Below are 57,348 nucleotides of genomic sequence, written 5' to 3' on the forward strand. Positions count from 1 at the left end.
ACAAAAAATTGGCATCGATTATCTGACACGCTGTTGAGTTCTCAAAAATCGGACATACACCTCGGCGCCACCGATCCTGTCGGCATCCGCTCCCGGGGCAACCCTTCAAACTTACCCGGCCAGTCTGCGGCGGTCAAACCGTCGCCCGGTCGCTGTGCGATCCGTGCTCCTGTTGCCCACCGGCTGCCCGGTCCCGAGCGCTCCCCACGACGAGTCATGGTCGAAGCTGCATCGAGAGTCAGACCCCGGGACCGGCCTACTTCGCTCAGCGTTCTCACGCTGTGGCGGTGGCGTCCGTTCCTCCCTGTCGGGCTGACGAAGAGAACAGTAACCCGACCTTCGCGGCAAACACAAATCCGTGACGGCAGCCGGCCCGTTATGGGTGAATCCGCCTGCAGCACAAGGGGCTTGGCCTCCGCACAGTGGCCTGAGGCAGCCATCAGAGGCTTGGTCTGTGGTCAGGCCCGGCGGGCGGCGGCAAGGTTGCGACGTCCGCGCTTGAGCACGGCCACGGCGCCCCCGAGGAAGTCAGCCTCCGCCAGCACCTGGTCGGGGCCCACCACCCGCACGTTGTTGACCGACGCCCCGCCCTCGGCGATGGCACGTCGCGCGGCGTTGCGGGAGTCGACGAGACCGACCTCGACCAGAGCGTCGACCACCGAGGTCCCCACGGCAACCGGAGCCCCCGGCAGCTCGGCGGTGGCATCGGTGAGCGTGGCTGCGTCGAGCGTGGCCAGGTCGCCCTTGCCGAAGAGCGCCTCTGAGGCGGCCTGTACGGCGGCCGTGGCCAGGGGGCCGTGAACCAGGGTCGTCACGTCGGCCGCCAGGGCGCGTTGGGCGGTTCGGCGGAACGGCTCCTCCGCGACCTGGCGCTCGAGCACGTCGATCTCCTCCCTGGACCGGTCGGTGAACACCTTGAGCAACGTGACCACCGACGCGTCCTCGACCCCGACCCAGTACTGGAAGAAGGCGTACGGGCTGGTCATCTCCGGGCTCAACCAGACGGCGTTCCCCTCCGACTTGCCGAACTTGCGGCCGGCGGCGTCGGTCAGCAGCGGCGTCGTGAAGCAGTGCACCGTCGCCCCGTCGGCCCGGTGCACCAGGTCGACGCCGGCGGTGAGGTTGCCCCACTGGTCGGCACCCCCCGTCTGGAGCGTGCAGCCGTGCTCCCGGTAGAGCTGGAGGAAGTCGAGCGCCTGCAGGATCTGGTAGCTGAACTCGGTGTAGGAGATCCCCTCCTGACTCTCGAGCCGAGCCGCCACGGCATCCTTGCGCACCATCTGGTTCACCCTGAAGTGCTTGCCGATGTCGCGCAGGAAGTCGAGGGCCGAGATCGGCGCGGTCCAGTCGAGGTTGTTGACCAGCACGGCCGCGTTCTCACCCTCGAAGTCGAGGAAGGGCTGCACCTGGTGCTGGATGCGAGCGACCCAGTCGGCGGTGGTCTCCTTGGTCTTCAGCACCCGCTCCGCCGTCGGTCGCGGGTCTCCGATGAGACCGGTCGAGCCGCCGACGAGGCAGATCACCCGGTGACCGGCCCGCTGGAAGAGGCGTAGCACGACGAGCTGAACGAGGTTTCCGAAGTGCAGCGACGGCGCCGTCGGGTCGAAGCCGCAGTAGAGGGTGACCGGTCCGTCCGCGAGGGTCTGACGCAACGCCGCCTCGTCGGTGGACTGCGCCACCAGGCCGCGCCACTGCAGCTCGTCGAAGATGTCGGTCACGGGTATCGGTGTCCTCTACTCGGGGGTCTGGGTCTGGGGCTGGGCCTGCACGCAACGTGCCTGCCACAGATTGCCCTACCGGCAGGCTCGCTGACGAATGACTTCAGGCCGGTCCCGGATGCCGGGCGCTCCCGGTCTCGGTGGGTCGCGGCCGCACGCGTGGCCGCCTACCGCCCGGTGCGCGGGGCCGCCGCGCGGTAGGCAGACACGCTCGGCTCGTCGGCCAACCAGAACCGCCACGGGTAGTCGGTGCCGTCACCGCCGGGTCCCCGCACCCCCACCCGGGGCCCGGTGCGCACCGCAGCCGCCTCTACCGGATGCCACGGGGCGGTGACCACGGGGCCGGTCGGGTGCCTGACCTCAGTTCGGCAGACGTCGAGGCCCGAGTGCGACCCGGTCAGCGCCAAGGCCTGCGCGAGACGGCCCGGGCCTCGGCACCAGTCCCGTTCGCGAACGGGGCCCCGGCGCAGCTGCACGTCTGCCTGGCCGGCGAGCACCTCTCCGGCTCGCAGGAGCACCACGTCTGGCTCCCCCACCTGACCGCTGACGATGCACGCCATCCAGTGGTGTCCGTAGGTGAAGTAGACGAACAGGTGGCCTGCGGCCCCGAACACCGGCGCGTTGTGCCGGGTCTGGCGGCTCAGCACCCGTGCAGCGGGGTCACGCCCGCCGGCGTAGGCCTCGGTCTCGGTGATCCGCAACGTCACCCCAGCGTGCGCGAGCTCACAGCCGAGCAGCTCACGGGCCACGTCGAGCACCGGGCGGGCGAAGAACTCACGGCCCAGCCGGACCGGCTCGGCCTCCTCGGTCACGGGCGCCGCTCGCGGACGGCCCCGGGGCGGTAGACCGACACGCTGGGCTCGCCGTCGAGCCAGAACCGCCACGGGTAGGTGACGCCGTCACCTCCCGGGCCGCTCACCCCGACCCGTGGGCCGGTGCGCACGCGCTGCGGGTCGACCGGATGCCGTGGGGCCGTCACGGTGAGGTCGATCGGTTCCCCGACCGCGGGCCGGCAGAAGTCGCGACCGGTGTGCTCACGCCCGAGCGCGAGCGCCTGAGCCAGCCGGCCGGGCCCGCGGCCCCAGTCCCGTTCACGGTCCGTGCCTCTGCGCACGCGCGCGAGGTCGTGGCCGACGACCACTTCCGCGCCTCGCACGAGCACCGACTCGGCGATGCCGTCGTCTCCTGCCACGAGGCAGAGCATCCAGTGGTTGCCGTAGGTGAAGTAGCAGTAGGTGAAGCCCGCCGGGCCGAACATGGGTCGGGTTCGCGGCGTGATGCCGCGGTAGGCGTGCGACCCCGGGTCTCGAGCACCGGCGTACGCCTCGGTCTCGGTGATGCGCACGGTGACGCCGGCGTGGGTGAGCTCACACCCGAGCAGCGCGGGCGCCACGGCGAGCACCGGCCGAGAGAAGAACTCACGGGGCAGCCGGTCGGCGCACGGTGCGGGGGTCACTGCTCAGACGGTAGCCGCAGTCCAGTCACGAGCCTGCGCCAGTCGTGCCCGCGCCGCGCCGAGCTGCTCGGCGACGCGGACGGGGGCCGTTCCGCCGACGGCATCACGCGAGGCGAGCGAACCCTCGACGCTGAGCACCGAGCGCACCGCGGGCGTCAGGTGCTCGCTGAGCCGGCTGAAGTCGTCGTCGGTGAGGTCCCACAGCTCGATGCCGCGCTGCTCGCAGTCGCGAACGCAGGCGCCCGCCACCTCGTGCGCCACCCGGAAGGCCACGCCTTGGCGCACCAGCCACTCGGCGATGTCGGTGGCCAGCGCGAACCCTTGCGGGGCCAGCGACTCGAGACGCTCGGTGTGGAACGTCAGCGTCGCCACCATGCCCGAGAACGCCGGAAGCAGCACCTCGAGAGTGTCGACGGCATCGAACACCGGCTCCTTGTCCTCCTGCAGGTCGCGGTTGTACGCCAGCGGCAGCGCCTTCAGCGTCGTGAGCAGGCCGGCCAGGTCGCCGACGAGGCGCCCGGCCTTGCCCCGAGCCAGCTCGGCCACGTCGGGGTTCTTCTTCTGCGGCATGATGCTCGACCCGGTGGAGTAGGAGTCGTGCAGGCTGACGAACGAGAACTCCTTCGTCGCCCAGATCACGACCTCCTCCGCGAGCCGCGAGATGTCGACGGCGGTCATCGCGCAGACGAACGAGAACTCCGCCACGAAGTCTCGCGACGCCGTGCCGTCGATGGAGTTCTCGACCGGGTACGAGAACCCGAGATCCCGCGCGATCGCCGACGGGTCGAGACCCAGTGACGACCCGGCCAGGGCACCGGACCCGTACGGCGAGAAGTCGGTGCGAACGTCCCAGTCGCGCAGCCGGTCGACGTCGCGCAACAGGGCCCACGCGTGGGCGAGCAGATGGTGCGAGAGCAGCACCGGCTGGGCGTGCTGCAGGTGGGTGCGGCCGGGCATGGCGACCCCGAGGTGTCGGTCTGCCTGCCCTACCAACGAATCCACAACATCCAGCACCAATCCACCTACCAGGCGGGCGTGCTCGCGCAGGTACATCCGAAACAGGGTGGCCACCTGGTCGTTACGGGACCGGCCGGCGCGAAGTCGCCCACCCAGGTCGGGGCCGACCCGCTCGATCAACCCTCGCTCGAGCGCTGTGTGCACGTCTTCGTCGCCCTCATCCGGTAGGAAGGCCCCCGAGAGGACGTCGTCGTGGAGTCGGTCGAGGCCCGCGAGCATGCCCGACAGGTGCTCGTCGGAGAGCAGGCCCGCCGCGTGCAGCACTCGGACGTGGGCGCGCGAACCGGCAATGTCGTGTGGCGCCAGCCGCCAGTCGAAGTGCGTGCTCTTCGACAGGGCCGCGAGGGCCTGGTCCGGCCCGCCGGCGAACCGTCCGCCCCACAGGCTCATCCGGTCGCCCGACGGCTGCGAGGTCGACGGCTGCGAGGTCGAAGGCTGCGCGGTCTCGGGTGGCGGCGTGGTGTCGGGGCTCATGGCGTCCATCTCCTGGTGCGGTAACGGTGGGCGGGCAGCGATCGACCGGCCGGGCCGGTCAGTCGCCCGAGCCCGCGAGGTCGAGCAGGCGCACGGCGATCGCGTGCGCCTGGTCTGCTGACGGGGCGACGAGCAGGATCGTGTCGTCTCCGGCGATCGTGCCCATGATGTCGGGGTCACGAGTCTGGTCGATGGCCGAGGCGAGGTAGTTGGCGGCCCCCGGTGGTGTGCGCAGCACCACGAGGTTGAGCGCCACCGCCGCAGACACGAGCAGCTCTTCGCAGGTGCGCCTCAGTCGGTCGCTCGCCGCGTCGGCGATGGACCCGGTCGACGCCACACCTCCCGGCGCAGGGCCCTCGGCCGGCACGGCGTACGCCAGGGCGCGGCCGCGGCGCACCTTGACCGCCCCGACCTCGACGAGGTCTCGGGAGAGGGTGGCCTGGGTGACGTCGGTGCCCTCCGCGACGAGCAGGTCGGCCAGCTCCCCCTGGCTGTGCACCACGTTCTCGCCGAGCAGCTCGATGATGCGTCGCTGCCGCTGCGTGCGGCTCATCAGCGACCCGCCCCCTTAGCCGCCTCGAGGATGGTCGGTAGCGCCGCGAGGAACGACTGTAGCTCGTCGGCCGTGATCACGAGGGGAGGCGTGAGCCGCAGCGCCGTCGGAGTCACGGCGTTGACGATGAAGCCGGCGTTCCTGGCGGCCTCCATCGCAGCCGGCGCGGGGATGCCGTCGAGCTCGATGGCGCGCATCAGGCCTCGTCCGCGGGTGGCCGCCACGCCCTCGACGTCGAGGTCGTCGAGCAGCGCGCCGACCGTCACCACGTGCTCGAGCAGGTCGTCTCTCTCGATGGTGTCGAGCACGGCCAGCCCGGCCGCACAGGCGAGCGGGTTGCCCCCGAAGGTGGTGCCGTGCTGGCCGGCCTCGAGCAGGCCGGTGACGCGGTCACCGAAGGTGACGAGAGCACCGATCGGCACTCCGCCGCCCAGCCCCTTGGCGAGCGTCATGGCGTCGGGCACCACGCCGGACCGTTGGTGGGCGAACCAGTCACCGGTCCGGCCGATGCCACACTGGATCTCGTCGACGACGAGTAGTGCGCCCGTGCTGGTGGTCAGCTCACGCGCGAGCCGCAGGTAGTCGTCGGCGAGCTCGCGCACACCCGCCTCGCCCTGGATCGGCTCGAGGATGACGGCGGCGGTAGTCGTGTCGACGGCGTCGCGCAGCGCCTGCTCGTCTCCGGCCGGCACGAACACCACGCCCGGCAGCAGCGGTTCGAAGGGCTCGCGGTAGGCCGCCTTGTGGGTCAGCGCCAGCGCACCGGTCGACCGTCCGTGGAAGGAGCCCTCGAGCGCGACGATCTTCGAGCGGCCGGTGCGTCGCGACAGCTTGAGGGCGGCTTCGATCGCCTCGGTGCCGCTGTTGGTGAAGAACACCCCGGACCCGGCCGGGGCCGCCGCGATCTGCAGGATCCGCTCCGCGAGCGCGATCGCCGGCTCCGAGGTGAAGAAGTTCGAGAGGTGGATGGCCGCTTCGGCCTGCTTCGCCACCGCCTGCACGAGCGCCGGGTGGGCGTGGCCGAGGGCGTTCACGGCGATGCCCGAGAGCAGGTCGAGGTAGCGCCGGCCGTCGACGTCGGTGACCCAGCAGCCGTCACCCGAGGCCAGCACCAGCTGCGGGGTGCCGAACACCGGCACCATCGACCTCGCGTAGCGACCCAGCAGCTCGCTCCCGGCGGTCATGACGCCTCCTCTGTGGTCGAATCGGTGGTCGAGTCGGTGTCGGGCAGCACCATCGTGCCGATGCCTTCGTCGGTGAAGATCTCGAGCAGGATCGAGTGCGGCTTGCGTCCGTCGACCACGTGAGCCTGGGGCACGCCACCCTCGACGGCCCGGATGCACGCCTCGAGCTTGGGCACCATGCCGTCGTCGACCTGACCCAGCAGCACCTTCGCCGAGGTCACGTTGATCTCGGACAGCAGCGAGCCTCGGTCGGGCCAGCTCGCGTAGATGCCCTCGACGTCGGTGAGCACCACCAGCTTCTCGGCTCCCAGGGCCACCGCCAAGGCCCCGGCGGCAGTGTCGGCGTTGACGTTGAGCACCTGCCCGGGTGCGTCGAGGTCGGGTGCGATGGTCGAGACGACCGGCACCCGGCCCGCCGCGAGGATGTCGAGCACGGCCGACGGGTTGACGCTCTCGACGTCGCCCACGAGGCCGATGTCGACGGTCTCGCCGTCGACGACGGCGCCCCGGCGGCGGGCCCCGAGCAGACCGGCATCCTCGCCCGACAGCCCGACCGCGATGGGGCCGTGCTGGTTCAGCAGCCCGACGAGCTCACGCCCGACCTGACCGGACAGCACCATGCGCACCACCTCCATCACCTCGGGGGTCGTGACGCGCAGGCCGCCCTTGAACTCGCTCACCAGGCCGAGGCGGGTGAGCATCGCCCCGATCTGCGGGCCGCCGCCGTGCACGACGACCGGGCGCAACCCGGCGAACCGCATGAAGGCGATGTCCTGCGCGAGCGCCTTCTTGAGGGTGTCGTCGACCATGGCGTTGCCGCCGTACTTGACCACCACCAGGGCACCGCGGAAACGCTCCAGCCACGGCAGGGCCTCGACCAGGGTCGCCGCCTTGCCCGCCGCGACCCGGATCGCGGCGGCGTCGATGAGGCCGCGCAGGTGCAAAGAATCCTGTGGGGTCATGTCGAGTAGGCCGAGTTCTCGTGGACGTACTCGTGGGTCAGGTCGTTGGTGAGGATCGTCGCGGTCGCTTCGCCGGCGTGCAGGTCGATGGCGACGTGCACCTCCCGCGGGGTGAGGTCGACGAGCGACCGGTCGTCACCGACTCCTCCCGAACGACACACCTGGATGCCGTTCATCGCGACGTCGAGCGTGGCCGGCTCGAAGGCCGCGCGGGTCGTGCCCACGGCGGCGAGCACCCGGCCCCAGTTGGGGTCGTTGCCGAAGACGGCGCACTTGAAGAGGCTGTTGCGCGCCACCGCCCGAGCCACCTCCAGGGCGTCCTCGACGGTGGCGGCACCTCGCACCTCGATGGCGATGTCGTGCGAGGCGCCTTCGGCGTCGGCGATCAGCTGGCGGGCCAGGTCGGTGCAGACCCCGGTGAGAGCAGTGGTGAGCTCGCCGAGAGCCACGCCCACGCCGGAGGCCCCGGAGGCCAGCACCGTCACGGTGTCGTTGGTCGACTGGCAGGCGTCGGAGTCGATGCGGTCGAACGACACCGCCGTCGCGGCCCGCAGGGCCGCGTCGAGGTCGGCGGCCGCCACCACGGCGTCGGTGGTGATGACGACGAGCATCGTCGCGAGCGCCGGCGCGAGCATGCCGGCGCCCTTGGCCATACCGGCGATCGACCATCCGGCGCCGTGATGGCCTGCCACTTTCGGCACGGTGTCGGTGGTCATGATGGCCCTGGCGGCAGCGAGATGGCCGTCGGCGGCGAGGGCTGCGTGGGCGGCGTCGACTCCCGCGAGCAGCGTGTCCATCGGCAGCAGCTCGCCGATCAGGCCGGTCGAACAGACCATGACGTCGCCGGCCGACACCCCCAGCGCAGCAGCGGTGTGCTCGGCGGTGCGGTGGGTGTCGAGAAAGCCCTGCGTGCCCGTGCAGGCGTTGGCGCCACCCGAGTTCAGCACGACGGCGTCGATGCGCCCGTCGCTGACCGCCTGCCGCGACCACGTGACCGGCGCGGCCTCGACGCGGTTCGAGGTGAACACGGCGGCGGCGTGGTGGTCGGGACCGTCGTTGACGACGAGGGCGAGGTCGCTACGGCCGCTCGCCTTGAGCCCGGCTGTCACTCCCGCGGCCCGAAACCCCTTGGGCAGCTTGACGTTCGCGTTCATGGCGCCACTCCGTTCATCGGCAGCCCGAGCGTCTCGTCGAGACCGAGGGCGAGGTTCGTGCACTGCACGGCGGCACCCGCAGTGCCCTTGGTCAGGTTGTCGATGGCCGAGACGACCACCACGCGGCCGGCGTGCTCGTCGACGGCAACCTGCACCTGCACCATGTTGCTGCCCACGACGTTCGCGGTGGCCGGCCACTGTCCCTGCGGCAACAGCTGCACGAAGGGCTCGTCGGCGTAGGCCGCCTCGAACACGGCCCGCACCTGCTCGACCGCACCGGTCGGCGACACGGCATCCGTCAGCCTGGCGGTGCAGGTGGCGAGGATGCCGCGGGCCATGGGCGCGAGCGTGGGGGTGAACGAGACGGTGACCGGGGCTCCGGCGGCGAGCGAGAGGTTCTGCTCGATCTCCGGCGTGTGCCGGTGGCCGCCACCGACCCCGTAGGGAGACATCGAACCGACCACCTCGCTCGCCAGCAGGTGCGGTTTGAGGGAGCGGCCTGCTCCCGACGTGCCGGAGGCGGCTACGACGACCACGTCGTCGGGGTGGGCGACGCCGGCCGCGAGCGCGGGAGCGAGAGCCAGCGATACCGCCGTCGGGTAGCAGCCGGGGACGGCGATGCGCGTGGCGCCGACGAGGGCGTGACGTTGCTTCTGCGCGCCCACGACGAGCTCGGGCATCCCGTAGGGCCACGAACCCGCGTAGGGCGTGTCGTAGAACCGTTCCCACTCGTGGGCAGACTGCAACCGGAAGTCGGCGCCGCAGTCGATGACGACGACCTCCGGTGGCAGCTGGGCAGCCAGAGCCGCCGAGTGACCGTGGGGCAGGGCCAGGAAGACGACGTCATGGGTGGCCAGCACCGCTGCCGTCGTCGCCTCGAAGGCCCGGTCGGCCAGCGGCATCAGGTGAGGGTGGACTCCCCCGAGCCGAACACCTACCCGACTGCCGGCTGTCATGGCGCCGACCTCGAGCTGCGGGTGGGCGAGCAGCAGCCGGAGGATCTCGCCCCCGGCGTAGCCGCTCGCGCCCGCCACTGCTGCCTTGATCACAATGCATGACTATACACAGCCATGCATATTCCTGCATTTCTTGCCCTCTCGACGACGTTCTTACCGTCGACGAGGGGTTCTCAGCGTTGGACGGCGCCGGTCGCCTCGGCTGCCGCGGCGACAGCAGCGTCACGGAAGCCGTTGACCTCCTCGGTCGTGAGGGTGCGGTCGGGCGCCCGGAACGTGAGCCGGTAGGCCAACGAGCGATGGTCAGGCTCGATGCGCTCGCCCTCGTACACGTCGAAGAGCACGATGCGCTCGAGGGCCTCCCCTGCCCCGGCCCGCAACGCCGCCTCGACGTCGGCCGCCGCCACCGCCCCGGCCACGAGCAGAGCGACGTCGGTCAGCGCCGGCGGGTAGGTCGAGAACGGCCTCACCTGAACCGGGGCCTCACTCGCGGCCGTGAGCACGTCGAGGTCGAACTCCGCCGCGACGGTGCGCGCCGGCAGCTCGAGGGCCGCGAGCGCCTTGGGGTGCAGCTCGCCCGCGTGACCGACCAGCGTGCCGTCGGTCAGGGTGATCCGGGCGCAGCGCCCGGGGTGCCAGGGGGCGTGATCGGCGTCGCTCTCGACGAGCACCGGCACCGCCAGCGCAGCGGCCACCGTCTGCACGGCCGCGACCATGTCGCTCCAGTCGGCCGTGCGGCCCGGCCCCCACCACCCCGCCTGCTCGATCTGACCCGACGCGACGACCGCCGCCCGACGGGGCTGGTCGGGCACGGCGGCGTAGAGCTGCTCGAGGCTGGCGCGGTCCGGTCGCGACGCGACGCCCGGGATCGGCGCTCGCTCGAGCGGCCCGCCCGGTCGGAAGACGAGGCCCACCTCGTAGAGGGCGACGTCCTTGTGCCCGCGCGCGAGGTTGCGCCGCAGCACGTCGACGAGGCTGCTGAGCACCGTGGTGCGCAGCAGTGGCCGCTCCTCCGACAGCGGGTTCGCGACCCGCACGGCCAGTCGGCGCTCGTCGTCGGCCGGCAGGCCGAAGTGGTCAGCGATCTCGGCGGCGACGAAGGGGTAGCTGAGCACCTCCGTGTAGCCGGCCGCCGCCAGGCTGTCGGCGACCAGCCGTCGCGCCTTCTGCCCGTGGGTCAGGCCCCGCCCCTCCGACGGGGTAGGGGTAACCGAGGGGATGCGGTGGTAGCCGTCGATCCGGGCGACCTCCTCGGCGTAGTCGGGCGCCGGGGAGTCGTTGTCGAGGTCGGGTCGCCAGGACGGCGGAGTGACGAGCACGTGGCGGTCGTCGCTGCCCTCGCCCGACTCCTCGACGACGCAGCCGAGGTCACGTAGGATGCCGACCACCCGGTCGCGCGGGTAGTCGACCCCGACGATTCGGCTCGGCTCGGTCACGTCGAGCCGGTAGGCCGAACGCGTCGTGGTGTGGTCGATGTCGGTGACGCCCGGGTCGGGGGTGCCGCCTCCGTGCTCGACGAGCAGGTCGACGGCCAGCTGGGCGGCAGCCGCGGTGACGCCCGGGTCGACTCCGCGCTCGAAGCGCTTGGACGCCTCCGTCACCAGCCGGTGGCGCCGCGAGCTGCGGGCGACGGTGGTCGGGTCGAAGTGCGCTGCCTCCACGAGCACGTCGCTCGTCGCCGGGCCGACCTCGGACGAGGCACCGCCCATGACACCGGCGATCGCCAGCGGGCGCTCACCGGAGTCGGTGATGAGCAGGTCGTCGGGGCGCAGCTTCCGGGCGACGTCGTCGAGCGTCGTCAGCGTCTCCCCGGGCCGGGCGCGGCGCACGACGATCGGCCCGTCGAGCGTGGCCAGGTCGTAGGCGTGGAGCGGCTGGCCGACGGCGAGCATGACGTAGTTCGTCACGTCGACCGCGAGCGAGATGGGGCGCATCCCCATCTGGGTCAGGCGCTTCTGCATCCAGGCGGGCGTGGGGCGCCCTGGGTCGATGCCGCGCACGACTCGGGCCACGAAGCGGTCGCAGCCGGCGTTGCCGGCGATCGGCGCCTCGTCCTCGAGGCGCACCGGGTGACCGCCGCCGTTGCCCGCAGGAACCTCGACCACGGCCGGGTCGCGGTAACCGCCGGCCGGGCTGCCCTGGGAGTGCCAGTACTCGCGGGCGAGACCGCGCACCGACAGGCAGTAGCCGCGGTCGGGCGTCACGTTCGTCTCGAGGGTCTCGTCGGCCAGGCCCAGCAGGGCGATCGCGTCGTCGCCCGGCTGCAGGTCGGCCGCCGCCTTGTCGCCGAGCAGCCGCTCGAGCACGATGATGCCGTCGTGGTCGTGACCGAGGCCGATCTCGTCTTCGGCGCAGATCATCCCGTTCGACATGCGGCCGTAGGTCTTGCGCGCCGAGATCGCGAAGCCACCGGGCAGCACGGCGCCGGGCAGCACGACGACGACAAGGTCGCCGACCGCGAAGTTCGTTGCGCCGCAGACGATCTCCTGGTGCTTACCCTCGGTGACCTGCTGGCCGTGGTGCCCCACGTCGACGACGCAGTAGCGAATCGGCTTGCCGTTCTTCTGCACCGTCTCCTCGACCTCGAGCACCCGGCCCACGACGAGCGGGCCGGTCAGGTCACCGCCGTGCAGGTCCTCCTCCTCGAGCCCCACGGAGACGAGGCTCGCGGCCACATCGGCGCCGCTCGCCCCTTGGGGCAGGTCGGTGATCTCGGCGAGCCAGCTCAGCGGCATCCGCACGTCAGGCTCCCATTCCGAACTGCTGCGAGAAGCGGATGTCGCCCTCGACCATCTCGTGCATGCCCTGCACACCGTGACGCAACATGAGGGCCCGCTCGATGCCGAGCCCGAACGCGAACCCGGAGTAGACGTCGGGGTCGATCCCGCACGTGCGCAGCACCTTGCGGTTGACCATGCCCGAGCCGCCCAGCTCGATCCACCCGGAGCCACCGCACGTGCGGCACTGCTCGGCGGTGCCCCACGTCTCGGCTCCGTGGCAGACGAAGCAGAGGAAGTCGGTCTCCATGCTCGGCTCGGTGAACGGGAAGTAGTTGGCCCGCACGCGGGTGCGGGTGTCGGGGCCGAACATGATGCGCACGAACGCATCGAGGGCCCCGCGCAGGTGGGCCATCGTGAGGCCCTTGTCGATCGCGAGGCACTCGATCTGGTGGAAGACCGGAGTGTGGGTCGCGTCAAGGTCGTCGGTGCGGTACACCTTGCCCGGCGCCACGATGTAGATCGGCGGCTCCTGCTCGAGCATGGTGCGGATCTGTACCGGCGAGGTCTGCGTGCGCAGCACGAGACCCGAGTCGACCGGGTCGAGGAAGAAGGTGTCCTGCATCTGGCGGGCCGGGTGGTCGGGGCCGAGGTTGAGGGCGTCGAAGTTGAGCCACTCGCTCTCGAGCTCAGGGCCCTCGGCGACCTCCCAGCCCATCCCGACGAAGGCGTCGACGAGCCGCTGGGCGGTCAGCTCGATCGGATGCCGGGCACCGGGGCGCCGACGCAGGGCCGGCACCGAGACGTCGACCCGCTCGTCGACGAGGATGCGCTCGTCGCGTTCGGCCTCGAGCACGCTCTGGCGGGCGGCGAAGGCCTGACCGAGCTTTCCCCGAGCCTGTCCGACACGCTTGCCGGCCTCCGCCTTGGCGGTCGGGGGCAGAGCGCCGATCTCGCGGTTGGCCAGGGCCAGCGGGCTCTTGTCGCCCTGGTGGGCGATGCGCACGGTCTTGAGGTCGTCGAGGTCAGTGGCCCCCGCGACGGCCGCGAGAGCGTCAGCGAGCGCGGCGTCGACATTGGCCGGGTCGAGGGCCGACACCTCGACCGGGTCGTAGTTGCTGTTGGGTGCAGACATCGGGGTGCTGTCGCTGCTCTCGTTGCTCGAGGGGAGGTCTCGTGGAACGCCCGCCCCGGTGGACGGGACGGGCAGCGCCAAGTCTAAGGGCGAGGGACGAGCGGGTTCGGCCCCGTGCTGGAGGATGGCCGTCACCACAGCAGCCCGTCACCACAGCAGCCCGGCAGCCGGCTCAGGGGTCGAGCACGTCGGGCAGGCCCGACGGCAGTCGCACGACGAAGCGGGCTCCCCCGGCCTCGTTCGACAGGGCCACCACCGTGCCCCGGTGGGCCTCGACCAACCCGCGCACGACGTAGAGCCCCAAGCCCGTGCTGGCACTGGACGGGCCGTGCCAGAACCGGCCGAAGACCTTGTCGCGGTCTTCGGCGGGGATGCCGTCGCCCTCGTCTTCGACGGTCACGACGATGGCGTCGTCGTCGTGACTGGCGCGCCCGCTCGCCTGCCCATCGGTGGGTTCGTGGCCCGCCCGGTCGATGGTGACGGTGACGACTCCGTCACCGTGGAGCAGTCCGTTGTCGATGAGGTTGAAGAACACCTGCTCGAGCCGGTCGGAGTCGGCCCACAGCTCGGGCAGCCCCTCGGCCTCGGCGCGGACGCCGAGGCGCAGGCGCACCGCGCCCGGGGTGCGCCCCAGCTCGTGGCGCACCGCGTGACGGGTGAGCAGCCCGTGCAGGTCGACCGGGCCGAGACGCAGGTTGAGACTATGCGAGTCGAGGCGCGAGATGTCGAGCAGCTCGGTGATCAGGCGGGTCAGCCGGGTGGCGTCGGCCTCGATCGTCTCGATCATCAGCCGCTTCTGCTCGTCGGTGAAACGGTCCCACCGCCGCAGCAGGCTGCTGGTGAAGCCCGTGACGGAGGTGAGCGGGGCACGCAGCTCGTGGGCCACCGTCGAGAGCACAGTGGCCTGGTCGCGCTCGGCCCGCTGACGCGCCTCGGCGTCACGTAGACCGAGCAGGATGCGCTTGACGGGGCCACCTCGTTCACCGCGCACGTACCGGGCCGTCACCAGCACGTCCTGCCCGGCGGGCCCGACCAGCAGCTTCTCGCGGTGGCCGGTACGCGTGCCGAGACCGTCCCACGGGTCGGTGTGCGCCCACCAGTCGCGCCCGTACTTGTCGGTCAGCGGCAGGCCTTCAGCGAGGGGTCGACCGACGAGGTCGCCCATCTCGCAGTCGAGGATGCGCACTGCCTCCTGGTTGGCGAAGCGCACCACCCGGTCGGAGCCGATGACGATGAGCCCGTCGGGCAGGAGGTCACCCATGGTGGACACGAAGGCGAGCGCCTCGCCCGAGTCGGGCAGCACGCTCGCCTCGCCGTTGGCCATGCGACAGACCCTAGCCGCGTCGGGCCATGTCGCGACGAACGGGCGCGTCGTCAGTGTGCCGCGTGGAGGGCCTGGGCCGAGGCGTAGAGACAGACCGTGGCTGCCATAGCGAGGTTGAGGGACTCGGCGCGACCGTAGATCGGCACCTGCACCACCTCGTCGCAGGCCTCTCGCAGGTCGGCGGGCAGCCCCCATGCCTCGTTGCCCATCACCCACGCGTGGGACGAGGTGAGGTCGACGTCGGGCAGCAGGCTCGCTCCGGAGCCGTCGGCCGCCAGAAGCCGGACACCCGCTGAGCGAAGGGCGGCCAGGATCGCCGGCACCGGTTCACCGACACAGATCGGCAGGTGCCAGAGAGAGCCGGCGGTCGAGCGAACGACCTTCGGGTTGTAGACATCGACGCTCGAGTCGCTGACGATGACGAGATCGGCGCCGGCGGCATCCGCTCCCCGGATGACGGTGCCGGCGTTGCCCGGGTCACGCACGTTGGTCAGCACGCACACGAGGGCTGCGGGGCGCAGGTCAGTCGGACCCACCAAGGCCGCCATCGCCGCCTCGAGGGTGACGTCGAGGGTGCTGCACACCGCGGCGATCCCTTGCGGCGCCTGCGAGTCGACCATCGCGGCGAGCACCTCAGGGCTCACCTCGTGCACCCACAGGTCACGATCAAGAGCGTTCTGCACGATGGCCGGATGCCGCGCCGCCGCCTCAGCAGTGACGTACACGTCACGTACGAGGTCGGGCCGGTGGTTCACCGCCTCACGAACCGCCTGAGGCCCCTCGGCGAGAAACTCACCGGCGCGCGAACGCACCGAGCGCCGAGACAGTGACCGTACCGCCTTCACCCGGTCTGACCGAGGGTTCGTCAGAGCCTTCTGATGCTCTGAAGGTCCGGCTGGGCGATGGTTCGGCACGGGAGTCCCGGCGCTCGTTCTGCGAGGGTGAACTGGCTAGACGAAACCGATCAGGCCGCGTCACCGGCAGCAGCGCCACCGGTGTTGGTGGCGGGCACGTGGGCCCGCGAGAGCTCGACGAGGGCAGCGAAGGCCGGCGCGTCGTTGACGGCGAGATCGGCGAGGATCTTGCGGTCGACCTCGATCTCGGCCAGCTTCAGGCCCTGCATGAACCGGTTGTAGGTCATGCCGTTCGCGCGAGCGGCGGCGTTGATGCGCTGGATCCAGAGACGACGGAAGTCTCCCTTGCGCGCTCGTCGGTCTCGGTAGGCGTAACCCAGTGAGTGGGTGACCTGCTCCTTGGCCTTGCGGTAGAGGCGCGAGCGCTGCCCGCGGTAACCGCTGGCGCGTTCGAGAACGACTCGACGTTTCTTGTGGGCGTTGACCGCCCGCTTCACGCGTGCCACGTGAATACTCCTTCTCTGCTTGATGCAGTGCTGGTACTAACGGCTGGTCCTGACGCTGCTGCCGGAGAGACCGGCGTGACCGAGGTGTCCCGGCTGCTCAGCGAGATGCTGGGTAGGGACTCGGACTACTTGCCGAGGAGCTTCTTGGCCTTCTTCGCGTCGGGCTTGGACAGCTCGACGTCGTTGGCGAGGGAACGCATCTTCTTGCTCGACTTGTGCTCGAGCAGGTGGCGACCGCCGGCCTGCTCACGCATCACCTTGCCGGTTCCCGTGAGGCGAAAGCGCTTCTTCGCACCGCTGTGCGTCTTCATCTTCGGCATGAGCCGGTCTCCTTCTGTGGTGATACGAGCTCTGAGGTGGTGCTCGTTCTGTGCTGCTACGAGGTCGTGCTGGGCTGAGCGAGGCGCACGCAGGCGCCCGACTCTGACGGGCGCTCTGGCGAGCAGACTCGCCGTTCGATCGGGGTGAGGCGTCACTCGGCTGCTGCGGTCGCCTCCGTCTGGGCGGCGGTGGTCTCGCTAGCCTCGGTGGCCTCGGTGGCGGCAGCCGCCTCCGGGTCAGGCGTTCCGGCCGCCCCGTCGGACAGCTCGGCGCGATGCTCGCGGGAGCGGCGCGCTTCGGCCTTGGCCTCGGCCTTCTTCTTCGTGGGGCCGATCACCATGATCATGTTGCGGCCGTCCTGCTTGGGCGCCGACTCGACGAAGCCGAGCTCGCCGATGTCATCGGCCAGTCGCTCGAGCAGGCGTCGACCCAGCTCGGGCCGGCTCTGCTCGCGGCCACGGAACATGATCGTCACCTTGACCTTGTCGCCCGCCTTGAGGAACCGCTCGACGTGGCCACGCTTCGTGCCGTAGTCGTGCGGGTCGATCTTCGGCCGGAGCTTGATCTCCTTGATGACCGTGTTGACCTGGTTCTTGCGTGCTTCTCGTGCCTTCAGGGCGGCTTCGTACTTGAACTTGCCGAAGTCCATGAGCTTGGCGACCGGCGGCTTGGCCATGGGGGCCACCTCGACGAGGTCGAGGTTCGCCTCCTCGGCCAGACGCAGCGCGTCTTCGACGCGCACGATGCCGACCTGCTCACCATTGGGTCCAACCAAACGCACTTCCGGAACCCGGATGCGCTCGTTGATGCGAGGCTCGCTGATGTGGTGCTCCTTAGTTTCAGGTGACGGGCTGTCGTGGCCAACAACGAGAAAGGCTCCTCGCGTGTGCACGAGGAGCCCTAGGTGTGGCGCACAACCCACGGTTTCCCGAACGTCGCACGGTTCGACAGGTCACCACCAGGGCGAGCGCCGAACAGACCTGGAACCCGGCGACACTGGTGCCGACGCGGGTGGAAGCGAGCTTCTCTTTGCACGTTGCTGCTGCTCTTGCGAACGACAACAACTGGTCAGTGCTCGAGAATAGCAGCCGGGACGGCGGAGCCCGAATCGGGCGCGGTCGATGTCTCCTCCCGGGTCTCCTCCCGGCGCCCTCGCCGGGTCACCAGCACCCCGAGCACTGCGACCGCCAGGCCGGCCGCCGACACGACGACGAAACCCCACTGCCAGCCCGCATGGTCGATGGCGAAGCCTGCCACCGGTGCTCCCACCGCCGACCCACCCGTCATGGCCGAGCCGTGCCATCCCATCATCTCGCCCCGGAACCGCTCTGGAACCACCCGGCTCAGGTGCTCGACCGTGGCCGTGATCGTCGGGGCGCAGAAGGGCCCGGAGAGCACGAGCAGCACGGCGAAGCTCGGCACCCCGACGGCGAAGGCCACCGGGACGGTGGTCAGTGAGAGGCCGCCTAGCAGCCAGAAGACCGGGAACGACCGGTGCCAGGCGCCGTAGATGAGGCCACCGATGAGCGACCCACCGCCCCAGAGTGCGAGGATCCAGCCGATCGAGCCGGTCGCATCGAAGCTGCGCAGGGCAGCAACGATCGCGACGTCGCTGCCGCTGAGCACCAGCGTGGTGCAGAGCGCGGCGAGGTAGACGGCTGCAACGGGGGCCGTGATGAACCCACGCCAGGCCCGCCGGGGCACCGGCTCCTCGACCGTCAGCGTCTCGTCAGCCGTCCCGTCGATCACGGCCTGGGCCGCACCGTCGCCCACGGACCTGACCACTGAACCTGCTGGGCCGGCATCCGCGGCGGCCTGGGGGGCGGTGTGCGCGGCACTCTTGATGGCAGGATTTGCCACCCACAGCACGCACCCGGCCGCGACGGCGGCCATCTCGCAGGCGAACAGGGCCCAGCCGGTGTTCCACGTCGTGGCCAGCCACACGCCGAGCGCCGGACCGGCCATGAAGGCGACCTCGGTCGCTGCCGAGTCGAGCGAGAGGGCACTGCGCCGATGGTGCTCGGGCACGGACCGGATGATGACCTGGCGCAGGATCGAGAACGTCGGCACGACGAAGAGACCGGCCAGGGCGGCCAGGGCCATGAGGGGCAGGTAGTCGACGAACGGGGCGATCGACCAACAGACGGCCTGGATGACGAGCGACGGGGCGACGGTGCGGCGCAACCCCAAGCGGTCGAGCAGACGCCCTCGCCACGGGCCCGAGATGGCGATCGCGACCGTGGCGGCGGCGGCCACCAGCCCCGCCTGGCCGTAGCTGCGCCCGAGGGCGATGACCACGTGCAGGGTGAGCAGCACCGTGCCGGCGAACATGGGCACCCGGATCAGCAGACCGAGCACCAGAGCGTTTCGGGTGTCGCGGATCGCCAGCGCGTATCGATACTGCCGGACATCCATCCCTAGAGCGTGCCACCTCCGACCGACATCACGCACCTCACTCGGCGTTGGGGGATGGCGGTGACAGGGAGGGCAGCTGCGACGGCCGGGCTGGCGACGAGAGCCCGCCCACCCTTGTCTCGCGTGGGCGGAAGCGGAAGGGTGGGGCAATGGCCAAGACGCCCGGCAGATCAGAGCCTCCTGCGGCCCCCAACCCCGCATCGCCGCGGGACATCCGCAACGTCGTGCTCGTCGGCCCGGGCGGAGGGGGCAAGAGTGCCCTCTTCGAGTCGCTGGTGGCCGCCCGGGTGCCCGGTCAGCGCCCCTCGGCCGTCGAGCACGTGCGCACCACGGGCCTTCGCGTCGCGTCGTTCGACACCGGGAAGGTCACGCTCAACCTCATCGACACCCCCGGCTACCCCGACTTCGTCGGCGACCTGCGCGCCGGGCTGCGGGCCGCCGACGCAGCGGTCTTCGTCGTATCGGGAGCCGACGACATCGACCGGCCCGTGTCGTTGCTCTGGCGCGAGTGCGCCGCCGTCGGTATGCCCCGTGCCATCGTGGTCACCCACCTCGACCAGCCGCGGGCCGAGTTCGCCCAGACGGTCGAGACCTGTCGACGCACCTTCGGCGACGCACGCGCCACTCACTGGCCGGTGATCGAGGGCACCACGGTGGCCGGAGTGGTCGGGTTGCTCACCGGCGACCCCGAGCCGGTCGGTGAGTCGATGCTCGAAGAGGCCCGCAGCGCGCTCATCGAGTCGATCATCGAGCAGTCGGAGGATGCCGGGCTGCTCGACCGCTACCTCGAGGGCGAGCCGCTCGACACGGAGGCACTGCTCGGCGACCTGCGCACAGCGATCGCCCAGGGCACCTTCTTCCCGATCGTGCCCGTGTCGCCGCCGAGCGGGGCGGGCATCGAAGAGCTGCTCGGCATGGTCGAGCGAGCCTTTCCCGACCCGAGCACCCATCCCCTGCCGGCCGTGACCAGCCCGGTCGGAGGCGCCATCAAGGGCGTCGCCTGCGACCCGTCGCAGCCGCTCGTGGCCGAGGTCGTACGCACCACCACAGACCCCTACGTGGGTCGGCTCTCACTCGTGCGGGTCTTCTCGGGCACCCTGCGCGTCGATGACACCGTGCATGTGTCGGGCCATCTCGGCGACTTCGTCGGTCACGAGGTGGTCGGTCATCCGGCCCACGACGACGACGAACGCGTGGGCCCGCTGGCATCGCCCTTCAGCGACGTGCACCGCCCGCGCGGCACCGTCATCGCCGGAGACATCGCGCTCGTGTCGAAGCTGGCCCGGGCCGAGACCTCTGACACGCTCTCCTCCCCCGACCGGCCGGCCGTGGTGGCGCCGTGGCTGCTGCCCGAGCCGCAGCTGCCGGTGGCCATCAGGGCTGCGACCAAGAGCGATGACGACAAGCTGGCGGGTGCCCTCGCCCGCCTGGTGGCCGAAGACGTCACCGTGCGGATGGAGCACGCCGCCCAGACCGACCAGATGGTGCTCTGGGCGATGGGCCAGGCCCACGTCGACGACCTGATCGCCAAGCTGGCCGAGCGGTTCGGCGTGACGGTCGAGTCGGAGCCCTACCGAACCGCCCTGCGCGAGACCTTCATTCGCCGGTGCACAGCGTCTGGACGCCATGTCAAGCAGTCGGGCGGCCACGGGCAGTATGCCGTGTGCTCGCTCGAGATCGAGCCGCTCCCCCGCGGCGCCGGTGTCGAGTTCGTCGACAAGGTGACAGGGGGCTCGGTGCCGCGCCAGTTCGTCCCGTCGATCGAGAAGGGGGTGCGCCACCAGCTGGAGAAGGGCGTGCTCACCGGCCACCCGGTGGTCGACGTGCGCATCACCCTGCTCGATGGCAAGGCGCACTCGGTCGACAGCTCTGACGTCGCGTTCCAGACGGCTGCCGCGCAGGCCCTGAAGGATGCGGCCAACGCCTCGACCGTCGCGCTGCTCGAGCCCATCGACATCGTGGCCGTCACGACGGCCGACGAGTATCTCGGAGGGGTGATGAGCGACCTTCGCGGGCGCCGTGGCCACGTGGTCGGCACCGAACCCGGGGAGGATGCCGGGTGGACCGTGGTGCACGCCGAGGTGCCCCAGTCAGAGCTCGCGCGCTACCCCATCGACCTGCGGTCGGTGTCGCACGGCACCGGCTCGTTCACGCGCGAGCCGCTACGTCACGACCTGCTTCCCGCCGACCAGGCCAAGACGTTCCTCCCTGGCTGACCAACGAGGCCCGCGGGCGACACCAACCCGGGTGCGGGGCCCTTCGAGCGACGACGAGGGCGAGGTCAGGGCGCCGTCAGTAGCCTCGCGGCGGGCAGTGCCGGAGCGATGAGGCGATGGCCGCCGTGTAGGCCCGGTAGCCGGGGAGGGTCGGGTGGAAGGCGGCGGGGTCGAACGGCCCGAGAATCCACGGGTTGGGAGCGTTCACACCATGCCCCTTGAAGCGGTTCGTGACGTCGACGAAGGTGAACCCGTGCTTCTGGGCGGCCTTGGCGATGACCCGGTTGAGCACGTTGGCGCCCTCGTTGAGGGCGCGCTGCTCGGGAGTCGAGGCGCCGAGGTAGGTGCCGTGGAACGGGGAGAACAGGCGCGGGTAGCCCGTGACGACAACCCGGGCGTTCGGGGCGTGCTCGGCCACCTGACGGTAGACGGAGTCGAGCAGGGCCGGCAGCTTCGTGGTGATGTTGCTCCGGGTCGTGGCCACCGCGGCCGCACAGTCCGGGTCGGTTCCCCCGAGGCAGGCGACCACGGCCGACGACCAGCCGATGTCGTTGCCGCCGATCGTGAGCGTCACCAGGTCGGTGTCGGAGTCGAGCGCGTCGAGCTGGCCGCCCGTGACCAGGGTGGTGGTCGTGGCCACCGCGCAGGCGACGAAGTTGTCGAGGTGGACCCGCATCCGCCCGTTCAGCTGCTCGGCGTAGGCCGCCTCCGAGCGACCGCACGAGCCGTCGTAGGGAGGCACGCCGTAGCCGGAGGCGTAGGAGTCGCCGAGCGCGTCGTAGACGACGGCTCCACGCGCCGCTGCCGGTGCCGACGCTGCTGACGGCACCGCCCACGCAGACGTGGCCGATGTGGCTCCCGTGGCTCCGGCGGCGAACAGGGCAAGGGTGGCGAACGCGGAACCGGTGGCGCGTAGGAGGTTTCTCACGTGCGAAAACCTACCCATTCCGGCCACCTCTGACCAGACCCGGCCACCTCGCATCTGGACGACGTCGCCGGGTCGCCCTGACGTGCCGGGCCCGCCGGGGAGAGGCAGAGCTCTCGGCGGGCCCAGGCTCGGTCAGAGGCGCACGATCATCTTCCCGGTGTTGTCTCCGCGCAGCACGCCGAGGAAGCCGTCGACAGCGTGGTCGATGCCGTCGACGAAGGTCTCGCGCGACTTCAAAGAGCCGTCGGCCAGCCAGCCGGCCGCCTTGATGGCGTACTCGCCGGCGAGGTCGTAGTGGTCACCCACGAGAAAGCCGTGGATGAGTCCTCGGGTCTGGATCAGCCGGGAGAGGTTGCGCGGGCCGGGCGCCGGTTCGGTGTCGTTGTAGACCGAGATGGCGCCGCAGACGGCGATCCGACCGCCGAGGTTGAGGGAGCCGACCGCCGCCTCGAGGTGCTCCCCGCCGACGTTGTCGAAGTAGACGTCGATGCCGTCGGGGGCGGCCTCGCGCAGCAGGTGGGAGACCTTGCCGTCGCGGTAGTTGAAGGCCGCGTCGAACCCGAGGTCGGTCAGCAGGTGCTCGACCTTCTCGGCGGAGCCGGCACTGCCGACGACCCGCCCGGCCCCCAGGGCCCGGGCGATCTGTCCGACGGCGCTTCCGACCGCACCCGCTGCTCCGGAGACGAACACCGTGTCACCCGGCTTGAAGGACGCGACCCGGGTCAGCCCCGCGTAGGCGGTCAGCCCGGTCATACCGAGCACCCCGAGGTAGGCGGAGGCGGGGGCCAGCGAGGTGTCGACGACCCGCGCGGCCGATGCGTCGACCACTGCCTCCTCACGCCAGCCGAGGCCGTGGAGCACGTGGTCGCCCACGGTGAAGGCGTCGGCTCGCGACTCGACCACCTCGCCGACAGCCCCACCGTTCATGGCCTCTCCGATGGCATAGGGCGCCGCGTACGACTTCGCGTCGCTCATGCGACCGCGCATGTACGGGTCGACCGACATGACGACGTTGCGCACGCGGATCTGGCCGTCGGCGAGGTCGGTCTGCGCGCTCGTGGCGAGCTCGAAGTCGTCGGGGGTCGGCCAGCCGACGGGCCGGGTCTTCAGCTGGACCTCACGGGGTGATGTCATGGGTTACCTCTCACTGTTCGGGTTCGGATGTTGGCGGCGGGGTCAGGCGATCGACAGCTCGACCGGGATGTTGCCGCGGGTGGCGTTGGAGTAGGGGCACACCTGGTGCGCCGTCTCGACCAAGGTGCGGCCCTGCTCCTCGTCGAACCCGTCGGGCAGCTCGACCTCGAGCACGACCGAGAGGCTGAAGCCGCCCGCCTCGGTGGTGTGGAGGCTGACGTCGGCGGTGACCGATGCGTCGAAGTCCTTGACGCCGCTGCGCCGGGCGACCACGCCGAGCGCACTGGCGAAGCAGGCGGCGTACCCGGCGGCGAAGAGCTGCTCGGGGTTGGTGCCCTGGCCCGAGCCGCCGAGCTCGGTCGGTGGGGCGAGGTTGACGTCGAGCTTGCCGTCGGTGCTGACGGCCCGACCCTCACGTCCGGAGGCGGTGGCCGATGCGACGTACGCGGCGGGGGTGGTTTCGGCGGTGGTGCTCACAAGGCGCTCCTGGTCTTCGACTGAGGTGGGACTGGGATGACAACCACCCGAGGGCCGATTCGATGCCCGACGCGGCGAAGAAGGCAGCGCTCCTGCGCGGGATGACGGCATCCGGGCTCGGCAGGAGGTTCGAACGCGCTGCCGGTGAGCGAACGCGGCGGTGTGCCGGCGCGTTCGACCTCGAACGAGTCGTTCGGAGGAAGGGGGTGGGGGGAAGGGGGTGGGGGAAAGGGAGGGGGGTCAGGAGGGCAGGAGGATGGAGACTGCGTGGATGAGCACGCCGATCAGGCCCCCGACGAGGGTGCCGTTGATGCGGATGAACTGCAGGTCGCGACCCACCTGCAGCTCGACCCGATCGGCGGTCTCCTTGCCGTCCCACCGGTCGACGGTCTGGCTGATCACGGCCGTCAGCTCGGTGCCGTAGCGCGCCACGGCGTACACGGCTGCGTCGCAGATGCGCTGGTCGATGCGGTCGCGCAGCTCACGGTCGGCCAGCAGGCGCTCGGCGAGCGCGACGACCTCCTCGACGGCACGCGTGCGCAGCGGCCCCTCGATGTCGCGCAGGGCCGCCACCATCACTCCGCGGGCGGAGATCCAGAGCGACATCGCCGTGACCGACACCTGCGGGTGCGACAGCAGCCGCTCCTTGAGTCGCTCGGCCTTCTCCTGCGTGGCCGGGTCGTGCTGGAGGTTCTCGGCGAGGTCACGCAGCAGGGTGTCGATCGCGTCGCGCACCTCGTGCTGCGGGTCGCGACGGATGTCGGCGAGCCACTTGAGGGCCTCGGTGTGCACCTTGCGGGCCACGAGGTCGTTGAGGGCCGTCGGCACCCACGTGGGCGCGCGCCGGGTGATGAGCGACTCGAAGACGTCGGCGTTCTCGGCCAGCCACAGCCCGATCTCGTCGAGGGCGAGGTCGACGAGGCCGACGTGGGCGTTGTCTTTCACCACCTGGTCGAGCAGCCCGCCGGCCAGCGAGCTGACCGGCTCCTTCATCAGCCGCGGCAGCACGGCCTGCTCGATGACGGCCTGCACGTCGGCATCCGGGATGCGTTCGAGCGCGTGCGCCGACACGGTGGCCACCTCGTCGACGAGCCGCTTCGCGTTGGCATCGACCAGCACCCAGTCGGCGACCCGCCGCGTGGGCTCGGCGTCGATGACCCGCTCGCGGATGATGTCCTCGCGCATGAAGTTCTCGCCCACGAACTCCTCGAGGCTGCGGCCGAGCATCTCCTTCTTGCGCGGGATGAGCGCCGTGTGCGGGATGGGCAGGCCGAGCGGATGCCGGAAGATCGCCGTGACGGCGAACCAGTCGGCGCAGGCGCCCACCATCGACGCCTCGGCGCCGGCGTTGACGAAACCCAACCAGCCGGTGTTCTGCCCACGGGTGAGCAGGTACACGACCGCGGCGACCACGAGCAGGCCGGTCGCGAGCATCCGCATCCGGCGCAGGTCGGCTCGCCGCTGGGCGTCGACCGCTGGGTCGACGACGAAGCCGAGCGCTCCACTCACGGGGAAACCTCCAGTGCCATGCGACGTAACGGTCGCCCTCGCGGTCAGAGGGTCTCGAGCGCGAAGGTCAGGGCGTCGATCCTCGCACGGGTCTCCCCGTCGGTGGCGATGCGCTCCCCGATGCGGGTGGCGAGCGCGCCCACGGCGTCGGCGTCGAGCCCGGCCGGAAGCTGCAGCACGACGCGCAGCACCCCGGCCCCGGGCGGCTCACCGGGCTCGAGGCGGTGGTCGGCCACCGCGCGCTCCGGCCGCACGGCGCTCGCCACCGCCGACGCGACGTGGGCGTCGTGATGGCTCGGCGCCCAGGGCCGTTCCTGCGCGAGCGCCCACAGCATGCTCGGCCGAAGCACCGTGGCGTGCTCGGAGCCGATGTCGACGAGCAGCACCGAGCACTCCTCGCTGATCGCGGCCTGGGCGGCGGCCGCTGCCCGCACCGGCACGGGCCGGGCCGCGGCATCCCACGCGGCCAACGACGCCAGCGAGGTGAACATCGGCAGGCCCCGTGACCCGTCAGGGGCAGTCAGGGTGACGGTGGCCATGTCGGTGCGAGTCTCGACCACGTGATCACCACTGTCGTCGACCTCGGCGGCGACAGCGACGACGGGCACCAGCCATCGCACCCGCGCGACGTGCTCCATCACGGCCTGTTCCGCCTCGGGTGAAGAAAGCTCACCGACCACGCGCAGGGCAGCCAGCAGAGCGGCATCCGCCTCGCCGCTGTCGCCGGCGAAACCGTGGCTGGGGATCGCCTTGCCCGCCCAGGGCTGACCCGCCGAGTCGGCGGGAGGCGCCGGTGGCTCAGGGCGCTCTTCAGACGGCTCCGGGCGAGCGTCTGGTCGGTCATCAGGCAAGCGGTCGCCACTCACAGCGGCGGACGGCCTGCCACGTCGAGCGCCTCGGAGAGCCGGAAGGCCCCCTGGTAGAGCGCAGAACCGACGATCGCGCCCTCGACGCCGATCTCGACGAGCTCGCGGATGGCCGTCAGGTCGCGCAGGGTCGAGATGCCACCGGACGCGACGACGGGGCGGTCGGTGCGGTCGCAGACCGAACGCAGCAGGTCGAGGTTCGGACCCTGCATCATGCCGTCGGTCTTGACGTCGGTGACCACGTAGCGGGCGCAGCCCTCGCGGTCGAGCTGCTCGAGCGTCGGCCAGAGCTCGCCACCCTCACTCGTCCAGCCGCGGGCCGCCAGAGTCGTACCGCGCACGTCGAGGCCGATCGCGACCCGGTCGCCGTGCTCGGCGATGATCGACGCCGTCCACTCAGGGTTCTCCAGCGCCGCGGTGCCGATGGTCACCCGGCGGCACCCGGTGGCCAGGGCCACCTCCAGCGACTCGGCGTCACGGATGCCGCCCGAGAGCTCGACCGAGATGTCGAGCTTTCCGACGATGGCGTCGATGACCTCCCGGTTGCTGCCGCCACCGAAGGCGGCATCGAGGTCGACCAGGTGCACCCATTCGGCGCCCTGCTCCTGCCAGGCCATCGCGGCCGCCAGCGGGTCGCCGTACGAACGGGCGGTGCCGGCGACGCCCTGCACCAGCTGCACCGCCTGCCCACCGGCGATGTCGACGGCGGGGAGCAGCTCGAGTCGGGGGTGGCTCATCGGCGATGGTCTCCTGCTGGGGGCGATTGGGGTGGTCTTTCGGGAGTCTCCCAGTATGCCGTGCGCCTTCTTCGCGTGCGCGATCGTGACCCCTCGTGGCGCCGGCCGTCATCGAGACCAGAACCGGACCAGTCCCTGACACGACCCGAACACAACGGCGGCACAGTGAGAGCCATGACCTCGACCAGCTGGGCGCAGAGCGCCCACCTCGTGCGATCAACCGGGTTCGGCGGCTCCGGCGCCCTGGTCGACGTGGTGGACAAGCAGGGCGCCGCCGCCTGGGTGCAGCAGTCGCTGCACGCCGATGCGAGCCACGACCCGACCGTGACAGCCACTCCCGCACCGACCTTCGACACACTCCCACCCTTGGGCAAGGGGGCCTCCCGCGAAGAGCGTCAGAAGCGCCGGCAGGCAGACCGGGAGCAGGTGAACGAGCTGCTCGCCTGGTGGATCCGCCGGATGGCCACCGCGGCCAACCCGATGGTCGAGAAGCTCACCTTCGGGTGGCACAACCACTTCTCGACCTCCGCGAGCAAGGTGCGGTCGGCCTCGATGCTGCTCGGCCAGAACGAGACGCTGCGAGCGTTGGGCCGGGGGTCGTTCCTCGACCTGGCCGAAGCCATGGTGAAAGACCCGGCGATGCTCGTGTGGCTCGACGGCCAGAAGAACACCGCCACGGCTCCGAACGAGAACCTGGCCCGTGAGTTCATGGAGCTGTTCACGCTGGGCCACGGAGGCGGCTACACGGAGACGGACGTCAAGGAGGGCGCCCGGGCTCTGACCGGCTGGACCGTGTCACGCCTCGACGGCACCGCGAGGTTCATGGCAAGGCGCCACGACTCGCAGGCCAAGACCCTGCTCGGCACCACGGCCGATCTCGATGCGACCGGTTTCGTGCGGGTCGTGCTCGGTCACAACGCCTCGGCCCCGTTCGTGGTGGGTCGCTGGTGGCGCCTGCTGGCCGGACCCGGCGGGCCCCCACCGGACGCTCTGGCCCGGATCGTCGCGGCCTATGGGCCCGGTCGTGACCTCCGGGCCATGTTCGGCGCGCTGTTCACCGACCCGGCCTTGGTCTCGGCGGCGGGCAGCGTGGTGGTGTCACCCGTCGAGTGGGTGGTGGGCAGCATGCGGGCGCTCTCGCTCACGGCCGATGACGCCACCGTGCGCCGGGCCGCCGCGATGATGCGTTCGCTCGGTCAGGTGCCCCTTCACCCACCCAACGTCAGCGGGTGGCCGTCGGGCCAGGCCTGGCTCTCGACAGCCGCCGCGACGACCCGGGTTCGCGCGGCCACCACCCTCGTCAGGGCCGCCGACCTGCACGCGGTCGAGGACCAGCCCGCATCCGCTCGAGTCGAGGCGGTCGCGCACCTGCTCGGCATCCCCACCCTCTCCGGCCGCACCGCTGCCGAGCTGAAGAAGCACGTGGGTCTCCCCCCGCGGCTCGTCGCCACCGCCCTCGTCTGCCCCGAAAACCTGGTGATCTGATGTCCCTTCCTCCGATCGACCCCAAGAAGCCGATGGACGGGCTCACCCGGCGCTCGCTGCTGCGCGCGTCAGGCGTGGGCGGGGCGGCCGCCCTGCTGGCCGGCGCCGCCGGCGTCACCTGGCATCAAGTGATGGAGCGCGGGCAGGAGACGCCCCTCGCGTCAAACAGCCCGATCCTCGTGCTGCTGTCGATGTACGGCGGCAACGATGGGCTCAGCACCGTTGTGCCGTATGCCGATCCGGCCTACCACGAGGCTCGGCCCGAGCTGGCGTACGACCCGGCCGACGTGCTGCATCTCGACGACCAGCTCGGCCTCAACCCCGGCATGACGGGCCTGGCGAAGCTGTGGTCTGACCGCAAGCTCGCCATCGTGCGGGGCGTCGGCTACCCCAGGCCCGACCGCAGTCACTTCCGGTCGATGGACATCTGGCAGACGGGCTCGCCCGAGACCCCCGTACCCACCGGCTGGCTCGGACGCTGGCTCGACACCGCCGGCGACGACCCGCTGCTCGCCCTGAACATCGGCGAGGTGCTGCCCCCGCTCGCCGTAGGCACCAAGGCGACCGCGGCCGCCCTCGCGGTCGGCGGCAACGCCAACAAGACCACCGGCGCCGATGCGGCGTTGACGGCCTTCGCGGTGCCGGATGCCGCTGACGGCCCGGCGGCGCGCATGGTGGTCGCCTCCTACGCCGCTCGCCAGCGGTGCGAGCAGACCTTCGGTTCGCTGACCTCCAGCGACGGTGCCGACGCGCCGGGCGACTCCGGCGGCAACGGCAACCGGGCGTCGCTGGCCGCCCAGCTGGGGTTGGTGGCGCGGTGCATCACCGCGAACGTGCCGACCCGCGTCTACACCGTCTCGGCGTCCGGGTTCGACCTGCACGCCAACGAGAAGGACGCGCAGACCGCCCACCTCACCGAGATCGACAAGGCCGTCACCGCGTTCCGGTCAGCCCTGGCCGGCACCGCCCGCGAGCGGGACGTCGTGCTGATGGCCTACTCGGAGTTCGGGCGACGGGTTCGCGCCAACGCCTCCGAGGGCACCGACCACGGAACGGCCGGGCCGGTTCTGCTCATCGGTGACTCGGTCAAGGCCGGCTTCCACGGCGACGAGCCGTCGCTGACCGACCTTGACGACGGCGACCTCAAGACCACCACCGACTTCCGCGCCGTCTACGGCGAGGTGCTCGACCGGATGCTGGGGGCCGACCCCACCCGGGTGCTCGACAAGGTTCCGGCCGCGGTGGGTCTCTTCGCCTGACGGCGCAGGACTCGAGATGACTCGAGATGACTGGATGGGGCACGTCGGCCCGGTGGCAGCTCTCAGGCCGGGCTCATCTTCTCGACGTAGGTTGCGTGACATGAGCCACTCGTCTGCGGGCCGGGGTCTTTCATCGAACGGCTCGACGGTGACCCCGCACCGCGAGGGCAGGCGGGTCAGTGGGGTCCTGCTCCTGCAACAGGTGGTGCTGGGTGCTCTGTTGGTGGTGGCCGGGCCGAGGCCGAGCACTGCACGCGAGGTTGCCTTCTGGCTGACCGTCTACGCAGCGATCTGTGTCTTCGTGCAGATCGTCTCGGTGCGGTACTGGAACCGCCACCCGCGACACAGCTGACCTCTCGGTCACGACTGGTCGGTCGGAGGCCCGTCGTCCGGTGGGATAGTGGGCCGCTCCCCTGCGGCAGTGGCTCCGGCAGCCTCGGCCGCGATGGTGCGGCGGTTCTTCCACAGCAGATAGCCGAGGCCGACCAGCAGCACCCCGACGATGAGGGCGATCCGCACCGGCCACGACAGGTCGAGCAGGGTCGTGACGACCAACGCTCCAAGCGCACTGCCGATCGTCGTCGACAGCGCCGGCTTGGGTCGCCTGGTCGTCGTGCGGCGCCGCGTCGTGCTTTTCCTGGCCGCGGTCTTCCTCGGTGCGGGCTTCGTAGCGGCAGTCTTCTTCGCCGGTGTCTTTCGAGTCGCCATCTCGGCCTCCGTCGGGGTGGTGCCGGGTCAGTCAGGTCAGGAGCAGCCGCGCATGGGGCGAACAGTACTGTCCACGATCGTCACAGCGTGTGGAGCCAGTTCTCGAGCAGGTGCAGGCCGGCATCCCCCGACTTCTCGGGATGGAACTGGGTGGCACTGAGGGGGCCGTTCTCGACTGCTGCGACGAAGGGGTCGCCGTGACGGGCCCAGGTCACGACGGGCGTCACGACCACGAATGCGCCAGTGGGCTTCAGCGTCCACTGCTGGGCGGCGTAGGAGTGCACGAAGTAGAAGCGCTCGTTCTCGACTCCCGCGAAGAGCCGGCTCCGCTCCCCCGGCTCGACGGTCGACCAGCCCATGTGGGGCACGACATCGGCCGAGAGCCGTTCGACGGTGCCGGGCCACTCGGCCAACCCCTCCAGGGGGGTGTCGGACGGCTCGCTCGAACCCTCGAAGAGCACCTGCATCCCGACGCAGACGCCGAGCACCGGGCGAGAACCGCTGAGGCGTCGCCCGATGATGCGCGGGCCGTGGGCCGCCCGCAGGCCGGTCATGCAGGCGTGGAAGTTGCCGACCCCGGGCACGAAGAGGCCATCGCACTCCAAAGCTTTCGCCGGGTCGGCGGTCAGCGTCACGCTGGCGCCGACCCGCTCGAGGGCGCGCACGGCCGAGCGCACGTTGCCGCTCCCGTAGTCGAACACGACGACGTCGGCTGCCATGGGTCAGAGCGCACCCTTCGCACTCGGGATGCCGACCACTCGGTCGTCACGGGCGATCGCGAAGCGCAGGGCTCGGGCTACCGCCTTGAACTGGGCTTCGACGATGTGGTGCGGGTCGCGACCGGCGAGCACCCGCACGTGCAGGCAGAGACCGGCGTTGGTGGCGAACGACTCGAACACGTGCCGGGTCATCGAGCCGGTGAAGTGCCCGCCGATGAGCACGTACTGCTGCCCCTCCGGCTCTCCCTCATGCACGACGTAGGGCCGGCCCGCGACGTCGACCACCGCGGTCGCGAGCGCCTCGTCGAGCGGCACGGTGGCGTCGCCGAAGCGTGAGATGCCGCTCTTGTCACCGAGGGCCTGACGCAGGGCCTGGCCGAGCACGATGGCCGTGTCTTCGACCGTGTGGTGCACGTCGACCTCGATGTCGCCGACCGCTTTGACGGTGAGGTCGATGAGCGAGTGCTTGGCGAGCGACCTCAGCATGTGGTCGTAGAAGGGCACCCCGGTCGACACGTCGGCCACACCGGTGCCGTCGAGGGCGAGCCACAGCTCGACCGACGACTCCGACGTGGCCCGACTGATCTTGGCGGTGCGGTGCGGCCGCGCCGGTGCGCTCGACGCCGACTGCGCTGCAAAGGTATTCGAGGGGGTCGACGGTGACATGCTCATGGCTGATCCTCATTTGAAGTCGTGGGCGTGGCGGGGTTCTGCTGACCCGCCGCCGGGCGGACGTGAGTGGGGGCGAGACGCGTCATGGCGTCCAGGAACGCCGTGGTCTCGTCGGGGTTGCCGGCCGTGACCCGCAGGTGGTGTTCGATACCGACATCGCGCACCAGCACGCCCTGCTCGAGCAGGGCCTGCCAGGTGTGGGCGGCGTCGACGAGGCCGCCGAAGAGCACGAAGTTGCTGTCGCTCGGCACGGGGCTGGCGCCCAGCTCGGCCAGGCGGACGACGATGCGGTCGCGTTGGCCCTTGATCGCCTCGACCGTGCTGAGCATGACGTCGGCGTGCTCGAGCGCGACCCGGGCGATCGTCTGCGTGGGGCTGCTGAGGTGGTAGGGCAGTCGCACGAGCCGCAACGCGTCAACGAGCTCGGGCGCGGCGACGAGGTAGCCGAGGCGACCGCCCGCGAAGGCGAACGCCTTGCTCATCGTGCGGGTGACGACCAGCCGCGGGTGGTCGTCCAGCAGCGTCAACGCACTCGGCGTGCCCGGCCGGGAGAACTCGGCGTAGGCCTCGTCGACGACGACCACGGCGTTCGGAGCGGCGCGCAGCACCGCCCCGATGACCTCGAACGGCAGGGCGGTTCCGGTCGGGTTGTTCGGCGAGCAGAGGAAGACGATCGACGGATCGTGCAGCGCTGCCTGCTCGGCCGCTGACTCAGGGGTGAGGCCGAAGGTGTCGCGGTCGCGCAGGCCGTGCACCCAGGTGGTGCCGTGAGTCTCGGTGATGATCGAGTGCATCGAGTAGCTGGGGGTGAAGCCCAGAGCTGTGCGACCGTGACCACCGAACGCCTGAACGATGTGCGCGAGCACCTCGTTCGAGCCGTTGCCCGCCCACAGCTGGTCGGCTCCGAAGGCGACGCCCGACTGGCGCTCGACGTAGTCACCGAGGGCCTTGCGCAGCGTCGTGAAGTCACGGTCGGGGTAGCGGTTGAGCCCCCCGATCTCGGCCTCCAGCGCCGCCATCACGGCACGGACCACCTCCGGCGGAACGGGGTAGGAGCTCTCGTTCGTGTTGAGCCGCACCGCGACGTCGAGCTGCGGTGCCCCGTAGGCAGTGCGCCCGCGCAGGTCGGGTCGCAGCAGGCGTTCGACCTCCTGCGCCGTCGAGGTCGCGGATGCCGGCCGGCCATCCCCTGCCGGCGTGGGGTCGTTCGCAGGTACGCCGGTCACCGCGGCACCTCGTCACCGAACCGGGCGGTGACCGCCTCGCCGTGGCCGGGCAGGTCCTCGGACTGGGCCAGCGTGACGACGTGACGGGCGATGTCGCGCAGAGCCGCCTCGTCGTAGTCGACGACGTGGATGCCGCGCAGGAACGACTGCACCGACAGGCCGCTCGAGTGACACGCGCACCCGGCGGTGGGCAGCACGTGGTTCGACCCGGCGGCGTAGTCGCCGAGGCTGACCGGTGAGTGGGGGCCGACGAACACGGCCCCGGCGTTGCGCACGCGGGCGGCCACGGCAGCGGCATCCCGGGTCTGGATCTCCAGGTGTTCGGCGGCGTACGCGTTGACGACGGCGAGGCCGGCGGCCAGGTCGTCGACGAGCACCACCCGTGACTGAGTTCCCGTCAGAGCCACCGTCACGCGCTCTGAGTGCTTGGTGGCCGGCACGCGAAGGGCGAGCGCCGCCAGCGTGTCGTCGACGAGCTGCTCACTGTCGGTGACGAGCACCGCGGCGGCCAACGGGTCGTGCTCGGCCTGGCTGACGAGGTCGGCCGCGACGTGGTCAGGGTCGGCGCTGTCGTCGGCGAGGATCGCGATCTCGGTGGGCCCGGCCTCGGCGTCGATGCCGATGAGGCCCTTGAGCAGACGTTTGGCCGCGACGACCCAGATGTTGCCCGGGCCGGTCACGAGCGAGACGGGCTCGCAGGTGAGGGTCTGGGTCACCCCGCCCTCCACGACCTGCTCGTCGAAGCCGTAGGCGAACATGGCGACGGCCTGGGCGCCGCCCACCGCGTAGACCTCGTCGACCCCGAGCAGGGCGCAGGTGGCGAGGATCGTGGGGTTCGGGTAGCCCGTGAAGACGCCGGTGTTCTCTCGCTGCGGCGGCGAGGTGACGGCGAGTGAGGCCACGCCGGCGATCTGCGCCGGAACGACGTTCATGATGACGCTGCTCGGGTAGACCGCGATGCCACCGGGAACGTAGAGGCCGACGCGGTCGACGGGCACCCAGCGCTCGGTGACCGTGCCACCAGGCACGACCTGGGTCGTGGTGTCGGTGCGGCGCTGGTCGCTGTGCACGAGACGGGCCCGGCGAATCGACTCCTCCAGGGCCGCCAGCAGGTCGGGGTCGAGCTGGTCGAGCGCCGCTTGGAGCACGTCGGCCGGCACGCGCAACCGGGGCGGGCGAACACCGTCGAACCGCTCGCCGAGCTCAAGCAGCGCCTGCGCCCCACGATGACGCACGTCCTCGCAGATCGGCCGCACCTGTTCGAGGGCGGCCGTGACGTCGAACTCGGCACGGGGCAGGGCGCCGCGCAGAAAACGCACGTCGAGCGTGCGGCCGCGCAGGTCGAGACGAGACATCATGAGCCAAGTCTAGAAGCAGTCGCCGACCCCTATCCGGGCAGGCCTCCGATCACCTTCACGCCGTGCCGAAAGGCGACGTAGGCCTGGTTGGCCTGTGTGTCGATGACCACATCGCCCGGGCTCGGCACAGCAACCCTGCTGGTGATGTGGCGGGTGGCCGCGTCGATCACGGAGACTCCGGCGGTGCCGCTGACCACCACCGTGCCTCGACCGCCGTCTACAGCCACACCGGTCGCGCCTTCGACGGGGATCGTCGTGGTGACCGTGTCGCGGTGACCGTCGATGACCGTGACGGCGTCGTTCAGCGCGTCGGCGACGTAGACCGTGTCGGTACGAGAGTCGACCGCCACATCCGAGTAGCCACCGGTCGAGTGGATGGTGTCGACGATCCTGTTGGTGTGTCCGTCGATGACCGTGACGGTGTCGTTCCAGTGGTCGGCGACGTAGACGCGGGCCGTCGCCAGGTTCACGCCCACCGCCCCGGGGGCCCCGTTGTCGGGCAGGGTGACCCTCGCCTCGACGGCTAGCGTGCGGCCGTTCAGTACCAACAGCTCGGAGTTCTCGCTGTCGGTGACGTAGACCGAGTTCAGCCGTCGGTTCACCGCGATGGTCTCGGGTTGCGTCGGCAGCCCGGGACTCGAGACGTAGTGGTGCTCTCGACCGTGCGAGGCGAAGACCTCGGCATCATCGACGTTGACCGCGTACAGGGTGTTGGAGCCCTGGTTGACCGCCACCAGGGCCGGTGTCAGGGCGCAACAGTCGAACGGGCCGAGGTGGGTCACGACCTTCCGGGCGGCTCCGTCGATCACCGCGACCCGGTAGGTGTCCGCGTTCGCGACGTAGACCGTGTCGGTGTCGCTGTTGACGGCGAGCATGGCAGGTGCTCCCGGCACCGAGATGCTGGCGACCACACGCGGCCCGGTCGCCGCACTGGCGTTGAGAGGCGCCGCGACCGCGGCGGCACCGACACCGATGCTGGCCGCCGCCAGAGCCGCGACCAGGCGCAGCCGTCGAGACCGGTACAGGAACGGACGGGCTTGAAAGATCACGACAGTCTCCCTTCGGGTGATCTGACCTTCTGACGCTACGCGCCTTCTTTCAGAGCCACGGCCGGATCCTGAGATACACGGCCAGCCGGTTTCGTGACGCCAGCCGAGATGGGTCGTGCGGATGACGGCGACGCGGCCGGCCCCGACCACTGGAGAGTGACGCGGCGGGGCGAGCGCTGTGACCGTCAGGGCGGGCCGGTCAGCCGGTCTGGTCGATGAGCACAGCTGTCTCCCAGGCCCACTGCCGCCACGTGTCGTAGCGACCGGACTGGCCGCCGTGGCCGCCGGCCATCTCGGTGCGGAAGAGCACCGGAGCGGCATCCGCATGCCCCTCGGCCTCGTGACGCAGGGCCGCCACCCACTTCGCCGGCTCGGTCGCATAGACCCGGGTGTCGTTGAGACTCGTGGTGACCAACAGGCTCGGATAGCGCTGGGCCGTGACGTTCTCGTAGGGCGAGTAGCCCTTCATCAGGGCGTAGGCCGTGGGGTCGTCGAGCGGGTTGCCCCACTCCTCCCACTCGATGACCGTCAGCGGCATCGACGGGTCGAGGATCGTGGTGAGCGGGTCGACGAACGGCACCGAGGCGTGCACGAACCGGAACCGGTCTGACGCCCGGGTCGCCACGGCCCCCATGAGCAGACCCCCGGCCGAGCCACCTTCAGCGGCAAGCCGGTTGGGGTCGACGATGCCGGTGTCACGCAGGTGGTCGGCGCAGGCGACGAAGTCGTCGAAAGTGGCGGTCTTGCGGTCGAGCTTGCCGTCGTCGTACCACGACCGGCCCATCTCGGAGCCGCCGCGAACGTGCGCGATGGCGAAGACCCAGCCCCGGTCGAGCAACGAGAGTCGCAGCACCGAGAACCACGGGTCGATCGGGATGCCGTAGGCACCGTAACCGTGAAGCAGGCCCGGCGCCGTGCCGTCGGCCACGACGTCGTGACGGTGCACGATCGAGATCGGGATGCGGGTGCCGTCGACCGCGGTGGCCCACTCGCGCCGCTGACGGTACTGCCCGAGGTCGACGTCGCCGCGCACGTGCTGCTGCTTGAGCAGGGTGAAGGTTCGCGAGCGCACGTCGTAGTCCTCGACGACCCGGGGGGTGACGAGCGACTCGTGCACGATCTGCAGGCTCGGAGTGCTCGTCTCGGGGTTCGAGGCGACGTGCAGCGTGTGGATCGGTTCGTCGAGCGAGATGTCGTGGCTCTCCCCCAGACCGTTCGGCGATGCCGGGTCACGCAGGACGATGCGGACGCCGGTGCCGCCGGAGCGCCGAAGCGTCACTGCGATGAAGTCGTCGAACCCGTCGACGCCTGTGACGTACTCGTCATCGCTCGTGACCGCCAGCGGCATCCAGTCAGCGTGTGTCGTGCTCGTGATGGGGGCCACGGCGAGCTCGAAGTTGACCCGGACGGCGTTGTGCACGACGAAGAGCTGGTCGCCGACGGGCTCGATGTCGTACTCCACCCCCGGTCGGCGGGCCGCGACGATGCGCGGCGCCGCCAGCGGGTCGGCCGCGTCGACCAGCCGGTACTCCGAGGTGGTCTTGCTGCCGATGGCGATGACGATCTGACGGTCGTCGCGCGAGGTGCCCACCCCGACGAAGAACCGCTCGTCGGGCTCGTCGTGCACGAGCACGTCGGCGCCAGCGGGGGTGCCGATCTCGTGTCGCCACACCTGGTGCGGGCGCCAGGCATCGTCGACCCGGGTGTAGAACAGCTGGCGACCGTCGAGGGAGAAGGCCAGCGAGCCACCGGTCTGCTTGACCGCGTCGTCGAGCAGCTCGCCGGTCGCGATGCGCCTGACCCGCACGTCGTAGCGCTCGTCACCGGCGAGGTCGACGGCGTAGGCCAGCACGTCACCAGCCGGCGACACCTCGCTCGCACCGACGCCGAAGAAGTCGTGGCCCACGGACTCGGCGTTCTGGTCGAGCAGCACCTCCTCGCCGGAGGGGGCACCGTCGCCGTCGAGGCGGGGGCGATCGGGGTGCTGCTCGGCGAGCACCCGGCCTTCGACCGAGTACTGCTGCCCCTCGACGGTGCGGGTGTAGTACCACCACCGATCGTGGCGCACCGGCACCGACAGGTCGGTCTCCTCGATGCGGGAACGGAACTCCTCGTAGATGGTGTCGGCCAGCGACGTCAGATGTGCGGTCTGCTCGACGGCCCAAGCGTTCTCGAGCGCGAGGTGGTCGACGAACTCGGTGGACTGACGGTCGGCCATCCAGGCGTACGGGTCATCGAAACGGTCGCCGTGATGCTCCCGAGTGGTCGACGAACGTCGGGCGATGGGGGGTGCGTCCATCCGTTCACTCTAGGTCGGGGCTCCACGACGTCGGCGGCGGTGTGGCCGCCTCTCTCCCCCGGGCGGTGTAGAAACGGGTCATGACCACACGCGCTCCCTACGGATCCTGGACCTCGCCCATCACCGCCGAGCTCTTGACGACCGCGGGCCTGGCCCTGTCGGCGGTGGTCGCCGACGGTGACGACCTGTACTGGCTGGAAGGGCGGCCAGTCGAGAGCGGCCGGGTCGTGCTCGTGAGGCTTCGCGACGGGCAGCGGGCGGATCTGACGCCAGCCCCCCTCAACGTGCGGACGCGGGTGCACGAGTACGGCGGCGGGGCCTACGACGTGCGCGGTGACATCGTGGTGTTCTCCGACTTCGCCGACGGGCGGTTGCACCTGATCGAGAACGGTGAGACCCGGGCCATCACACCCGAGGGAAAGCCGTCAGCCCTCCGGTTCGGTGACCTTCAGCTCGACCTGCCTCGCCGGAGGGTGCTGTGCGTGCGCGAGGACCACCGCTCGCCCGGCGAGGTTCGCAACGAGCTCGTGGCGGTGCCTCTCGACGGCGAGCCGACGGCGGGCGAGGTTCTGGTCACCGGCCACGACTTCGTGGCCGCACCCCGGCTGTCGCCCGACGGTGAACGGCTCGCCTGGGTCAGCTGGGAGCACCCGAACATGCCGTGGGACGGGACTCGGCTCTGGGTGGGTGATGCCGGCGCCTCGGACGCCCAGGTGGTCGACGGTGAGGACGGGGTGTCGGTGGGCGACATCGGCTGGTGCCGGGACGGATCGCTGCTCTACATGTCCGACCGGTCGGGCTACTGGAACCTGACTCGCGACGGGGCGGCGCTGCATCCGGTCGACCGCGACTGCTCCGACCCGGCGTGGATGCTCGGGGGGCGGTCGTGGCTCGAGCTGCCCGACGGACGCATCCTCTTGCGCGAGTGGCGTGACGCATCGGCTCAGCTGATGCTGATGCACCCCGGCGAGCCGGCTCGGGAGGTGCCGGTCGCCCTCGTGACCTCGGCTCGACCGTCATGGTGGAACGGACACGTCGTCATGCTGGCCACGCGGGCATCCGAGCCGGCTGGGGTGATCCAGCTCGACCCGGACTCGGCCCGGATCGAGGTGCTGCGAGCCAGCGCTGACCTGCCGGTCGACCGGGCCTACCTTGCCGAGGCGGAGGCGGTGACCTGGCCCGACCGCGAGGGGCGCGCGGTGCACGGCTTTCTCTACCGGCCGCGCAATCCCCAGTTCCATGCCCCCGAGGCAGAGCGGCCACCGCTGGTCGTGCAGTCCCACGGAGGGCCCACCAGCCACGTGGTCGGGGCGCTCGACCTCGGCTACGCCTACTGGACCAGCCGCGGCATCGCCGTGCTCGACGTCAACTACGGCGGCAGCACGAGCTACGGGCGTGACTACCGAGAACGCCTCAAGGGCCAGTGGGGCATCGTCGACGTCGACGACTGCTGCGACGGAGCACGAGCCATGGCCGACCGGGGCTGGGTCGACCCGGCCCGGTTGGCGATCTCGGGCGGCAGCGCCGGTGGCTACACCACGCTGGCGTCCCTCGCCTTCCGCGATGTCTTCACCGCTGGGGTGAGCCTGTACGGGGTGGCCGACCTCGAGGCCCTGGCGCGCGACACCCACAAGTTCGAGTCCCGCTATCTCGACGGTCTGGTCGGGCCCTACCCGGCCGCCCAAGCCGTCTACGTGGAGCGGTCGCCGATCAACCACCTCGACGCGCTGAGCTGCGCCATGCTGCTGCTGCAGGGCGAGGACGACGAGGTGGTGCCGCCGAACCAGGCCACCGCCATGGCGGATGCCGTGCGCCGCAAGGGCAAGCCGGTGGCTCTGCGGCTGTTCGCCGGCGAGGGGCACGGGTTTCGCGCCGCCGTGAACCAGCGGGCCGCCCGCGAGGCAGAGCTGTCGTTCTACGGTCAGGTGTTCGGCTTCGAGCCCGCCGACGACATCCCCAGGCTGGCCATCGACAACCTCTGATGCCCATCACCGCACCGAGGGACCCTCAGCTGTCGGCCGAGCAGCAGGCCCAGCTGGAGCGGTGGTTGCCCGACGCTGTGGTCGTGCACGACCACAGCTGGGGGCTGGTCGAGACCCGCGTGCTGGAGGTGGAGCACGGCGGAGGCCGGTACATCGTCAAGGCGGCCGGCCCGGGCGACGGCCACCTGCGGCGGGAGGTCGAGGCGCACCAGAGCTGGCTCACCCCGTGGACTTCGGTCGGGCAGGCCCCCGTGCTGGTGCACCACGACCTCGGGGCGAGCGTCATCGTGACCCAGTTCTTGCCGGGCACTCTCGTACTCGGCTCACTGGCCGTCCACGACCCGGAGGTGTTCCGCCAGGCCGGTGAGCTGCTCGCGTTGCTGCACGACCAGCCGGGCCAGATCGACGAAGGGTACGAGGCCCGCGAGAACGAGAAGTCGCTGCGGTGGCTGCGGCAGCCGCACCGCATTGAGGGCGAGACGGTCGAACGCCTGAGGGTCGAGATCGCGTCGTGGCCGACCCCGCCCGCTCGGCTCGTGCCGACGCACGGTGACTGGCAACCGCGCAACTGGCTGGTGCACCACGGCGAGGTGCGCATCATCGACTTCGGTCGGGCGGCACTCCGGCCGTCGATGAGCGACCTGACCCGCCTCGCGGCTCAGGAGTTCCGACGTGACCCACGCCTCGAGGCGGCCTTTCTCGGCGGCTACGGGAGTGACCCCCGCGCCGACGAGCGGGGCAGCACGCATGCCTGGTTCCGCACCCGGGTGCGTGAGGCGATCGGCACCGCGGCCTGGGCCCACCAGTTCGGAGACGAGGCCTTCGAGGCCCAGGGGCAGCGGATGATCGCCGAGGCGCTGGCTGACCCCAGCAGCTCCGGGTGAGATCAAGCGGCGAATCAATCTGCGGTTGCTGCTGTTCTGACGACAGTGAACGCAGACTGATCCGCCGCTTGATGCGAGTCAGGCGCCAAACGGATCAATCTGCGGATCAATCTGCTCAGGTCGGCCACGCGGCGAGGGTGCGGCGGGTCTCGAAGCGGCGAAGGCGGCCGTCGACCGGGTCGTCGAACTCGAGCACGGCCGCCAGCAGCTGCAGTGGGCGGGTGAAATCGTCTGGGGCCACGTCGATCTCGCGAGGGTAGAGGGCGTCCCCCTCGATCGGGAGGCCCAGGCCGTTCAGCTGACACCGCAGCTGGTGGGTGCGGCCGGTGCGTGGGGTCAGCCGGTACAGCCCCCGGGCGCCGCGTGCCTCGACGAGCTCGACCAGCGTCTCGGCGTTGGGCTCCCCCGCGACCTCTCGGGCCTGGTGCACCCCGTGCTGCTTGACCAGCTGGGTGCGCCGCACGAGGGGCAGCTCGAGGTCGGGTCGAACCGGAGCGACGGCCAGGTACTGCTTGTGCACGAGGCCTTCGGCGAACAGGGCCTGGTAGGCGCCGCGCCACCGCTGCTCGGTCGTGAACAGCAGCACCCCGGCGGTGGGCCGGTCGAGGCGATGCGCCGGGGCCAGACCGGGGATGCCGGTGAGCACCCTGGCGCGGGCCAGCGCACTGTTGACGACGTGGCCGCCCCTGGGCATGGAGGCCAGGAAGTGCGGTTTGTCGACGACGACGAGCCGCTCGTCGCGGTGCAGCACCGTGACGTCGAACGGCAGCGGCGCCTCCACCGGGAGGTCGCGGTGGGCCCACACCACCGACCGGGGCACGAACGCTGCGTCGGCCGGCACGGGTTCCCCTGTGGCGTAGACGAACTCGCCCGCCACCAGCATGGCGTCGACCTGCTCGGCCGTCAGCCCGGCGGCCAGTCGTTCCACGAGGTGGTCGCGCAGCGTGGCCCACGGCCCGCTCTGCGGCATCCGGAAGCGTTGTGCGTCGACCCCGTGGCGTTGCGGCAGGGGCGAGGCGGGGATGGCGCCGCGGGCCACGTCAGCCTGAGCCGACCACGAGGGCGTCGACGTCGCGCCCGAGGTAGCGGCCGTAGGCTGCCACGGCCCGCTCGACCTCTCGCCGCCGGCTCGCACTGAGCGCCGCGAACGGCTCGACCCCGACGACGACGACGACGCGCGACCGGGCCTCGCGACGCCTCCAGAGGCCCGCCACCTCGCCGTCGATGACGAGGCTGGGTTGGAAGACCATGTTGCGGCCGGGCACCACCTTGGCGACGTGCTCGGGGGGCAGCGTCAGCTCGCGCGACTTGTAGCCGAGCAGAAACTCGTCCCACTGGGGCAGCAGGTGCACCCCGGCCGGCCCAGCGACCGGCGGCGCGTCGACGTGGGTCAGCCAGACCTGGCCGTCGACCTCCTCACGTTCGAGACGTGCCTCGACGAGGGCGAGCGCCTCGCGCGTGAACCCGAGCGGTTGCAGCAGCCAGCCCGCGACGTCGTTCTCGGTGACCGGCCCGTGGCTGCGCACGTAGCGTTCGACGACGGTCGCCATCGCCTCCTCGCGGGTGGGGGCGAGCGAGTGCGGCACCCAGTGGTCGATGAGCACGAAGCTGGGTTGCCGGCCGATGAGCGGGCCCTGGCAGAGCAGGCCGGTCATGCAGTGGTGGCCCACCAGGTGGTAGGCCCGCTGGTCGCTCGGGTCGATGCCGTGCGCCGCGAGCAGGGCAACGACGTCAGGGCGGCTCAGCGGCGCTTCGAGGTGGGCCTCGAAGAGCTCACCGGCCAGCGCGATGTCGTGTTCGGTGATGCCGAGCTGCCGGTAGCGCCCGGCGAGCGAACGGAGGCGGGCGGCAGCGAGCAGCTGGCACATCCAGCGGGCGTCGGCCGCGGCCACCCAGTGGATCGTGCCGCGCATCGGCCAGGTGCGCACGATCTCGCGGTCGGTCACGGCCTGCTCCACCTGCGCCAGCGTCAACCCTGACCGCACCCCGAGCGACCAGGCTCCCGAGGCGTAGTCCTGAGCCTGCACCGCGCCCAGCGAGCGCACCACCGACAGCGCGGATGCCGGCCCCGCCCTGGTACCGAGAGGCGGGCTGAGGCCCAGCGCGGCCAGCCGGGCTCGACGCAACCTGCTGCGATCGCTCGCCTTCACAGCGAGCGCCGCTCTGCGGCATCCTGGCTCGTCAGGCGCGCCGTCACGACCGTCTCAGCCCGCTCAGCCGAGAACGGCAGGGCCGAACTGCGCCTTGAGGTCGCCGAAGAGGGCCGACGTCGCCGTGACCCGGTGGGTGTCGCCCAACGACATCAGCACCGACCGGCCCGGCTGCACGAGCCTCAGCTGAACCTCGGTGGCGCCGGGGTGCTCGCGCAGGATGTCCTTGAGGCGCTCGGCTCGCGCCGTGGTGACCTGGGCCAGCGGCAGGGTCAGCACGACCGGCCCGCGCGGGCCCTCCCTGATGTCGGGGATCGTCAGCTCTTGGGCGAAGATCGAGATCGAGTCGTCGCGGGCGCTGACCCGGCCCTTGACGGCGCAGACGGTGTCTTGGGCCAGCATCGTCGAGTAGGTCATGTAGGCCGACGGGAAGAAGAGGCACTCGATGGCGCCGTCGAGGTCTTCGACGGTGGCGATGGCCCACAGGTCGCCCTTCTTCGTGCGCTTCAGCTGCAGGCTGGTGATCAGCCCCGCCACGGTGACCGGGGTGCCGTCGGGCCTGCCCTCCTCGCCCATCAGCGCCGCGATCGGGGTGTCGGCGTGCGTGGCCAGAATGTGCTCGATGCCGAAGAGCGGGTGGTCAGAGACGTAGAGCCCGAGCATCTCGCGCTCGAAGCTGAGCAAGGTCGTCTTGTCCCACTCCATGGTCGGCACCGGCGGCAGACCGTCGAAGGTGCCGGGGCCACCCTGCCCACCCGCCGCACCGTCGGCGACGTCGTCGCCCATCAGCGCCCCGAACAGGCTGTCCTGGCCGATGGCCTCCTGCTTCTTCACCTCGATGAGGGCGTCGATGTAGCGCTCGTGCACCTCGACCTGCCCGCGCCGGCTCTCGCCGAGGGAGTCGAAGGCGCCGCCCTTGATGAGCGACTCGATGGTGCGCTTGTTGCAGACCACAGCCGGCACCTTCGAGAGGAAGTCCTTGAAGGAGGCGAAGGCGCCCTTCTCCTCTCGCGAGCGCACGATCGCCTCGACGACGGGCAGGCCGACGTTGCGGATGGCGGCGAGGCCGAACCGGATGTCGGTACCGACCGCCGCGAAGTTCGCGATCGAGGAGTTGACGTCGGGCGGCAGCACCTTGATGCCCATGTGCCGGCACTCGTTGAGGTAGAGGGCTGACTTGTCCTTGTCATCGCGCACGCTCGTCAGCAACGCTGCCATGTACTCGGCCGGGTAGTTCGCCTTGAGGTAGCCGGTCCAGTAGGAGACCAGCCCGTACGCAGCCGTGTGGGCCTTGTTGAACGCGTAGTCGGAGAAGGGGACCAGCACGCCCCAGAGGGCCGCGATCGACGCCTCGTTGAAGCCCTGGTCCTTCATACCGCCGGCGAAGGTGCCGTACTCGGCGTCGAGCACCTCCTTCTTCTTCTTGCCCATGGCCCGGCGGAGCAGGTCGGCGGTGCCCAGGGTGTAGCCGGCCAGCTTCTGCGCGATCTCCATGACCTGCTCCTGGTAGATCACCAAGCCGTAGGTCGTGCCGAGGATGGGCTCGAGGGCCTCGATCATCTCGGGCTGCAGCTTGCCCTTGAGCTGCGGGTCGAGCGGAATGAGCTCCTGCTTGCCGTTCTTGCGCAGGGCGAAGTTCGTGTGGGCGTTGACCCCCATCGGGCCCGGGCGATAGAGCGCGAGCGCGGCCGAGATGTCCTCGAAGCTGTCGGGCTGCATGAGCCGCAGCAGCGCGCGCATGCCGCCCCCGTCGAGCTGGAAGACGCCGAGGGTGTCACCGCGCCCGAGCAGCTCGAAGGTGGCCGGGTCGGTCATGTCCTTGGAGAGGGCGTCGAGATCGATGGTCTCGTCGCGGTTGAGCGTGATGTTCTCGATCGCGTCGTCGAGGATCGTCAGGTTGCGCAGCCCAAGGAAGTCCATCTTGACCAGCCCGAGCGCCTCGCAGCTGGGGTAGTCGAACTGCGTGATGATCTGGCCGTCCTGCAGGCGGCGCATGATCGGGATGACGTCGACGAGCGGCTCGCTGCTCATGATGACGCCGGCCGCGTGCACCCCCCACTGACGCTTCAGGCCCTCGAGCCCGAGGGCGGTCGCCACGACCTCCTGGGCGGCCGGGTCGCCGTCGTGCACGGCCCGGAAGTCGGCGGCCTCGGCGTAGCGCTTCGCGGTCGGGTCGAAGACGTTGGAGAGCGGCATCCCCTTGCCCATCACGTCGGGCGGCATCGCCTTGGTGAGCTTCTCGCCCATCGCGAACGGGTGGCCGAGCACTCGGCTGGCGTCCTTGAGCGCCTGCTTGGCCTTGATGGTGCCGTAGGTGACGATCTGGGCGACGCGCTCCTCGCCGTACTTCTCGGTGACGTAACGGATCACCTCGCCGCGTCGGCGCTCGTCGAAGTCGACGTCGAAGTCAGGCAGCGAGGGCCGCTCGGGGTTGAGGAAGCGCTCGAAGATCAGGCCGTGCGGCACCGGGTCGAGGTCGGTGATGCCCATCGCGTAGGCGCACATCGAGCCGGCGCCCGACCCGCGGCCGGGGCCGACGCGGATGCCGTTCCGCTTGGCCCAGTTGATGAAGTCGGCCACGACAAGGAAGTAGCCGGCGTAGCCCTTCGAGACGATGACGTCCTGCTCGAAGGCGGCCTGCTGCTGGGCGTAGGCGGGCACCCCGTTCGGGAAGCGGCGCCCCAGGCCGGTCTCGACCTCCTTGATGAACCAGGTGGTCTCGCTCTCCCCCTCCGGACAGGGGAAGCGCGGCATGTAGCGTCCCTCGTCCTCGGTGAAGGAGACCTCGCAGCGCTCGGCGATGAGCAGCGTGTTGTCGCACGCCTCAGGAAGCTCACGCCACACGTGTCGCATCTCGTCGGCCGACTTGAGGTAGAACTCGTCGGCGTCGAACTTGAACCGGTCCGGATCCATCAGGGTCGAGCCCGACTGCACGCAGAGCAGGGCGGCGTGGGCCTTGGCGTCTTCGGCCCGGGTGTAGTGCAGGTCGTTGGTGGCCAGCAGCGGCAGCTTCAGGTCGCGGGCCAGGCGGATGAGGTCTTTCTGCACCCGGCGCTCGATCTCGAGGCCGTGGTCCATCAGCTCGCAGAAGACGTTCTCCTCGCCGAAGAGGTCACGCAGGTCGGAGGCCGCCTGACGGGCCTCTGCGTACTGGCCGAAGCGCAGCCGGGTCTGGATCTCGCTGCTCGGGCAGCCGGTCGTGACGATCAGGCCCTTGCCGTAGGTGCTCATCAGCTCGCGGTCGATGCGCGGCCACTTCGTGTAGACCTGATCGAGGGAGGCGATCGAGCTCATGCGGAAGAGGTTGTGCATGCCCTCGTTGTTCTGGGCGAGCATCGTCATGTGGGTGTAGGAGCCGCTGCCCGAGATGTCGTCGCGGCCGCCGTTGCCCCAGCTGACCTTGGTGCGGTCGCTGCGGTGCGTTCCCGGCGTGATGTACGCCTCGACCCCGATGATCGGCTTGACCCCGGTGCCCTGCGACTTCTTCCAGAACTCGTAGGCCCCGAAGACGTACCCGTGGTCGGTGGTCGCGAGCGCCGGCATCCCCATCCGCGCGGCCTCGGCGAAGAGGTCACCGATGCGGGCAGCACCGTCGAGCATCGAGTACTCCGTATGCACGTGCAGGTGCGCGAAGTTCCGGTGGGCTGGCGGGGCGGGTTGGGTCGACATCGTGGACGAGTCTAAGCCCGCTCGCAGACACCCCTCGGCGTGTCGCCGAGGGGAGTCGTGCGGCATCCGGCTCGAGGACGCTCCAGCGACGAAACGCGACGCTCAGGCTCTGGTTGAGGCTGAGACCTCAGAAGTTCGCGACGATGTCGAGCGCCCGTTGGAGGTCGTCGGGGTAGGGGCTCTCGAAGTGAACGTACTGGCCCGTGCCGGGGTGCTCGAACCCGAGGCCGACCGCGTGCAGCCACTGTCGGTCGAGCTTCAACCTCGATGCGAGGCTCGGGTCGGCGCCGTACATCGTGTCGCCGCAGCACGGGTGGTGCAGGGCGGCGAAGTGCACGCGGATCTGGTGGGTGCGACCGGTCTCGAGGTGGATGTTGAGCAGGCTGGAGTGCCGGAAGGCCTCGATCACCTCGTAGTGGGTGACCGAGGGCTTGCCGCCCTTCATGACGGCGAACTTGTACTCGTGGCCGGGATGACGCCCGATCGGGGCGTCGATGGTGCCGACGACGGGGTCAGGCAGTCCTTGCACGAGCGAGTGGTATGTCTTGTCGACCGTACGGCTGCGGAAGGCCTGCTTGAGGCGTGAGTAGGCGACCTCGCTCTTGGCCACCACCATCAGGCCGGAGGTGCCGACGTCGAGGCGGCTGACGATCCCCTGGCGCTCGGGCGCGCCCGAGGTGGAGATGCGGTAGCCGGCAGCCGCCAACCCCGACACCACGTCGGGGCCGACCCAGCCGACGCTGGGGTGGGCGGCCACCCCGACCGGCTTGTCGACCACAACAAGATCGTCGTCGTCGTGCACGATCGTCATGCCCGGCACGGGAGAGGCGACGACCGCGAGGCTGGGGCTCGGGGCGACGCTCGGCAACGACACCTCGAGCATCGAGCCGGCCAGCAGGCGTTCGGACTTGCCGACCGACGCGCCGTTCTGGATGACGTGGCCCTGCGCGGCCAGGTCGGCCGCCTTGGTGCGGGAGAGCCCGAAGAGACGCGCGACCCCAGCGTCGACCCGTTCGCCCTCGAGGCCGTCGGGCACCAGCACAGTTCGAACCTCAGACATCGCTTCTCTCGTTCCGCGCTCGGTCGCCGCTCGCGCTCTCGGCGGCGGCATCGTCAGGGCGTTCGGCGCGTTCAGAACGGCCGCCGCCGCTGTCACCATCTCGGCGCCCGTCTCGATGCCCATCTCGATACCCATCTCGATGCCCATCGACGCCGATCCCGAGCAGGGCCAGCAGCACGATGAGACAGGCAGCGCTGACGATCCAGATGTCGGCCACGTTGCCGATGAACCATCGGTTGTAGTCGATGAAGTCGACGACGTGGCCCGACCCGCCACCGGGCGGACGGACGAACCGGTCGGTGAGGTTGCCGACCGCGCTGCCGAGCAGGAGCCCGAGTGCGATCGCCCAGGCCCGGGAGCCCAGGCCCTTGGCCACGAACACGATGGCGACGAGCACCCCCAGGGCGATGGCCGTCATGACCCAGGTGTTGGAGGCGCCCAGGGACAGTGCGGCGCCGGGGTTGCCGATCAGCTTGAAGCGGATGAACTCGCCGACGAACGGACGCGGCTGCCCGTCGGCGAGCCGGTCGAGCGCAATGGCCTTGGACACCTGGTCGCTGGTGTAGGCCAGCACCGCCACCACCACGAGGAGGGCGAAGAGGGCCCGGCGCCGGGAGGCCGGTGCGGCCGGCTCTGCCGTCGACGAAGTGCCGTCGGAGTTCAGTGGCGATCCTGTTTTGCTTGGCATGACATGCACAGGGTCGCACGAGGACGGGCCTGGAGTCGAAGCTTGCCGATCGGGTTGCCGCAGTTCTCGCAGATGCCGTACGTTCCGGCGTCGAGCTGCTCGAGGGCGTGCTCGGCCTGGTCGAGCGAGGCCCGAGCGTTGTTGGCCAGCGCGATCTCGTGCACGCGCTCGGCCGTCATCGAACCGGCGTCGGCCTGGTCGTCGCCCGCTCCGTCACCCGAGTCGCGCAGCAGGTGGTCGAGCTCCTCCTCGGCCAGCCGCACCTCCTCGCGGTGGTTGTCGATCTCCTCCACGAGGATGCCGCGCACCTCGGTGATCTCGGCGGGGCTCCACGGGCTCTCGTCGTCCTTGACCCGAAGGCGGTCGGTGAGCTTGCCCACCGACGCCTTCGCGCCGGTCGTGGTCTTCGCCGACGGTGACTTCGTCGGCCTGGCCTGCGTCACGGATGCCTTCTTCGCTGCGGCTCTCGCCGCGGTTGTCGCTACCGGGGGCGTGGTGGCGGTGCTCGCCCTGGCCGTCCTGGTGCGGGTGCTGGTGCTGGTGCTGGCCGGCGCTGCCTTTTTGGCCGGCGCTGCCTTTTTGGCCGGCGCTGCCTTCTTGGCCGGCGCTGCCTTCTTGGCCGGCGCTGCCTTCTTGGCCGGCGCTGCCTTCTTGGCGGGCGCGGTCTTCGTCCCAGCGGTGACAGCCTTCCGAGCCGTGACCGAGGAACCACCGCCTCGGGATACGACGGCCTGCTCTGCTACGGCTTTGCCCGCCGCTGTCTTCTTCGCCGCCATCTCACCCTCCGTGGCTCATGCCATCGACACCCCACAAGTGGGGCTGACTGTAAGGCCCTGCTGACCAGAGCACCAAACACGACACCAACGTGGCGCGGCGTGGCGGTGGTGACACGTCGCGGGCCGGCCGCCCGTGCACACGATGAAGGGTCGCCCGAACGTTGTCTGAGCAACCCGTCATCGTTGTGGCGCCGGCGCTGGGTCGCTGACCGGATCAGCCCTGCTGCGCGCTCTCCGGCGCTGCCTCTGCGTGCTCGGTCGGCGCTGCCTCCGCGTGCTCGGTCGGCGTGGCCGGCTCGTGCTCGCTCTTGTCGAGGTCGTGCAGCTGGCCCTCGATGTAGGACTTCAGGTTGCTGCGGTAGTTCCTCTCGAAGCCGCGCAGCTCCTCGATGGTGCGGTCGAGCAGGCTCTTGCGCTCGGCGAGGTCGTCGAGCACGGCGGCCTTCTTCTGCTGGGCTTCGGCCACCATGCCCGTGGCGCGCTCTCGTGACTCCGTGAGCATCTCGTCGCGCTGGGCCGTGGCGGCGGCGATCATCTCGTCGCGCTGGGCTGTGGCCGCGGCGATCATCGCGTCGCGCTCGGCTGCGGCAGCGGCCGCGAGCTCCTCCGCCTGGCGGGCGGCCTCGTCGTGTTTGGCCTGGCCGGCTCCGGCAAGCTCGTCGAACGTCGTCTGGCCGGTCGACAACAGCTCGTCGTGGCGCTGTTGCGCTTCGGCGATGAGGGCGGCATGGCGGCTCTGCGCCTCGGTGATCAGCTCGTCGCGTCGAGCCTCACCGGCCGCGACGTGCTCGTCGTGCAGTCGCTGGGCGAGCGCGATGACTCCGGACGCGTCGAGTCCGGCGGTCGAGGCCGAGCCCATCCCCGTCGGCGCCGTGACGCCACTGCTGTTCGCGTCGGCCGGCGCGCTGTTGTCGGGAGAGTCGTGCCCAGAGTCGTGCCCAGAGTCGTCGGCGCTGTCGTCGCCCGACGGGGCTGCGGCGTCGGCACCGTCCACTTGAGCCGTCGCCCGCTCGATGCGCTCCTTGGCATCGCGCTCTGCGTTCTCGGCATCGGCGCTGGCCTTGGCCGCGCGGTCGGAGGCCGCCTTGAAGGCTCGCTCGGCGTCTTCGATCCGTGCCGTGATCGAATCGAGCTTGGCCTCGTCGTCGGCGCGCGCAACGTTCAGCTTCGCCGTCGTGGGGTCGGAGCCGCGAACGGCCGGCTGGTTCTTGCTGGCCCGGCAGTCGTTGAGCTGCTTGAGGTAGTCGTCGCGCTGCTCGATCAGCGAACGCATCTCGGCGACGATCTCGTCGAGGAAGTCATCGACGTCCTGCTCTGCGTAGCCCTTTCGGAACTGAGTGGGCTGGAAGTGCTTGTTGAGCACCTGCTCGGGCGTTAGGGCCATGGGTCACCTCGGTAGACGAAATGGATCAGGGTCACGTTATCCAACGTCCGGGCCGGCAACCACCGCAGAGCGGTCTCAGGTCAGGAAGGTGGGAACGTTGAGAGCCACCGAGGTGAGCAGCATCAGCACCAGGAACGACAGGTCCAGACGCACTCCGCCGAGGTTGGGCGACGGGACGACCTTGCGCAGGGCTCGCAGGGGTGGGTCGGTCACGGTGTAGACCGCTTCGGCGATGACGAGCACGACGCCGCTCGGCTTCCACGAACGCGCCAGCACCTGTACCCAGTCGATGATGAAACGACCGATGAGGGCGATGAAGAAGGTGAAGACCACCACCCCGTACACAGTCCAGAACGCGTTCATGTCTCCAGTCTCGCCGATCCGTGCCGACAAGACACCATCGACCCTGCTGACGTGGGCTCGCCCGAGAGGCGGTCAGCTCTGGTTGAAGAAGTTGCGGGTGCTCGCAACGGGAACCTCGGGCTCATCGGCCGAGACCTCGACGTGGGCGGGCGAGAGCAGGAACACCTTCGAGGTCACCCGCTCGATCGAGCCGTGCAGGCCGAAGACGAGGCCCGCCGCGAAGTCGACGAGCCGCTTGGCGTCGGCGTCGTCCATGTCGCTGAGGTTCATGATGACCGGCACCTGGTCGCGGAACCACTCACCGATGTTCTTGGCCTCGTTGTAGGTGCGTGGGTGGATGGTCGTGATTCGGCTCAGACCGCCGACGTCGGAGTCGCGCACCACGGCCGCCACGGGCCGCTTCATGGGTAGCTGGGTGACGGCGGCCGTGTGCTCGCCGGCTTCGGTGCCCTCGTAGGCCTCGTGGTCGTCGTACCCGTCGTCGTAACGCTGTTGCCGCGGGTCCTCCTCGCTGAGTCCGAGGTACACCATCGTCTTGCGCAGTGCCCCTGCCATGGCCAACTCCCAAGGAAAAACGTCTGAATCGTCGAACTGCGGTCGCGCATGACGTTACAGAAGGGGTGCCCGTGATCCGAGGATTGCGGTTCCGACACGCAGGTGAGTTGCCCCGGCTGCCACCGCCGGCTCGAGGTCGGCGCTCATCCCGGCCGAGATCCAGCCGGCTTCAGGGTGACTGGCCCGGATGCCGTCGGCGATGTCGCGCAGATCGGCGAAGCACAGAGCGGGGTCGGCGCCCACGGGCGCGACGGCCATCACCCCACGCAGGCGGAGCCGGTGGTGGGCGGCGATGCGGTCGGCGAGCTCGCTCACCTCCTCGCGTCGTGCGCCGCCGCGGGAGGTGTCGCCGTCGAGGCTCACCTGCACCAGCCCGTCGAGCACGCGGTCGGCGGACTCGGCCCCGCGTGCGAGTGCGTCGATGACCTTGGCCCGGTCGAGGGAGTGCACGGCGTCGGCGTAGCCGGCCACGCGACCCGCCTTGTTCGACTGGAGCTGACCGATGAAGTGAACGGTGAGCGCGTCGGCAACGCCGCTGCTGTGCTCCCGAAGTGCAGCTCGCACTTCGCCGACCTTCCCGGCCGCCTCCTGGTCGCGGTTCTCACCGATGTCCCGCACACCGAGCTCATGCAGCGTCAGCACGTCGGATGCCGGAAAATGCTTGGTCACCACGATCAGGTGCACCTCGCCGGGGTCGCTGCCCACGGCGTCGCAGGCTCGGGCGACTCGCTCGCGAACCGCGGTGAGGTTTCGGGCGAGCTCGTCCCGCCGTGTTGCGCTGGTCATGTCGATGCTGCCTCTCGGAGCATCACGACGCCGGCGAACCGGCCCGTGACGTGGTCGCGACGGTAGGAGTAGAGGTCGTCGTGCTCACGCGTGCACCCGGGCACCCACGTGATCGCAGCACCGGCGCCCACCAGCTGTTCGACCACGCCGGCGGCGACGTCGATCGCGTCGGTGCCGGTCCAGGACCGTGCACGCGAGGACGGCGACACCGCTGCCGCCCGGTCGGCGAGGTCGCCCGGCACCTCGTAGCACCGACCGCACACGGACGGACCGACGGTCGCGCTGATCTGGCTCGCCCCGAGCTCGCGCATGGCCCCGATCACCCGCAGCACCACCTGCGAGATGAGGCCCGGTCGCCCGGCGTGTGCCGCACCGATGACCCCTGCGCCCTCGTCGTAGAGCAGCACCGGCACACAGTCGGCGACGAGCACCGCGAGAGCGAGCCCGGTCTCGCGGCTCACGACGGCGTCGGCGTTCGGCGCAGCCTCAGTCCAGGGGCCGCGTGCGACGACCACGTGGTCGCTGTGCACCTGGTTCAGGAAGAGCAGTCGTTGCCGGGGCACGTCGAAGGCCGCGGCGAGGGCCGCCCGGTTCGACTCGACGTCGACCGCGTCGTCACCGACGTGTCCGCCGAGGTTGAGGCCGCGGAACGGAGCCGAGCCGGCGCCGGCCGATCGGCCGGTGAAGCCCAGCTCGACCGTTCTCGCGGGGGTGGTGACGGAGGTGGTCGCTACCGCCGAGCGCCAGAAGAACACCCGGCCAACCTAGCCGGTGGCCGGGTGCGGGGCCTGGTCTGGGCTCGGCGAGCGGGGCCGAGCCCAGACCAGTGCGACGGACGAGCGGCTACTTCAGGAAGTCGGGAACGTCGAGGTCGTCACTCTCTTCGAAGCTGACCTGACGCGGTGGCTGCGAGACCGGCTGCGCGGCTGGTGCCGCCTCGGCGGGCTCGGGGGTGCGGGCCGGCTGGGTCTGCTGGGTCGTGGCCGGAGTGGCCACCGGGTAGCTCGGGGCAGGAGTCGACGGGCGCTGCGCGGCCGCGTTGGGCCGGCCTCCCATGACCTGCCCGAGGGCGCGACCGTCTTCGCGTTTGGTCGGCCCGCCTGCGTCGAACCCGGCCGCGATGACCGTCACGCGCACCTCGTCGCCCAGAGCGTCGTCGATCACGGCACCGAAGATGATGTTGGCCTCGGGGTGGGCGGCCTCCTGAACGAGCCTCGCCGCCTCGTTGATCTCGAAGAGACCGAGGTCAGACCCGCCCTGAACCGAGAGCAGCACCCCGTGGGCGCCGTCGATCGAGGCCTCGAGCAGGGGCGAGCTGATGGCCAGCTCGGCCGCCTGCACCGCGCGGTCTTCGCCACGGGCCGAGCCGATGCCCATGAGCGCCGAACCGGCGCCCTTCATGACCGACTTCACGTCGGCGAAGTCGAGGTTGATCAGGCCGGGGGTGGTGATGAGGTCGGTGATGCCCTGCACGCCGGAGAGAAGAACCTGGTCGGCGGAGCGGAACGCGTCCATCATCGAGACGTTCCGGTCGCTGATCGACAGGAGCCGGTCGTTCGGGATGACGATCAGGGTGTCGACCTCCTCGCGGAGGCTGGCGATGCCCGACTCGGCCTGGTTGGCGCGCCGACGACCCTCGAAGGTGAAGGGCCGGGTCACGACGCCGATAGTCAGGGCGCCGATGTCGCGGGCGATGCGGGCCACGACCGGGGCGCCGCCGGTGCCGGTGCCGCCGCCCTCCCCTGCGGTCACGAAGACCATGTCGGCGCCGCGAAGCACCTCCTCGATCTCCTCGGCGTGGTCTTCGGCCGCCTTCTTGCCGACCTCGGGGTCGGCGCCGGCGCCGAGCCCCCGGGTGAGCTCGCGGCCCACGTCGAGCTTCACGTCGGCATCGCTCATGAGCAGCGCCTGGGCGTCAGTGTTGATGGCGATGAACTCGACGCCCTTGAGGCCGACGTCGATCATCCGGTTGATGGCGTTCACACCGCCACCGCCGATGCCGACGACCTTGATGACGGCCAAGTAGTTCTGCGGTGCTGCTGCCACGTGAGTGGGCCTTCCTCGGTGATGGTGCACGGTTCTGGGTGGTGCTGAAGAGATCGAAGGGATCGTGGTGGAATCGCGGTGGATCGTGGATCGTGGATCGTGTCGGCGGGTGGGCCGGTGGCCTTCGCCGCCACCGAACCGGAGACCGAACCGGAGACCGGGACGACGCACCCTGACGTTAAAGGTAAGGCTAAAGGTTACAGTTTGGTCACGACGTGTGACCTGACCGTATGACGTGAGACGGGGCCGATCAACCCGGGGGTCGGCGTGTCGGCACCCCACTTCGTCGCCAGTGACCGGTGCGGCGCTCCCGTCGACCCCAACCACACCTTCAGACCCATGCGTAGACCCTCGCCCCAAACCAGACCGAAGCACGAGTAATGGCCCGCACCGTTGCCGGTGACGGGGTGGGGGCCGGTCAGCGAGTGACGGGCGAGCTCGGAACGCTGACGTCAACGGTGGAGCCGGGCTGCTTGAGCAGGATCACGACGAGCCTGGCCTTGGTGACCGCGTCGCCAGGCCCGCCCCAGACCACCGTCTTGCGCGCACCCTTGACCGTCAAGGTGAACTTCACCTGGTCGGCCGCCGAGACGGTGACTCCTGAGACCGTTCTGCGCAGGGCCGGGTCGAGAGCCGAGAGGGCCTGCAGGGCCGCCGTCACCCCCACCCGGGTCACCACGGTCGTGCCTGCGGTGACCAGCGGCACTCCCTGCGGAGGATCGGCCACCGTGCGGAAGGCGAAGCCCTTTCCGTCGACCACCTCGACCCGGCCGGAGGAGGTACGCACGGCCAGGGCTGCCTCACGAGGGCGCACCGTGATCGTGACGGTGTGCGGAAGACTTCGCTCAACCGCGATGTCGGCCCATTGGCGGTCGGCTTCCAAGCGCCGGGTGACCGCCGCCGTGTCGACCCGCAGCACTGGGCCGCCGAGGGGTACGGCGGCGGCTCGGCGAACCTGCGCAGCCTGCGCCGTCGAGGCGCCCTTGACCACCACGGCGTCGGCCGTGAACACCGGGCTGAACCAGCCGAGCCAGGCCACCAGGCCCATCGCCAGCAACAGAGCCACCGCGACCGCGGCGATGACTCGGGGCCGGCGCCGGGCGGCTGCGGCGCGCTTCTCGAACCGGATCCGCGCCGACGACAGGCCCTGGTCGGTGTCGCGCTTCGGGTCGCGCGTCAGCAGACGGGTGATCATCATGAGACATCCTCGTGAAGCAGCCGCAGCACCTCGGGCCCGATCATCGTGACATCACCGGCGCCGACGGTCAGCAGCAGGTCGCCCGGGCGCACCAGCCTCGCGGCCCGAACCGCGACCTCGCTCCACGACGGCACGTAGTGCACCTGCACGCCGGGGCGGGCGAGCGCAACGGCGTCGGCCACCAGGGCACCCGATACCCCTGGCACGGGGTCTTCGCGAGCGGCGTAGACATCCATCACCAGCACGACATCGGCCGGCGACAAGCCGGCGCCGAGCTGCTTCGCGAAGTCGCGGGTGCGGCTGTAGAGATGGGGTTGGAACACGACGACGAGTCGGCCGGTGCCTTTGACCAGGCCGGCCGCCGTCTCGACCACCGCGGTCACCTTGCCGGCGTTGTGGGCATAGTCGTCGACGACCACGACCCCGCCCGCCTCGCCCTTGGGCTCGAACCGCCGGCGTGTGCCCGTGAACGACGCGAGGCCGGCCAGCACCAGGTCGGGGCGTTGCCCCAGCCCGTGGACGGCCGCAGCGTAGGCGGCGGCCGCGTTGAGGGCGTTGTGTCGGCCGGGCACAGCGAGACGGAGCTCGAAGGTCTCCCCCGCGTCGGTGAGCCGCACCGTCGAGCTGAGACCGTCGACATGGTCGCTGAGCACCAGGTCGGCCTCGGGAGCGAAGCCGTAGGTGAAGACCCGGACGCCGGTCGCCCGGGCGCGCCGGGCGAGCTCGACGGCGCCGTCGTCATCAGCACAGGTCACGAGCAGGCCCTGCGGGCGGATGGTCGAGACGAAGACGTCGTACGCCGCCTGGACAACGTTGAAGTTGAGGTAGAAGTCAAGGTGGTCCGGCTGCACATTGGTGACGATCGCCACCTCGGGCCGGTAGACGATGAAGGAGCCGTCACTCTCGTCGGCTTCGGCGACGAACACGTCGTCAGAACCGTGGTGGGCGTTGGTGCCGTGCTTGGCCAGCTCGCCGCCCACCGCGAACGACGGGTCGAGCCCGGCCCCCTGCAGGGCCACCGTGAGCATCGAGGTCGTGGTCGTCTTGCCGTTAGCCCCGGCGACCGCCACCGCTCGGTGGCCGTTCATCAGAGCGGCCAGGGCCTGCGCCCGGTGCAGCACGGGAACCCCTCGCCCGCGGGCGGCCAGCAGCTCGACGTTCTCGTCGCGGATCGACGACGACATCACGACGGTGTCGGCGTTCGACTGGTGGGCGGCGTCGAAGCCCACCCACACCTGCGCCCCTTCTCGTTCGAGGGCGAGCAGTACGGGCACGTCCTTGGCGTCGGATCCGGACACCGACAGACCTCGACCCAACATGATGCGGGCCACGCCCGACATGCCGGCGCCACCGATCGCAAGGAAGTGCACGTGCCCGAGGCGGTCGGCCGCCGGCACCGGAGCCGTGAAGTCGAAGCGGGACGCGGCGAAGGGGTCGGTCTCAGACGGTATGCAGGTCATGCGCGGGTGCCCCATGCCAGCTCGACCAGGTCGGCCAGCTGCTCGTCGGCAGCCGGCTCGCCCAGCGCAGCGCTCGCGCGTGCCATCACCGCGAGCCGGTCACCGTCGGTGGCCAGGGGGATCAGCTCGGTCTCGACCCAGTGCGGGGTCAGGGCGTCGTCGTCGACGAGCAGACCTCCCCCGGCGGCCACCACGTCGGCCGCGTTCAGGCGCTGTTCCCCGTTGCCGATCGGCAGGGGCACGTAGACCGCGGGGAGGCCGACCGTCGTGAGCTCGCAGACGGTGTTGGCACCGGAGCGGGCGACGACGAGGTCGGCGGCGGCGTACGCGAGCTCCATGCGGTCTGCGTACTCCACGACGACGTAGGGGGCCCCCACCGCGGGCACGTCCGGCACGAAGGTCTTGCCCTGCCCGGTGACGTGCAGCACCTGCACTCCGCCTCGGCTGAGCGCCGCCACAGTAGAGGCGAACGCGTCGTTGAGGCGTTTGGCGCCGAGCGAGCCACCGGTGACGAGCACCGTGGGCCACTCGGTGGCGAGGCCGAAGTGGGCGAGCGCCTCGTCACGCAGGGCCGACCGGTCGAGTGTCGCGATCTCGCGGCGCAACGGCATCCCGATGCGCCGGGCGTGCGGGAGGTCAGTGGTGCTGAAGGTCGTGGCGACGAACGTGGTGAACCGGGCCCCCACCCGGTTGGCCAGCCCGGGCCGGGCGTTCTGCTCGTGGATGACGATCGGCACCCTGCGCCGCCGGGCAGCGAGGTAGGCCGGGGTGCTGACGTAGCCACCGAACCCCACGACGACCTCGGCGCCGGTCTCGTCGATCGCGGCGCCCGCTGCGTCGACCGCGGCCTTGAGACGGCCCGGAAGCTTGAGCAGGTCAGCGCTCGGGCGCCGCGGCAGCGGCACCTTGGGAACGAACCGTAGCCCAAAGCCTCGCGCCGGGATGAGCCGTGCCTCGAG

At 70.5% G+C, this 57,348-nt stretch carries 52 protein-coding genes (1 of these 52 only partly in view); 7 read left to right on the forward strand and 45 right to left on the reverse strand.

Annotated features, from left to right (window positions below; all coding sequences use genetic code 11):
• Positions 1-458: 458 nt before the first annotated feature.
• From tyrS to BA895_RS06065, 17 genes are all read right to left on the reverse strand, one after another.
• Complete coding sequence (gene tyrS, locus BA895_RS05985; protein ID WP_070190997.1) at positions 459-1,718, reverse strand: tyrosine--tRNA ligase; 1,260 nt, start codon at positions 1,716-1,718, stop codon at positions 459-461.
• A gap of 167 nt (positions 1,719-1,885) precedes the next feature.
• Positions 1,886-2,530, reverse strand: coding sequence for a DNA-3-methyladenine glycosylase (locus tag BA895_RS05990; RefSeq protein ID WP_070190998.1), 645 nt, complete (start codon positions 2,528-2,530; stop codon positions 1,886-1,888).
• Entirely contained in the window at positions 2,527-3,174 is a 648-nt protein-coding gene (locus BA895_RS05995; protein WP_070190999.1) for a DNA-3-methyladenine glycosylase, read from the reverse strand. The genes BA895_RS05990 and BA895_RS05995 overlap by 4 nt, the downstream gene beginning before the upstream one ends.
• Before the next feature lie 3 nt (positions 3,175-3,177).
• Positions 3,178-4,665, reverse strand: a complete 1,488-nt coding sequence (gene argH / locus BA895_RS06000) for an argininosuccinate lyase (protein WP_083283048.1) — start codon at positions 4,663-4,665, stop codon at positions 3,178-3,180.
• A gap of 58 nt (positions 4,666-4,723) precedes the next feature.
• Positions 4,724-5,218 (reverse strand): arginine repressor, encoded by a 495-nt coding sequence (argR, locus tag BA895_RS06005; RefSeq protein ID WP_070191000.1) that lies wholly within the window; start codon positions 5,216-5,218, stop codon positions 4,724-4,726.
• Positions 5,218-6,402: an acetylornithine transaminase gene (locus BA895_RS06010; RefSeq protein ID WP_070191001.1), complete on the reverse strand. Its 1,185-nt coding sequence runs from the start codon at positions 6,400-6,402 to the stop codon at positions 5,218-5,220. Before BA895_RS06010 ends, argR begins: the two co-directional genes overlap by 1 nt.
• A complete protein-coding gene (gene argB, locus BA895_RS06015) occupies positions 6,399-7,364 on the reverse strand; it encodes an acetylglutamate kinase (protein ID WP_070191002.1) in 966 nt (321 codons plus the stop codon). Before argB ends, BA895_RS06010 begins: the two co-directional genes overlap by 4 nt.
• The gene (argJ, locus tag BA895_RS06020) at positions 7,361-8,518 is read right to left on the reverse strand and encodes a bifunctional glutamate N-acetyltransferase/amino-acid acetyltransferase ArgJ (RefSeq protein WP_070191003.1); all 1,158 of its coding nucleotides are present in this window, start codon (positions 8,516-8,518) and stop codon (positions 7,361-7,363) included. Before argJ ends, argB begins: the two co-directional genes overlap by 4 nt.
• Complete coding sequence (gene argC, locus BA895_RS06025) at positions 8,515-9,567, reverse strand: N-acetyl-gamma-glutamyl-phosphate reductase (protein WP_217493832.1); 1,053 nt, start codon at positions 9,565-9,567, stop codon at positions 8,515-8,517. Before argC ends, argJ begins: the two co-directional genes overlap by 4 nt.
• Before the next feature lie 80 nt (positions 9,568-9,647).
• Complete coding sequence (pheT, locus tag BA895_RS06030) at positions 9,648-12,209, reverse strand: phenylalanine--tRNA ligase subunit beta (protein ID WP_083283049.1); 2,562 nt, start codon at positions 12,207-12,209, stop codon at positions 9,648-9,650.
• A gap of 7 nt (positions 12,210-12,216) precedes the next feature.
• Positions 12,217-13,326, reverse strand: coding sequence for a phenylalanine--tRNA ligase subunit alpha (gene pheS, locus BA895_RS06035; RefSeq protein WP_070191076.1), 1,110 nt, complete (start codon positions 13,324-13,326; stop codon positions 12,217-12,219).
• Positions 13,327-13,498: 172 nt separating this feature from the next.
• The gene (locus tag BA895_RS06040) at positions 13,499-14,650 is read right to left on the reverse strand and encodes an ATP-binding protein (RefSeq protein WP_070191006.1); all 1,152 of its coding nucleotides are present in this window, start codon (positions 14,648-14,650) and stop codon (positions 13,499-13,501) included.
• A gap of 50 nt (positions 14,651-14,700) precedes the next feature.
• Complete coding sequence (locus BA895_RS06045) at positions 14,701-15,519, reverse strand: RNA methyltransferase (RefSeq protein ID WP_070191077.1); 819 nt, start codon at positions 15,517-15,519, stop codon at positions 14,701-14,703.
• Positions 15,520-15,614: 95 nt separating this feature from the next.
• Positions 15,615-16,010, reverse strand: a complete 396-nt coding sequence (rplT, locus tag BA895_RS06050) for a 50S ribosomal protein L20 (RefSeq protein WP_070191007.1) — start codon at positions 16,008-16,010, stop codon at positions 15,615-15,617.
• A gap of 125 nt (positions 16,011-16,135) precedes the next feature.
• A complete protein-coding gene (gene rpmI / locus BA895_RS06055) occupies positions 16,136-16,330 on the reverse strand; it encodes a 50S ribosomal protein L35 (protein WP_070191008.1) in 195 nt (64 codons plus the stop codon).
• Between the two features lie 152 nt (positions 16,331-16,482).
• The gene (infC, locus tag BA895_RS06060; RefSeq protein WP_083283050.1) at positions 16,483-17,154 is read right to left on the reverse strand and encodes a translation initiation factor IF-3; all 672 of its coding nucleotides are present in this window, start codon (positions 17,152-17,154) and stop codon (positions 16,483-16,485) included.
• A gap of 245 nt (positions 17,155-17,399) precedes the next feature.
• The gene (locus BA895_RS06065) at positions 17,400-18,746 is read right to left on the reverse strand and encodes an MFS transporter (protein WP_070191010.1); all 1,347 of its coding nucleotides are present in this window, start codon (positions 18,744-18,746) and stop codon (positions 17,400-17,402) included.
• A 149-nt stretch (positions 18,747-18,895) separates the two neighbouring features.
• Here BA895_RS06065 and BA895_RS06070 point away from each other — a divergent pair, with 149 nt between their 5' ends.
• The gene (locus tag BA895_RS06070; RefSeq protein WP_070191011.1) at positions 18,896-20,962 is read left to right on the forward strand and encodes an elongation factor G-like protein EF-G2; all 2,067 of its coding nucleotides are present in this window, start codon (positions 18,896-18,898) and stop codon (positions 20,960-20,962) included.
• Positions 20,963-21,038: 76 nt separating this feature from the next.
• Here BA895_RS06070 and BA895_RS06075 read toward each other — a convergent pair whose 3' ends face one another.
• The 6 genes from BA895_RS06075 to priA all read right to left on the reverse strand — a co-directional run bounded on the left by BA895_RS06075 (position 21,039) and on the right by priA (position 26,613).
• Entirely contained in the window at positions 21,039-21,890 is an 852-nt protein-coding gene (locus tag BA895_RS06075; RefSeq protein WP_254666348.1) for an SGNH/GDSL hydrolase family protein, read from the reverse strand.
• A gap of 132 nt (positions 21,891-22,022) precedes the next feature.
• Positions 22,023-23,024: an NADP-dependent oxidoreductase gene (locus BA895_RS06080; protein ID WP_070191012.1), complete on the reverse strand. Its 1,002-nt coding sequence runs from the start codon at positions 23,022-23,024 to the stop codon at positions 22,023-22,025.
• 42 nt (positions 23,025-23,066) lie between these two features.
• Entirely contained in the window at positions 23,067-23,501 is a 435-nt protein-coding gene (locus BA895_RS06085; RefSeq protein WP_070191013.1) for an organic hydroperoxide resistance protein, read from the reverse strand.
• 240 nt (positions 23,502-23,741) lie between these two features.
• A complete protein-coding gene (locus BA895_RS06090; protein ID WP_070191014.1) occupies positions 23,742-25,010 on the reverse strand; it encodes a DUF445 domain-containing protein in 1,269 nt (422 codons plus the stop codon).
• A 44-nt stretch (positions 25,011-25,054) separates the two neighbouring features.
• Positions 25,055-25,861 carry an SseB family protein gene (locus BA895_RS06095; RefSeq protein ID WP_083283052.1) on the reverse strand — a complete coding sequence of 269 codons (807 nt, stop codon included), beginning with the start codon at positions 25,859-25,861 and terminating at the stop codon, positions 25,055-25,057.
• An 11-nt stretch (positions 25,862-25,872) separates the two neighbouring features.
• Positions 25,873-26,613, reverse strand: a complete 741-nt coding sequence (gene priA, locus BA895_RS06100; RefSeq protein WP_070191015.1) for a bifunctional 1-(5-phosphoribosyl)-5-((5-phosphoribosylamino)methylideneamino)imidazole-4-carboxamide isomerase/phosphoribosylanthranilate isomerase PriA — start codon at positions 26,611-26,613, stop codon at positions 25,873-25,875.
• Positions 26,614-26,787: 174 nt separating this feature from the next.
• Here priA and BA895_RS06105 point away from each other — a divergent pair, with 174 nt between their 5' ends.
• The 3 genes from BA895_RS06105 (at position 26,788) to BA895_RS06115 (ending at position 29,709) form a co-directional block, all read left to right on the forward strand.
• On the forward strand, positions 26,788-28,098 hold the full coding sequence (locus tag BA895_RS06105) for a DUF1800 domain-containing protein (protein WP_070191016.1): 1,311 nt from the start codon (positions 26,788-26,790) through the stop codon (positions 28,096-28,098).
• Positions 28,098-29,357 carry a DUF1501 domain-containing protein gene (locus BA895_RS06110; protein ID WP_217493833.1) on the forward strand — a complete coding sequence of 420 codons (1,260 nt, stop codon included), beginning with the start codon at positions 28,098-28,100 and terminating at the stop codon, positions 29,355-29,357. Before BA895_RS06105 ends, BA895_RS06110 begins: the two co-directional genes overlap by 1 nt.
• 100 nt (positions 29,358-29,457) lie before the next feature.
• Positions 29,458-29,709, forward strand: coding sequence for a hypothetical protein (locus BA895_RS06115; RefSeq protein WP_070191017.1), 252 nt, complete (start codon positions 29,458-29,460; stop codon positions 29,707-29,709).
• 8 nt (positions 29,710-29,717) lie between these two features.
• Here the strand turns inward: BA895_RS06115 and BA895_RS23420 are convergent, their stop codons facing one another.
• From BA895_RS23420 to BA895_RS06150, 7 genes are all read right to left on the reverse strand, one after another.
• Complete coding sequence (locus BA895_RS23420; protein WP_139142527.1) at positions 29,718-30,065, reverse strand: hypothetical protein; 348 nt, start codon at positions 30,063-30,065, stop codon at positions 29,718-29,720.
• A gap of 80 nt (positions 30,066-30,145) precedes the next feature.
• Complete coding sequence (gene hisH, locus BA895_RS06125) at positions 30,146-30,784, reverse strand: imidazole glycerol phosphate synthase subunit HisH (protein ID WP_070191019.1); 639 nt, start codon at positions 30,782-30,784, stop codon at positions 30,146-30,148.
• 3 nt (positions 30,785-30,787) lie between these two features.
• Positions 30,788-31,456, reverse strand: coding sequence for an imidazoleglycerol-phosphate dehydratase HisB (gene hisB, locus BA895_RS06130; protein ID WP_371327696.1), 669 nt, complete (start codon positions 31,454-31,456; stop codon positions 30,788-30,790).
• On the reverse strand, positions 31,453-32,682 hold the full coding sequence (locus BA895_RS06135) for a histidinol-phosphate transaminase (protein WP_083283033.1): 1,230 nt from the start codon (positions 32,680-32,682) through the stop codon (positions 31,453-31,455). The genes hisB and BA895_RS06135 overlap by 4 nt, the downstream gene beginning before the upstream one ends.
• On the reverse strand, positions 32,679-34,040 hold the full coding sequence (hisD, locus tag BA895_RS06140) for a histidinol dehydrogenase (RefSeq protein ID WP_070191020.1): 1,362 nt from the start codon (positions 34,038-34,040) through the stop codon (positions 32,679-32,681). Before hisD ends, BA895_RS06135 begins: the two co-directional genes overlap by 4 nt.
• A 29-nt stretch (positions 34,041-34,069) precedes the next feature.
• On the reverse strand, positions 34,070-35,089 hold the full coding sequence (locus BA895_RS06145; protein WP_070191021.1) for a YncE family protein: 1,020 nt from the start codon (positions 35,087-35,089) through the stop codon (positions 34,070-34,072).
• A 199-nt stretch (positions 35,090-35,288) separates the two neighbouring features.
• The gene (locus tag BA895_RS06150) at positions 35,289-37,388 is read right to left on the reverse strand and encodes a S9 family peptidase (RefSeq protein WP_070191022.1); all 2,100 of its coding nucleotides are present in this window, start codon (positions 37,386-37,388) and stop codon (positions 35,289-35,291) included.
• Positions 37,389-37,468: 80 nt separating this feature from the next.
• Between BA895_RS06150 and BA895_RS06155 the strand changes: the two genes are divergently transcribed.
• Positions 37,469-39,370 carry a prolyl oligopeptidase family serine peptidase gene (locus tag BA895_RS06155; protein WP_070191023.1) on the forward strand — a complete coding sequence of 634 codons (1,902 nt, stop codon included), beginning with the start codon at positions 37,469-37,471 and terminating at the stop codon, positions 39,368-39,370.
• On the forward strand, positions 39,370-40,254 hold the full coding sequence (locus BA895_RS06160) for a phosphotransferase (RefSeq protein ID WP_070191024.1): 885 nt from the start codon (positions 39,370-39,372) through the stop codon (positions 40,252-40,254). The genes BA895_RS06155 and BA895_RS06160 overlap by 1 nt, the downstream gene beginning before the upstream one ends.
• 115 nt (positions 40,255-40,369) lie before the next feature.
• Here the strand turns inward: BA895_RS06160 and BA895_RS06165 are convergent, their stop codons facing one another.
• The 6 genes from BA895_RS06165 to BA895_RS24325 all read right to left on the reverse strand — a co-directional run bounded on the left by BA895_RS06165 (position 40,370) and on the right by BA895_RS24325 (position 48,201).
• Positions 40,370-41,293 (reverse strand): pseudouridine synthase, encoded by a 924-nt coding sequence (locus BA895_RS06165; protein ID WP_254666349.1) that lies wholly within the window; start codon positions 41,291-41,293, stop codon positions 40,370-40,372.
• Position 41,294: 1 nt separating this feature from the next.
• A complete protein-coding gene (locus BA895_RS06170; RefSeq protein WP_254666350.1) occupies positions 41,295-42,404 on the reverse strand; it encodes a winged helix DNA-binding domain-containing protein in 1,110 nt (369 codons plus the stop codon).
• A gap of 63 nt (positions 42,405-42,467) precedes the next feature.
• Positions 42,468-46,073: a DNA polymerase III subunit alpha gene (gene dnaE / locus BA895_RS06175; protein WP_070191025.1), complete on the reverse strand. Its 3,606-nt coding sequence runs from the start codon at positions 46,071-46,073 to the stop codon at positions 42,468-42,470.
• A 127-nt stretch (positions 46,074-46,200) separates the two neighbouring features.
• The gene (locus BA895_RS06180; protein WP_070191026.1) at positions 46,201-47,133 is read right to left on the reverse strand and encodes an RluA family pseudouridine synthase; all 933 of its coding nucleotides are present in this window, start codon (positions 47,131-47,133) and stop codon (positions 46,201-46,203) included.
• Complete coding sequence (locus BA895_RS06185; protein WP_083283034.1) at positions 47,126-47,821, reverse strand: signal peptidase II; 696 nt, start codon at positions 47,819-47,821, stop codon at positions 47,126-47,128. Before BA895_RS06185 ends, BA895_RS06180 begins: the two co-directional genes overlap by 8 nt.
• Positions 47,794-48,201: a TraR/DksA family transcriptional regulator gene (locus tag BA895_RS24325; protein ID WP_254666351.1), complete on the reverse strand. Its 408-nt coding sequence runs from the start codon at positions 48,199-48,201 to the stop codon at positions 47,794-47,796. Before BA895_RS24325 ends, BA895_RS06185 begins: the two co-directional genes overlap by 28 nt.
• Between BA895_RS24325 and BA895_RS24330 the strand changes: the two genes are divergently transcribed.
• Positions 48,188-48,661, forward strand: coding sequence for a hypothetical protein (locus tag BA895_RS24330; RefSeq protein WP_254666352.1), 474 nt, complete (start codon positions 48,188-48,190; stop codon positions 48,659-48,661). The two genes, BA895_RS24325 and BA895_RS24330, sit on opposite strands and share 14 nt — an antisense overlap.
• 150 nt (positions 48,662-48,811) lie before the next feature.
• On the opposite strand, the gene BA895_RS06200 is transcribed toward BA895_RS24330, so the two are convergent.
• From BA895_RS06200 to murG, 9 genes are all read right to left on the reverse strand, one after another.
• The gene (locus BA895_RS06200) at positions 48,812-49,981 is read right to left on the reverse strand and encodes a DivIVA domain-containing protein (protein WP_070191029.1); all 1,170 of its coding nucleotides are present in this window, start codon (positions 49,979-49,981) and stop codon (positions 48,812-48,814) included.
• Positions 49,982-50,056: 75 nt separating this feature from the next.
• Entirely contained in the window at positions 50,057-50,344 is a 288-nt protein-coding gene (locus tag BA895_RS06205) for a YggT family protein (protein ID WP_070191030.1), read from the reverse strand.
• A 72-nt stretch (positions 50,345-50,416) separates the two neighbouring features.
• Positions 50,417-50,899 carry a cell division protein SepF gene (locus BA895_RS06210; protein WP_070191031.1) on the reverse strand — a complete coding sequence of 161 codons (483 nt, stop codon included), beginning with the start codon at positions 50,897-50,899 and terminating at the stop codon, positions 50,417-50,419.
• A 54-nt stretch (positions 50,900-50,953) separates the two neighbouring features.
• Positions 50,954-51,685 (reverse strand): YggS family pyridoxal phosphate-dependent enzyme, encoded by a 732-nt coding sequence (locus BA895_RS06215; protein ID WP_070191032.1) that lies wholly within the window; start codon positions 51,683-51,685, stop codon positions 50,954-50,956.
• A complete protein-coding gene (gene pgeF / locus BA895_RS06220) occupies positions 51,682-52,440 on the reverse strand; it encodes a peptidoglycan editing factor PgeF (protein ID WP_070191033.1) in 759 nt (252 codons plus the stop codon). Before pgeF ends, BA895_RS06215 begins: the two co-directional genes overlap by 4 nt.
• A gap of 88 nt (positions 52,441-52,528) precedes the next feature.
• The gene (ftsZ, locus tag BA895_RS06225; protein WP_070191034.1) at positions 52,529-53,731 is read right to left on the reverse strand and encodes a cell division protein FtsZ; all 1,203 of its coding nucleotides are present in this window, start codon (positions 53,729-53,731) and stop codon (positions 52,529-52,531) included.
• Between the two features lie 418 nt (positions 53,732-54,149).
• Positions 54,150-54,929: a cell division protein FtsQ/DivIB gene (locus BA895_RS06230; protein WP_083283036.1), complete on the reverse strand. Its 780-nt coding sequence runs from the start codon at positions 54,927-54,929 to the stop codon at positions 54,150-54,152.
• Positions 54,926-56,389, reverse strand: a complete 1,464-nt coding sequence (murC, locus tag BA895_RS06235) for a UDP-N-acetylmuramate--L-alanine ligase (RefSeq protein WP_070191085.1) — start codon at positions 56,387-56,389, stop codon at positions 54,926-54,928. Before murC ends, BA895_RS06230 begins: the two co-directional genes overlap by 4 nt.
• Positions 56,386-57,348, reverse strand: the 3' portion of a protein-coding gene (gene murG / locus BA895_RS06240) for an undecaprenyldiphospho-muramoylpentapeptide beta-N-acetylglucosaminyltransferase (RefSeq protein ID WP_070191087.1). Its footprint extends 135 nt past the window's final position; 963 of the gene's 1,098 nt are visible here — the last part of the coding sequence; its start codon lies off the right edge, out of view — the gene reads right to left on this strand; the stop codon is at positions 56,386-56,388. The genes murC and murG overlap by 4 nt, the downstream gene beginning before the upstream one ends.

The organism is Humibacillus sp. DSM 29435 (assembly GCF_001758225.1).
Classification (GTDB): Bacteria; Actinomycetota; Actinomycetes; order Actinomycetales; family Dermatophilaceae; genus DSM-29435.

Coding starts and splice junctions, on each gene's coding strand:
- argH (WP_083283048.1), bottom strand. CDS start 4,665: ATGAGCCCCGACACCACGCCGCCACCCGAGACCGCGCAGCCTTCGACC.
- argR (WP_070191000.1), bottom strand. CDS start 5,218: ATGAGCCGCACGCAGCGGCAGCGACGCATCATCGAGCTGCTCGGCGAG.
- BA895_RS06010 (WP_070191001.1), bottom strand. CDS start 6,402: ATGACCGCCGGGAGCGAGCTGCTGGGTCGCTACGCGAGGTCGATGGTG.
- argB (WP_070191002.1), bottom strand. CDS start 7,364: ATGACCCCACAGGATTCTTTGCACCTGCGCGGCCTCATCGACGCCGCC.
- argJ (WP_070191003.1), bottom strand. CDS start 8,518: ATGAACGCGAACGTCAAGCTGCCCAAGGGGTTTCGGGCCGCGGGAGTG.
- pheT (WP_083283049.1), bottom strand. CDS start 12,209: ATGCCGCTGAGCTGGCTCGCCGAGATCACCGACCTGCCCCAAGGGGCG.
- pheS (WP_070191076.1), bottom strand. CDS start 13,326: ATGTCTGCACCCAACAGCAACTACGACCCGGTCGAGGTGTCGGCCCTC.
- BA895_RS06040 (WP_070191006.1), bottom strand. CDS start 14,650: ATGGCCAACGGCGAGGCGAGCGTGCTGCCCGACTCGGGCGAGGCGCTC.
- rpmI (WP_070191008.1), bottom strand. CDS start 16,330: ATGCCGAAGATGAAGACGCACAGCGGTGCGAAGAAGCGCTTTCGCCTC.
- BA895_RS06065 (WP_070191010.1), bottom strand. CDS start 18,746: ATGGATGTCCGGCAGTATCGATACGCGCTGGCGATCCGCGACACCCGA.
- BA895_RS06070 (WP_070191011.1), top strand. CDS start 18,896: ATGGCCAAGACGCCCGGCAGATCAGAGCCTCCTGCGGCCCCCAACCCC.
- BA895_RS06080 (WP_070191012.1), bottom strand. CDS start 23,024: ATGACATCACCCCGTGAGGTCCAGCTGAAGACCCGGCCCGTCGGCTGG.
- priA (WP_070191015.1), bottom strand. CDS start 26,613: ATGAGCCACCCCCGACTCGAGCTGCTCCCCGCCGTCGACATCGCCGGT.
- BA895_RS06105 (WP_070191016.1), top strand. CDS start 26,788: ATGACCTCGACCAGCTGGGCGCAGAGCGCCCACCTCGTGCGATCAACC.
- BA895_RS06110 (WP_217493833.1), top strand. CDS start 28,098: ATGTCCCTTCCTCCGATCGACCCCAAGAAGCCGATGGACGGGCTCACC.
- BA895_RS06115 (WP_070191017.1), top strand. CDS start 29,458: ATGAGCCACTCGTCTGCGGGCCGGGGTCTTTCATCGAACGGCTCGACG.
- BA895_RS23420 (WP_139142527.1), bottom strand. CDS start 30,065: ATGGCGACTCGAAAGACACCGGCGAAGAAGACTGCCGCTACGAAGCCC.
- hisH (WP_070191019.1), bottom strand. CDS start 30,784: ATGGCAGCCGACGTCGTCGTGTTCGACTACGGGAGCGGCAACGTGCGC.
- hisB (WP_371327696.1), bottom strand. CDS start 31,456: ATGAGCATGTCACCGTCGACCCCCTCGAATACCTTTGCAGCGCAGTCG.
- hisD (WP_070191020.1), bottom strand. CDS start 34,040: ATGATGTCTCGTCTCGACCTGCGCGGCCGCACGCTCGACGTGCGTTTT.
- BA895_RS06150 (WP_070191022.1), bottom strand. CDS start 37,388: ATGGACGCACCCCCCATCGCCCGACGTTCGTCGACCACTCGGGAGCAT.
- BA895_RS06155 (WP_070191023.1), top strand. CDS start 37,469: ATGACCACACGCGCTCCCTACGGATCCTGGACCTCGCCCATCACCGCC.
- BA895_RS06160 (WP_070191024.1), top strand. CDS start 39,370: ATGCCCATCACCGCACCGAGGGACCCTCAGCTGTCGGCCGAGCAGCAG.
- dnaE (WP_070191025.1), bottom strand. CDS start 46,073: ATGTCGACCCAACCCGCCCCGCCAGCCCACCGGAACTTCGCGCACCTG.
- BA895_RS06180 (WP_070191026.1), bottom strand. CDS start 47,133: ATGTCTGAGGTTCGAACTGTGCTGGTGCCCGACGGCCTCGAGGGCGAA.
- BA895_RS06185 (WP_083283034.1), bottom strand. CDS start 47,821: ATGCCAAGCAAAACAGGATCGCCACTGAACTCCGACGGCACTTCGTCG.
- BA895_RS06200 (WP_070191029.1), bottom strand. CDS start 49,981: ATGGCCCTAACGCCCGAGCAGGTGCTCAACAAGCACTTCCAGCCCACT.
- BA895_RS06205 (WP_070191030.1), bottom strand. CDS start 50,344: ATGAACGCGTTCTGGACTGTGTACGGGGTGGTGGTCTTCACCTTCTTC.
- BA895_RS06210 (WP_070191031.1), bottom strand. CDS start 50,899: ATGGCAGGGGCACTGCGCAAGACGATGGTGTACCTCGGACTCAGCGAG.
- BA895_RS06215 (WP_070191032.1), bottom strand. CDS start 51,685: ATGACCAGCGCAACACGGCGGGACGAGCTCGCCCGAAACCTCACCGCG.
- BA895_RS06230 (WP_083283036.1), bottom strand. CDS start 54,929: ATGATGATCACCCGTCTGCTGACGCGCGACCCGAAGCGCGACACCGAC.
- murC (WP_070191085.1), bottom strand. CDS start 56,389: ATGACCTGCATACCGTCTGAGACCGACCCCTTCGCCGCGTCCCGCTTC.